Origin of the sequence: Dietzia sp. IN118 (assembly GCF_032905965.1) — a bacterium.
In the GTDB taxonomy this organism is placed as follows: Bacteria; Actinomycetota; Actinomycetes; order Mycobacteriales; family Mycobacteriaceae; genus Dietzia; species Dietzia kunjamensis.
The window spans coordinates 2,331,548-2,388,488 of sequence record NZ_JAUMSR010000001.1 but is presented as its reverse complement, the minus strand read 5'-3'; the positions used below and the strand labels follow the sequence as shown (position 1 = coordinate 2,388,488).

At 70.7% G+C, this 56,941-nt stretch carries 52 protein-coding genes, 4 tRNA genes and 1 other RNA gene (2 of these 57 cut by a window edge); 39 read left to right on the top strand and 18 right to left on the bottom strand.

Annotation, left to right across the window (positions count from 1 at the left end; translation table 11 throughout):
• The 11 genes from prfB to Q2K20_RS11445 form a co-directional block, all read left to right on the top strand.
• Positions 1–643, top strand: the 3' portion of a protein-coding gene (gene prfB / locus Q2K20_RS11495; RefSeq protein ID WP_069388451.1) for a peptide chain release factor 2. 464 nt of this gene lie to the left of the window's left edge; 643 of the gene's 1,107 nt are visible here — the last part of the coding sequence; its start codon lies off the left edge, out of view; its stop codon occupies positions 641–643.
• Entirely contained in the window at positions 643–1,539 is an 897-nt protein-coding gene (locus tag Q2K20_RS11490) for a mechanosensitive ion channel family protein (RefSeq protein ID WP_069388452.1), read from the top strand. The genes prfB and Q2K20_RS11490 overlap by 1 nt, the downstream gene beginning before the upstream one ends.
• The gene (locus tag Q2K20_RS11485) at positions 1,539–2,186 is read left to right on the top strand and encodes a hypothetical protein (RefSeq protein ID WP_069388453.1); all 648 of its coding nucleotides are present in this window, start codon (positions 1,539–1,541) and stop codon (positions 2,184–2,186) included. Before Q2K20_RS11490 ends, Q2K20_RS11485 begins: the two co-directional genes overlap by 1 nt.
• 85 nt (positions 2,187–2,271) lie before the next feature.
• Positions 2,272–2,961, top strand: coding sequence for a cell division ATP-binding protein FtsE (gene ftsE, locus Q2K20_RS11480; protein ID WP_069388454.1), 690 nt, complete (start codon positions 2,272–2,274; stop codon positions 2,959–2,961).
• Positions 2,961–3,863, top strand: a complete 903-nt coding sequence (gene ftsX / locus Q2K20_RS11475) for a permease-like cell division protein FtsX (protein WP_067712390.1) — start codon at positions 2,961–2,963, stop codon at positions 3,861–3,863. The genes ftsE and ftsX overlap by 1 nt, the downstream gene beginning before the upstream one ends.
• A 72-nt stretch (positions 3,864–3,935) precedes the next feature.
• The gene (smpB, locus tag Q2K20_RS11470) at positions 3,936–4,445 is read left to right on the top strand and encodes an SsrA-binding protein SmpB (protein ID WP_067712405.1); all 510 of its coding nucleotides are present in this window, start codon (positions 3,936–3,938) and stop codon (positions 4,443–4,445) included.
• Positions 4,442–5,290 (top strand): EamA family transporter, encoded by an 849-nt coding sequence (locus tag Q2K20_RS11465; RefSeq protein WP_167492441.1) that lies wholly within the window; start codon positions 4,442–4,444, stop codon positions 5,288–5,290. Before smpB ends, Q2K20_RS11465 begins: the two co-directional genes overlap by 4 nt.
• 118 nt (positions 5,291–5,408) lie before the next feature.
• Positions 5,409–5,782, top strand: a transfer-messenger RNA (tmRNA) gene (ssrA, locus tag Q2K20_RS11460).
• Between the two features lie 159 nt (positions 5,783–5,941).
• Positions 5,942–6,679 (top strand): DsbA family protein, encoded by a 738-nt coding sequence (locus Q2K20_RS11455; RefSeq protein WP_067712411.1) that lies wholly within the window; start codon positions 5,942–5,944, stop codon positions 6,677–6,679.
• A gap of 158 nt (positions 6,680–6,837) precedes the next feature.
• Positions 6,838–6,910 (top strand) — tRNA-Ala (locus Q2K20_RS11450).
• Positions 6,911–7,004: 94 nt separating this feature from the next.
• Positions 7,005–8,108: a serine hydrolase domain-containing protein gene (locus tag Q2K20_RS11445; protein ID WP_317176805.1), complete on the top strand. Its 1,104-nt coding sequence runs from the start codon at positions 7,005–7,007 to the stop codon at positions 8,106–8,108.
• Positions 8,109–8,129: 21 nt separating this feature from the next.
• On the opposite strand, the gene nadE is transcribed toward Q2K20_RS11445, so the two are convergent.
• On the bottom strand, positions 8,130–8,999 hold the full coding sequence (gene nadE, locus Q2K20_RS11440; RefSeq protein WP_317176804.1) for an ammonia-dependent NAD(+) synthetase: 870 nt from the start codon (positions 8,997–8,999) through the stop codon (positions 8,130–8,132).
• A 269-nt stretch (positions 9,000–9,268) separates the two neighbouring features.
• On the opposite strand from nadE, the gene ykgO reads away from it, so the two are divergent.
• The 5 genes from ykgO (at position 9,269) to nrdF (ending at position 13,969) form a co-directional block, all read left to right on the top strand.
• Positions 9,269–9,391 (top strand): type B 50S ribosomal protein L36, encoded by a 123-nt coding sequence (gene ykgO / locus Q2K20_RS11435; protein WP_003852698.1) that lies wholly within the window; start codon positions 9,269–9,271, stop codon positions 9,389–9,391.
• 618 nt (positions 9,392–10,009) lie between these two features.
• On the top strand, positions 10,010–10,240 hold the full coding sequence (locus Q2K20_RS11430) for a redoxin NrdH (RefSeq protein ID WP_096905853.1): 231 nt from the start codon (positions 10,010–10,012) through the stop codon (positions 10,238–10,240).
• A 60-nt stretch (positions 10,241–10,300) separates the two neighbouring features.
• Positions 10,301–10,747, top strand: a complete 447-nt coding sequence (nrdI, locus tag Q2K20_RS11425; protein WP_067712422.1) for a class Ib ribonucleoside-diphosphate reductase assembly flavoprotein NrdI — start codon at positions 10,301–10,303, stop codon at positions 10,745–10,747.
• 68 nt (positions 10,748–10,815) lie between these two features.
• Positions 10,816–12,897: a class 1b ribonucleoside-diphosphate reductase subunit alpha gene (gene nrdE / locus Q2K20_RS11420; protein WP_067712491.1), complete on the top strand. Its 2,082-nt coding sequence runs from the start codon at positions 10,816–10,818 to the stop codon at positions 12,895–12,897.
• Between the two features lie 55 nt (positions 12,898–12,952).
• Positions 12,953–13,969: a class 1b ribonucleoside-diphosphate reductase subunit beta gene (nrdF, locus tag Q2K20_RS11415; RefSeq protein WP_069388457.1), complete on the top strand. Its 1,017-nt coding sequence runs from the start codon at positions 12,953–12,955 to the stop codon at positions 13,967–13,969.
• Positions 13,970–14,054: 85 nt separating this feature from the next.
• Here nrdF and Q2K20_RS11410 read toward each other — a convergent pair whose 3' ends face one another.
• Positions 14,055–15,191, bottom strand: coding sequence for an ABC transporter substrate-binding protein (locus Q2K20_RS11410; RefSeq protein ID WP_253695430.1), 1,137 nt, complete (start codon positions 15,189–15,191; stop codon positions 14,055–14,057).
• 254 nt (positions 15,192–15,445) lie between these two features.
• Between Q2K20_RS11410 and ctaD the strand changes: the two genes are divergently transcribed.
• The 3 genes from ctaD to Q2K20_RS11395 all read left to right on the top strand — a co-directional run bounded on the left by ctaD (position 15,446) and on the right by Q2K20_RS11395 (position 19,381).
• Positions 15,446–17,206 (top strand): cytochrome c oxidase subunit I, encoded by a 1,761-nt coding sequence (gene ctaD, locus Q2K20_RS11405; RefSeq protein ID WP_268099446.1) that lies wholly within the window; start codon positions 15,446–15,448, stop codon positions 17,204–17,206.
• 133 nt (positions 17,207–17,339) lie between these two features.
• A complete protein-coding gene (gene serB / locus Q2K20_RS11400) occupies positions 17,340–18,569 on the top strand; it encodes a phosphoserine phosphatase SerB (protein ID WP_159149094.1) in 1,230 nt (409 codons plus the stop codon).
• Positions 18,566–19,381 (top strand): peptidyl-tRNA hydrolase, encoded by an 816-nt coding sequence (locus Q2K20_RS11395; protein ID WP_410494194.1) that lies wholly within the window; start codon positions 18,566–18,568, stop codon positions 19,379–19,381. The genes serB and Q2K20_RS11395 overlap by 4 nt, the downstream gene beginning before the upstream one ends.
• Positions 19,382–19,399: 18 nt before the next feature.
• On the opposite strand, the gene Q2K20_RS11390 is transcribed toward Q2K20_RS11395, so the two are convergent.
• Together Q2K20_RS11390 and Q2K20_RS11385 are read right to left on the bottom strand one after the other, a co-directional pair.
• Positions 19,400–21,508, bottom strand: coding sequence for an ATP-dependent DNA helicase (locus tag Q2K20_RS11390; protein WP_317176803.1), 2,109 nt, complete (start codon positions 21,506–21,508; stop codon positions 19,400–19,402).
• Between the two features lie 136 nt (positions 21,509–21,644).
• The gene (locus Q2K20_RS11385; RefSeq protein WP_317176802.1) at positions 21,645–22,994 is read right to left on the bottom strand and encodes a nicotinate phosphoribosyltransferase; all 1,350 of its coding nucleotides are present in this window, start codon (positions 22,992–22,994) and stop codon (positions 21,645–21,647) included.
• A gap of 53 nt (positions 22,995–23,047) precedes the next feature.
• On the opposite strand from Q2K20_RS11385, the gene clpS reads away from it, so the two are divergent.
• The 7 genes from clpS to Q2K20_RS11350 all read left to right on the top strand — a co-directional run bounded on the left by clpS (position 23,048) and on the right by Q2K20_RS11350 (position 27,944).
• Positions 23,048–23,392 carry an ATP-dependent Clp protease adapter ClpS gene (clpS, locus tag Q2K20_RS11380; protein WP_096907308.1) on the top strand — a complete coding sequence of 115 codons (345 nt, stop codon included), beginning with the start codon at positions 23,048–23,050 and terminating at the stop codon, positions 23,390–23,392.
• A 4-nt stretch (positions 23,393–23,396) separates the two neighbouring features.
• A complete protein-coding gene (locus Q2K20_RS11375) occupies positions 23,397–24,017 on the top strand; it encodes a DUF2017 domain-containing protein (RefSeq protein ID WP_067719968.1) in 621 nt (206 codons plus the stop codon).
• A gap of 55 nt (positions 24,018–24,072) precedes the next feature.
• Positions 24,073–24,762 carry a rhomboid family intramembrane serine protease gene (locus Q2K20_RS11370; protein ID WP_159148732.1) on the top strand — a complete coding sequence of 230 codons (690 nt, stop codon included), beginning with the start codon at positions 24,073–24,075 and terminating at the stop codon, positions 24,760–24,762.
• Positions 24,759–25,574, top strand: a complete 816-nt coding sequence (gene murI, locus Q2K20_RS11365; RefSeq protein ID WP_132062088.1) for a glutamate racemase — start codon at positions 24,759–24,761, stop codon at positions 25,572–25,574. Before Q2K20_RS11370 ends, murI begins: the two co-directional genes overlap by 4 nt.
• A gap of 73 nt (positions 25,575–25,647) precedes the next feature.
• Positions 25,648–26,427: an MBL fold metallo-hydrolase gene (locus tag Q2K20_RS11360; protein WP_154830506.1), complete on the top strand. Its 780-nt coding sequence runs from the start codon at positions 25,648–25,650 to the stop codon at positions 26,425–26,427.
• A 111-nt stretch (positions 26,428–26,538) separates the two neighbouring features.
• Positions 26,539–27,324 (top strand): ribonuclease PH, encoded by a 786-nt coding sequence (gene rph, locus Q2K20_RS11355; protein ID WP_132062084.1) that lies wholly within the window; start codon positions 26,539–26,541, stop codon positions 27,322–27,324.
• A 2-nt stretch (positions 27,325–27,326) separates the two neighbouring features.
• Positions 27,327–27,944 (top strand): non-canonical purine NTP pyrophosphatase, encoded by a 618-nt coding sequence (locus Q2K20_RS11350; RefSeq protein WP_120286375.1) that lies wholly within the window; start codon positions 27,327–27,329, stop codon positions 27,942–27,944.
• Positions 27,945–28,076: 132 nt separating this feature from the next.
• Here the strand turns inward: Q2K20_RS11350 and Q2K20_RS11345 are convergent, their stop codons facing one another.
• Both Q2K20_RS11345 and Q2K20_RS11340 read right to left on the bottom strand, forming a co-directional pair.
• Positions 28,077–28,451 (bottom strand): DUF3817 domain-containing protein, encoded by a 375-nt coding sequence (locus tag Q2K20_RS11345; protein WP_120286374.1) that lies wholly within the window; start codon positions 28,449–28,451, stop codon positions 28,077–28,079.
• On the bottom strand, positions 28,448–29,038 hold the full coding sequence (locus Q2K20_RS11340) for a hypothetical protein (RefSeq protein WP_159148730.1): 591 nt from the start codon (positions 29,036–29,038) through the stop codon (positions 28,448–28,450). Before Q2K20_RS11340 ends, Q2K20_RS11345 begins: the two co-directional genes overlap by 4 nt.
• A 59-nt stretch (positions 29,039–29,097) precedes the next feature.
• On the opposite strand from Q2K20_RS11340, the gene Q2K20_RS11335 reads away from it, so the two are divergent.
• The 3 genes from Q2K20_RS11335 (at position 29,098) to Q2K20_RS11325 (ending at position 30,324) form a co-directional block, all read left to right on the top strand.
• Positions 29,098–29,179: transfer RNA gene (locus Q2K20_RS11335), tRNA-Leu, on the top strand.
• 43 nt (positions 29,180–29,222) lie between these two features.
• Positions 29,223–29,768: a CAP domain-containing protein gene (locus Q2K20_RS11330; RefSeq protein ID WP_269503071.1), complete on the top strand. Its 546-nt coding sequence runs from the start codon at positions 29,223–29,225 to the stop codon at positions 29,766–29,768.
• A 31-nt stretch (positions 29,769–29,799) separates the two neighbouring features.
• Complete coding sequence (locus Q2K20_RS11325; RefSeq protein WP_067719879.1) at positions 29,800–30,324, top strand: DUF421 domain-containing protein; 525 nt, start codon at positions 29,800–29,802, stop codon at positions 30,322–30,324.
• 62 nt (positions 30,325–30,386) lie between these two features.
• On the opposite strand, the gene Q2K20_RS11320 is transcribed toward Q2K20_RS11325, so the two are convergent.
• Positions 30,387–30,893: a gluconokinase gene (locus Q2K20_RS11320; RefSeq protein ID WP_235027898.1), complete on the bottom strand. Its 507-nt coding sequence runs from the start codon at positions 30,891–30,893 to the stop codon at positions 30,387–30,389.
• A 14-nt stretch (positions 30,894–30,907) separates the two neighbouring features.
• Positions 30,908–31,783, bottom strand: coding sequence for a maleylpyruvate isomerase family mycothiol-dependent enzyme (locus Q2K20_RS11315; RefSeq protein ID WP_301162312.1), 876 nt, complete (start codon positions 31,781–31,783; stop codon positions 30,908–30,910).
• 45 nt (positions 31,784–31,828) lie between these two features.
• On the opposite strand from Q2K20_RS11315, the gene Q2K20_RS11310 reads away from it, so the two are divergent.
• Complete coding sequence (locus tag Q2K20_RS11310; RefSeq protein ID WP_067719873.1) at positions 31,829–33,214, top strand: glucose-6-phosphate dehydrogenase; 1,386 nt, start codon at positions 31,829–31,831, stop codon at positions 33,212–33,214.
• A gap of 54 nt (positions 33,215–33,268) precedes the next feature.
• Here Q2K20_RS11310 and Q2K20_RS11305 read toward each other — a convergent pair whose 3' ends face one another.
• Positions 33,269–33,415 (bottom strand): methionine/alanine import family NSS transporter small subunit, encoded by a 147-nt coding sequence (locus tag Q2K20_RS11305; RefSeq protein WP_082924111.1) that lies wholly within the window; start codon positions 33,413–33,415, stop codon positions 33,269–33,271.
• 3 nt (positions 33,416–33,418) lie between these two features.
• The gene (locus Q2K20_RS11300; RefSeq protein ID WP_067719869.1) at positions 33,419–35,053 is read right to left on the bottom strand and encodes a sodium-dependent transporter; all 1,635 of its coding nucleotides are present in this window, start codon (positions 35,051–35,053) and stop codon (positions 33,419–33,421) included.
• Between the two features lie 170 nt (positions 35,054–35,223).
• Here Q2K20_RS11300 and Q2K20_RS11295 point away from each other — a divergent pair, with 170 nt between their 5' ends.
• From Q2K20_RS11295 to Q2K20_RS11285, 3 genes are all read left to right on the top strand, one after another.
• A complete protein-coding gene (locus tag Q2K20_RS11295) occupies positions 35,224–35,793 on the top strand; it encodes a hypothetical protein (RefSeq protein WP_132062076.1) in 570 nt (189 codons plus the stop codon).
• Between the two features lie 326 nt (positions 35,794–36,119).
• The gene (locus Q2K20_RS11290; RefSeq protein WP_317176801.1) at positions 36,120–45,590 is read left to right on the top strand and encodes a polyketide synthase; all 9,471 of its coding nucleotides are present in this window, start codon (positions 36,120–36,122) and stop codon (positions 45,588–45,590) included.
• Entirely contained in the window at positions 45,587–46,117 is a 531-nt protein-coding gene (locus Q2K20_RS11285) for a holo-ACP synthase (protein ID WP_067719860.1), read from the top strand. The genes Q2K20_RS11290 and Q2K20_RS11285 overlap by 4 nt, the downstream gene beginning before the upstream one ends.
• 269 nt (positions 46,118–46,386) lie before the next feature.
• Here Q2K20_RS11285 and Q2K20_RS11280 read toward each other — a convergent pair whose 3' ends face one another.
• Entirely contained in the window at positions 46,387–47,175 is a 789-nt protein-coding gene (locus tag Q2K20_RS11280; RefSeq protein ID WP_067719857.1) for a TetR/AcrR family transcriptional regulator, read from the bottom strand.
• Positions 47,176–47,182: 7 nt separating this feature from the next.
• Entirely contained in the window at positions 47,183–47,689 is a 507-nt protein-coding gene (locus Q2K20_RS11275) for a peroxiredoxin (protein WP_159148491.1), read from the bottom strand.
• A gap of 151 nt (positions 47,690–47,840) precedes the next feature.
• Between Q2K20_RS11275 and Q2K20_RS11270 the strand changes: the two genes are divergently transcribed.
• A complete protein-coding gene (locus tag Q2K20_RS11270; RefSeq protein ID WP_067719851.1) occupies positions 47,841–48,116 on the top strand; it encodes a DUF3618 domain-containing protein in 276 nt (91 codons plus the stop codon).
• A gap of 267 nt (positions 48,117–48,383) precedes the next feature.
• Here Q2K20_RS11270 and Q2K20_RS11265 read toward each other — a convergent pair.
• Positions 48,384–48,456 (bottom strand) — tRNA-Lys (locus tag Q2K20_RS11265).
• A 200-nt stretch (positions 48,457–48,656) separates the two neighbouring features.
• Here Q2K20_RS11265 and Q2K20_RS11260 point away from each other — a divergent pair.
• Positions 48,657–49,889: an Ig-like domain-containing protein gene (locus Q2K20_RS11260; RefSeq protein WP_159148492.1), complete on the top strand. Its 1,233-nt coding sequence runs from the start codon at positions 48,657–48,659 to the stop codon at positions 49,887–49,889.
• Positions 49,890–49,893: 4 nt separating this feature from the next.
• A complete protein-coding gene (locus Q2K20_RS11255; protein WP_067719850.1) occupies positions 49,894–50,106 on the top strand; it encodes a hypothetical protein in 213 nt (70 codons plus the stop codon).
• A gap of 87 nt (positions 50,107–50,193) precedes the next feature.
• Here the strand turns inward: Q2K20_RS11255 and Q2K20_RS11250 are convergent, their stop codons facing one another.
• The gene (locus Q2K20_RS11250) at positions 50,194–51,438 is read right to left on the bottom strand and encodes a cation:proton antiporter (protein WP_067719849.1); all 1,245 of its coding nucleotides are present in this window, start codon (positions 51,436–51,438) and stop codon (positions 50,194–50,196) included.
• A gap of 126 nt (positions 51,439–51,564) precedes the next feature.
• Between Q2K20_RS11250 and Q2K20_RS11245 the strand changes: the two genes are divergently transcribed.
• Positions 51,565–52,551, top strand: a complete 987-nt coding sequence (locus tag Q2K20_RS11245) for a DUF2804 domain-containing protein (RefSeq protein WP_269503092.1) — start codon at positions 51,565–51,567, stop codon at positions 52,549–52,551.
• A gap of 89 nt (positions 52,552–52,640) precedes the next feature.
• Here the strand turns inward: Q2K20_RS11245 and Q2K20_RS11240 are convergent.
• Together Q2K20_RS11240 and orn are read right to left on the bottom strand one after the other, a co-directional pair.
• Positions 52,641–52,713: transfer RNA gene (locus tag Q2K20_RS11240), tRNA-His, on the bottom strand.
• Positions 52,714–52,810: 97 nt separating this feature from the next.
• On the bottom strand, positions 52,811–53,479 hold the full coding sequence (orn, locus tag Q2K20_RS11235; protein WP_159148494.1) for an oligoribonuclease: 669 nt from the start codon (positions 53,477–53,479) through the stop codon (positions 52,811–52,813).
• Positions 53,480–53,580: 101 nt separating this feature from the next.
• Here orn and Q2K20_RS11230 point away from each other — a divergent pair, with 101 nt between their 5' ends.
• On the top strand, positions 53,581–53,982 hold the full coding sequence (locus tag Q2K20_RS11230; protein ID WP_269503094.1) for a hypothetical protein: 402 nt from the start codon (positions 53,581–53,583) through the stop codon (positions 53,980–53,982).
• Between the two features lie 45 nt (positions 53,983–54,027).
• On the opposite strand, the gene cmrA is transcribed toward Q2K20_RS11230, so the two are convergent.
• Entirely contained in the window at positions 54,028–54,849 is an 822-nt protein-coding gene (gene cmrA / locus Q2K20_RS11225) for a mycolate reductase (RefSeq protein ID WP_268099456.1), read from the bottom strand.
• Positions 54,850–55,056: 207 nt separating this feature from the next.
• Between cmrA and Q2K20_RS11220 the strand changes: the two genes are divergently transcribed.
• A complete protein-coding gene (locus tag Q2K20_RS11220; protein ID WP_269529112.1) occupies positions 55,057–56,376 on the top strand; it encodes an MFS transporter in 1,320 nt (439 codons plus the stop codon).
• A gap of 18 nt (positions 56,377–56,394) precedes the next feature.
• Here the strand turns inward: Q2K20_RS11220 and Q2K20_RS11215 are convergent, their stop codons facing one another.
• Positions 56,395–56,941: the 3' portion of an HAD family hydrolase gene (locus tag Q2K20_RS11215; RefSeq protein ID WP_067719844.1), read on the bottom strand. The gene runs 131 nt beyond the window's last position; the window shows 547 of its 678 coding nt (coding positions 132–678); its start codon lies beyond the right edge, outside the window — the gene reads right to left on this strand; its stop codon occupies positions 56,395–56,397.

Genomic DNA, 56,941 nt, shown 5'->3' with positions numbered 1-56,941 from the left:
GGCCGGCCACAAGGTCGAGGTGTACGACACCTCGTACGCTGAGGAGGCGGGGATCAAGTCCGCCACCTTCGTGGTCAAGGACCCCTACATGTACGGGACGCTGTCCGTGGAGCAGGGAGCGCACCGGCTGGTGCGGATCTCCCCGTTCGACAACCAGGGCCGCCGCCAGACCTCCTTCGCCGAGGTCGAGGTGCTGCCGGTCGTGGAGACCGTCGACTCCATCGAGGTGCCGGAGAACGAGGTCCGGGTGGACGTCTACCGCTCCTCGGGTCCCGGTGGCCAGTCCGTCAACACCACCGACTCGGCCGTCCGCCTCACCCACGTCCCGACCGGGATCGTCGTGACCTGTCAGAACGAGAAGTCGCAGCTGCAGAACAAGGTCGCCGCCATGAAAGTGCTGCAGGCCAAACTGCTCGAGCGCAAGCGCCAGGAGGAGCGGGCCGCCATGGACGCGCTCGGTGCGGGTGGCAACGCCTCCTGGGGCAACCAGATGCGGTCCTACGTTCTGCACCCGTACCAGATGGTCAAGGACCTGCGCACCGAGTACGAGGTGAACAACCCGTCCGCGGTCCTCGACGGTGACATCGACGGGTTCATCGAGGCCGGTATCCGATGGCGCATGCGGGAGGGGGCGGACGCCTAGTGGCCTTCCGGACAGACTTCAGCGGAGTCCTGAACTGGCTCAGCAACGACGGCCTGGAGGTCGTCCTCCTCGTCCTGGGAGCCGCCCTGATGACCCGGGCGATCGGCAAGATCGCCCGGATGTGGACCGGCCGGATCGACGCGAGGAACGCCGACAAGGAGTTGTGGTCGGAGGAGTCCAAGCACCTCCACTCCCTCGTCCAGGTCGTCTCCTACGTAGCGGTGGGAATGCTGTACATCCTGTTCGGCATCCAGATCCTGCTGAGGTTCGGCGTGAACCTCGTCACGCTGGTGGCGCCGGCCACCGTCCTCGGCGCCGCGCTGGGTTTCGGCGCGCAGAAGATCGTCCAGGACTTCCTCGCTGGCTTCTTCGTGCTGGCCGAACGTCAGTACGGTTACGGTGACATCGTCGAACTCACCACCGCGACCGGCGTCGCCGCCGGGACGATCGAGGACGTCACGCTCCGGGTCACCCGGCTGCGCACCCTGGACGGCGAGGCGGTCATCGTCCCCAACGGTCAGATCGTCACCGCGATCAATCAGTCCCAGGACTGGGCTCGTGCGATCATCGACGTCCCCGTGCCCAACAATGCCGACATGGACAAGGCGCACGAGGTGCTCGCGGAGGTCTGTCGCGACATCGTCCACGACGATCGTGTGGGCGAGTACGTGCTCGACGAGCCGTCGGTCATGGGTGTGCAGTCGATCAGGCTCGAGCAGACCGTCATCCGACTGCTCGCCCGGACCAAGCCGGGAATGCAGTGGGAGGTGGGCCGTCGGATGCGTGCCGTCATCCTCCGCCGCTTCCGCCAGGAGGGGATCGTCCTGGAGCCGGAGGCGCTGGCCGCCATCCGCGCCGGGATGCTGCGACCGCAGACCGGAGAGGGGAGCGTCTGATGGCCCGGCACAGGGATGATGACACGGTCCGGCCCGACGAGACGTCCCCGCAGGGCGCCGCGATCGACGACGACCCGATCCTCGACCGGCCCGATCCGCTCGGGTTGGGGGGGACCCCACCACCGGACGCACCCTCGCGGCGTGCGAGACCGTGGATCGTCGCACTGCTCGTCGAGTTCTTCAGGATGTCTCGGACGACCGCGATCCTCCTCGGCGCGTTCGTCCTGGCAGGCGTGCTGTATCTGCTCGTCCGCGACGAGCCGGTGGTCGCTTTCGGGCCGCAACCCGCGCAGGACCCCACCGGGACCTCGGAACCGGCCGAACCGGCCGAACCGGCCGAACCGGTCGACCCGTCGTCCACGCCGACGGATCAGACCACCGAGACCACGGCCCCGACCCCGAGTTCGTCTCCGACTCCGACGGGAACGGGCTCCCGCACGACCAGCACCACGGTGACGGGAGGGACCGCGACGACGGGTCCCGATGCCGAGGGGTTCCCCGGTGGCGCCGATCCGCAGGCCCCGCAGCAACAACAGCCACAGCAGTCGCCGCAGCAGCAGCCTGACCAGCAGTCGCAACCGCAGCTGCAGCAGGAGGCCCCGGGCGCCGGGGAGACCTCGGTGCCCGGCGGCGCCCTCGAGGGGTAGCGCCACCGGGTGGCCGCGCCGCGGCCGCCGCCGCGTTGTTCGACCGCTCCCGTGCCTGTGGCCTGCGTGGCGTTAGGCTATCGGAGTGATCACTGGTTCCCGTGTGACGAAGTCGTACCCGTCCTCGACGCGTCCGGCGCTGTCCGACGTGAGCGTGGAGATCGGTGACGGCGAGTTCGCGTTCCTCATCGGTGCGTCGGGATCGGGCAAGTCCACGTTCCTGCGGCTCGTTCTCCGCGAGGACCGCCCGGATTCGGGCACCCTCACCGTCGCCGGCCACGACCTCACGCGCATGAAGGGCTCCGACGTGCCCGTGCTGCGACGCTCTCTCGGCTGCGTGTTCCAGGACTTCCGTCTGCTGGAGAACAAGACGGTCGCGGAGAACGTCGCGTTCGCGCTGCAGGTGATCGGCAAGTCCCGCCGGACCATCGACAAGGTGGTGCCGGAGACCCTGGACATGGTCGGGCTGGGCGGGAAGGCCGATCGCCGACCTCACGAACTCTCCGGTGGGGAACAGCAGCGGGTCGCGATCGCGCGGGCGTTCGTCAACCGCCCGGTGCTGCTGCTGGCGGACGAACCGACGGGCAACCTCGACCCCGAAACCAGCGAGGACATCATGCTCCTGCTCGACCGGATCAACAGGACGGGGACCACCGTGCTCATGGCGACCCACGACAGGCACATCGTGGACCGCTCGCGGCGCCGCGTGGTGGAACTGGTCGACGGCTCGGTCGTCCGCGACGACGCCCGCGGAACCTACGGGGTGGACCGCTGATGGCCGCTACGTTCGTCGCCTCCGAGGTCGGGCAGGGACTGCGCCGCAACCTGTCCATGACGTTGGCCATGATCATCACCACGGCGGTGGCCCTGGGCATGCTGGGGGCGGGCCTGCTCGTGGCCATGACCGCGTCCGCGAGTCAGGACAAGTACGACTATCTCAACGAGTTCCGCGTCTACGTGGACCGGTCGATCTCGCTGGAGGATCCGGACTGCGCGGCGGAATGCGGCCGGATCCTCCAGCGGCTCGAGACGACGCCGGGCGTGGCGTCGGTGGAGTACAAGAATCCCGAGCAGACCTACGCCGAGTTCGTCGACCTGTTCTCCTCGACAGACCCGGTGCTGGTGGAGTCGACCTCGCCGGACGCCCTCGGCTCGCGGTTCACCCTCACACTGACCGACCCCACGCGGGCCGAGGCGGTGGCGCGTGACCTGGCGGAGGTGGACGGCATCGAGATCGTCCAGGGGCAGGGCGAGCTCGTCGAACGGGTCTTCTCCGTCCTCGACGGCGTCCGCAACGCGGCCTTCGCGATCGCGGTCGTCCAGCTGCTGGCGACCGTCCTGCTCATCGCCAACATGACGCAGATCGCCGCGTTCACCCGGCGGACCGCCCTGGGGATCATGCGACTGGTGGGCGCGAGCCGCTGGTACACGGAGTTGCCGTTCGTCCTCGAGGCGGTGATCGCGGCGGTGGCCGGCGCCCTCCTCGCGGTGGGGGGCCTGCTGGTGGCCAAGAACGTCTTCCTCGACAGGGTGCTGGCGGAGGCCTACCGCGCGAACCTGGTCGAGCGGATCACCACCCCCGACATCCTCCTCCTCGCACCGGGGCTGGTCGTGGCGGGCGCGGTGGTCTCCGCGCTCACCGCCTGGATCGCCCTGAGGCTCACGGTTCGGCACTGAACGCGCCCTCCATCTAGACTCTGGGGGCTGCGGAACGGCGGCGAGGGCACGGCAATCAGGAGGTGACGCGACGTGGCCAAGAAGAACAAGAAGAAGGGCGCGTCGTCCCTCGGCTCCGACGGGAGCATCGTCGCGAGTAACCGCAAGGCCCGGCACGACTTCCAGATCCTGGAGACGCACGAGGCCGGCATCGCGCTGGTCGGGACCGAGATCAAGAGCATGCGTGAGGGCAAGACCTCGCTGGTCGACGCGTTCGCGACGGTCGACGACGGCGAGGTGTGGCTCCGCGGGCTACACATCCCCGAGTACTCGCACGGGAGCTGGACCAACCACGCCCCGAAGCGTGCCCGGAAGCTCCTGCTGCACCGCCGCGAGATCGACTCGCTCGTGGGCAAGGTGCGCGACGGCAACGCCACCCTCGTCCCGCTGTCCCTCTACTTCGTGGGTGGCCGGGTAAAGGTCGAACTGGCCGTCGCACGGGGCAAGCAGGCGCACGACAAGCGCCACGACATCGCCCGCCGGACCGCCGAGCGTGAGGCCGTGCGTGAACTCGGCAGGAAGATCAAGGGCATGCGGGCATGATGCCGGTCGCGCTGGCGTCGACTTCGGCGGTGGCGTACGGCATCAGCGACTACCTCGGCGGCGTGGCCTCCCGCCGCGCCCGCGTGCTGCGCGTGGTCAGCGTCTCCTATCCGCTGTCGATCGTGCTGGTGGGCGTCGCGGCCCTGGTCGCCGGTGGGTCGCCGACCGGGGTCGGTCTGGGGTGGGGCCTGGCCTCCGGGTTGGCCTCGGGTGTCGCGGTGTGGTCGTTCTACCTGGCGCTCTCCCGCGGGCCGATGAGTGTGATCTCGCCGATCACGGCGGTCCTGGCGGCGGCGGTTCCGCTGGCGTTCGGTCTGGCGGCGGGGGAGCGGCCCGCGCCCGCGGCGGGGGCGGGCATGGCGCTCGCGCTGGTGGCGACGGTGTTGGTCTCTATGGAGAGCCGGGACGGCTCGTCCGCCCTGCACGGGCGCCTCACCCGTCGTCTCCTGGTGCTCACGCTCTTCTCCGGGCTGGCGTTCGCCGCGTTCTTCGTGTTGTTGGCGCAGGTGCCGCCGGGCCAGGGCCTGTGGCCGGTCGCGGCCTCGCGGATCGGGGCGACGGTGATGCTGCTGGTCGCCGCGGTCGCAGCCCGTGAGTCGTTCCGTTTCTCCCGGCGTCTCATCGCGATCGGCGTGGTGATCGCCGTGTTCGACGCCGTCGCCAACGGTGCCTTCTACTTCGCCTCGCAGGCGGGGATGCTCTCCCTGGTCAGTGTGATCGCTGCGCTGTACCCCGCTTTCACCGTAGCGCTGGCGATCGCCCACGGCGGGGAGCGGATGCGTGCGGTCCAGATGGTCGGACTCGTCCTGGCGGGGGTGGCGATCTCCCTGCTCGCACTCGGCTGAACGGGGTGCTCGGCTGAACCGGGTGCTCGCCTGACCGGGGAGAGCGGGATCACCCTGGCGGGCGGCGTGTCACCGGGGTAGGGTGGGGAGTCCGTCGGCGGAAGTCGGCGGTCCTGACGGGGCTGACTTGGTTTCGACTACGTGAGTTGACGCAGGGGAAGCGTGCCGGTGCAGGCCAGAGACCACCGTAAGCGTCGTGGCAACCAATTACGCGCCGATACCAATCAGCGCGACTACGCCCTCGCTGCCTGATAGCGAGCCCGTAGTCTGTCGGCCCGGGGTCGCTCTCGCCCCGGTCACCGGCATCATCTAGAGAGATCACCGGCTCACCCGGTCACGGGGTGGGTCGGGACATCACACAGTGACTGGGATCGTCATCGCCGACATGTCCGCATGAGGGCGAGATCCGAGTAGAGGCCAACGCGGACTGCGCACGGAGAAGCCCTGCCGATGCTGCGGAGGACCCGGGTTCAATTCCCGGCAGCTCCACCATTCGGGCCCCACCCCCGGTCGACACCGACCGGGGGTGTGGTGCATTTGCATCGATGGTGCGCGCGCGGGGTCGCTCCCGCCGCTTCGGTACCCTCTGACGTAGTGCCGGTCACCCGGAAGAGGTCGACGGTCTCCCAGTAGAGAAAGGCCTGCGTACACGTGAACGCCAAGCCCAACAAGAACACCAAGGTCCTCCAGACCAAGTCCAACAACGGGATGATCATCACGGTGGTCGCGCTCATCGCGGTCGCCGTCGTGGTCCTCGGTGGAGTCGTCTGGATGGCCCAGCGGGGCGGCGAGGCCAACCCCATCACGTTCGGCGAGACCAATGACGAGCTGATCGACATCACCGAGGCCGGCGTGGTCGTCGTCGGCCCGGACGAGGCACCGACCGTCCAGATCTGGGAGGACTACATGTGCCCCGCATGTGGCTCCTTCGAGGCGCAGTACGGTGAGTCCATCTCCGAGGCCGTCGAGGCAGGGGACCTGCAGGTCGAGTTCCACACCCTGAACTTCCTCAACGGCCAGTCCGGCTCCGGTGAGTACTCCACCCGCGCGCTCGCGGCCATCCAGTGTGTCGCGGCCAAGGACTCCCTGCCCGTGTTCTTCGACGTTAAGAATGCGTTCTTCGCCGAGCAGCCGGGGGAGGGCGGCGGCGACCTCTCGGCCCGCGAGCTGGCGGACATCGCGGAATCGGCCGGCGCGAACGCGGACTCGGTCGAGTGCATCGGCAACGTCGAGTCCAACGGCGGCATGGACAAGGCCTCCGACAGTGCGGACAACGCCCAGCAGAGCATCCGCGAGATCACCGATCGCGTGTCCACCCCGACGGTCGCCCACGAGGGCGAGGTCGTCGACATCGGCAACGCCGCCTGGCTCCAGGACATCATCGCGTAACTCGTCCGGAGAACCGCCCGGTGCTCGTTCCGGGTACGTACGTGTGGCCCGGCCCCGCCCTTCCCGGCGGGGCCGGGCCCGATTTGGAGGCCCGAACCGTGGTGGTGTAACTTAGGTCGGGCCGGTCACCGAGAGGTGAGCGGCGGACAAATGGATACGGGGCTATGGCGCAGCTGGTAGCGCACCACACTGGCAGTGTGGGGGTCAGGGGTTCGAGTCCCCTTAGCTCCACCGAGGACGAGATCCCGGGACAACGGAAACGATGTCCCGGGATCTCGCCATTTGGCGTCTTCCGCCATCCGGTCCGCGGTCGTAGTGTCGGGGTGTGGCGGGGCCAGGGGAGATCACGGACGTCGTCGACGTGCTCGACGCGCTCGTCGACCACGGTCGGCTGGTCGGGTACGTCTGTGGCGTCCGCGAGAGCGGGCGCTCCAGGATCGTCTCCGGCGGAGCCCGTACCGTGGGCGGACCCGCGCTGGGGGAGGACGCGGTGTTCCCACTGTCGTCCAACACCAAGCCGGTCGGCGGGATCCTGGCGATGCGTCTCGTGGAACGAGGCGTACTGACCCTCGACGACCCGGTGGACACGTTCTTGCCCGAACTGGCAGACCCGCGCGTGCTGGCGACGCCGGGCGGCCCGCCGGACCACACGGTCCCGGCCGAGCGGCCCGTCACGCTGCGGCACCTGCTCACCATGACCGCGGGTGTCGGCTGGGCGGGGGAGAACCCGGCGCTGTCGGAGGCGATGTCCGAGCGCGGGGTCGCCCCGGGACCGTACGCACCGGCCGTCGCGCCGGACGAGTATCTCCGGCGCCTGGCGGAGCTGCCCTTAGCGGGCCAGCCGGGCCAGCAATGGTGGTACCACACCAGTAGCGACGTCCTCGGGGTGCTCCTCGCCCGCGCCACCGGCTCGTCCGTGACCGAGTTGCTGGCCGAGCACCTCACCGGGCCACTGGGGCTGGCGGACACGGGGTTCACGGCCGACCTCTCCCGTCTCCCCACCTCGTACGGCCTCGGGCCCGACGGCAGGGTTTCGCCACTGGACACCGCGAGCAGGTTCGCGGTGCCGCCGGTCTTCGAGTCCCTCGCCTGCGGGCTCGCCTCGACGGTGGGCGACTACCTGGAACTTCTGGGTGTGCTCGTCGACGGTGGCCCGGTGCTCGAGCCGGAGAGTGCTCGGCTGATGGCCACCGACCACCTCACAGCGCGGCAGCGGGCGAGCGCGGAGGGTTTCCTCGAGCCCGGCTGCGGCTACGGGTTCCAGGTGGAGGTCCGCCCGGGCGGCGTGGCCGGCTGGGCCGGGGGACTGGGGACGATCGGCTACGTCGACCGCGGCACCGGGCGCGCCGCGGCGGTCTTCACCACCCAGTCCTACGACGTCCCCGGCACGACCGAGGCGCTCGAGACCGTCTGGACGCTGCTGCGCTGACGATCAGTCCTCGCGGACCGGTCAGCGCCACCACGTGTCGAGCGGGGTGGCGGGCACCGTGCGCTTGTGGCGCGAGCCCAGGAACAGCTGCTCGATCCGCGCGGACACCTCGGGCGGGACGCCGTCGCGGCCCTCGAGGTAATCGTCGATCTGGGCGTAGGTCACGCCGAGGGCGACCTCGTCGGGCAGGCCCGGCCGGTCGTCCTCGAGGTCGGCGGTGGGGACCTTGCGCCAGGTGGAGTCCGGCGCGCCGAGGTGGCGTAGCAGCGCCGCGCCCTGTCGTTTGGTGAGACCGGTCAGGGGGGTCAGGTCGACCCCGCCGTCGCCGTACTTGGTGAAGAAGCCGGTGACCGCCTCGGCAGCGTGGTCGGTGCCGACGACGAGGAGGTTCAGTTGCCCGGCCACGGCGTACTGGGCGATCATCCGCTCACGCGCCTTGACGTTGCCGCGGACGAAGTCACGGAGCGGCCCCGCCTCGTCGGGCAGGGCCGTGAGTGCGGCGGAGGCGGCCTCGGAGGCGGCGTCCGACGCGGGGCGGACATCCACCGTGAGACTCTCGTCCGGACGGATGAACTCCAGGGCCGCCTGCGCGTCGGCCTCGTCGGCCTGTTCGCCGTAGGGCAGGCGCATCGCCACGAACCGGGCGCGCGACATCCCCTCGTCCCGGAGTCGCTCCGCGGTGAGCTGACAGAGCCGGCCGGTCAGGGTGGAGTCCTGCCCGCCGCTGATCCCCAGGACGAAGCCCGTGGCGGGGGTCGAACGGAGGTAGTCGGCCAGGAACGTGACCCGCGACTCGACCTCCTCCGCGGGATCGATGTCGGGACGGACGCCGAGTTCGGCGATGATGGTGGCGCGCAGGGCAGCGGCGCGGTCTGTCGTGGTCTCGGTCATGGCGTCAGCATAGGAACCACGTGTGACGACCGCGTGACATCTCCGCCGGTGGCCGCGAGTACCCGGAGCGCGGTCGGGGTGCGGCCGGGGTGCGGGCGGGGTGCGGGCGGGGTGCCGTCCGTCGCCGGTTGGAGTTCTGGCCGGGCAGTCCGTTACGATGGACCAGTTGTGTGTCGTACATCCGGCCTTTCGGGACGGGCGTGTCGCACAGTGATCCCCAGTCGTGTCGGCGGCCATAGCGGCCGCCCCGAGAGCCTAAGGAGCGCCAGATGAAGGTCCGCAAGTCCCTTCGGTCGCTGAAGAACAAGCCGGGCGCCCAGGTTGTCCGTCGTCGCGGCAAGGTCTACGTGATCAACAAGAAGGACCCCCGTTTCAAGGCCCGCCAGGGCTGACATGTCCGCGTGAGTCCTCACGCACCCTTGAGGGCCCGCCACCGGTTCGCCGGCGGCGGGCCCTCGTCGTCGTCCCCTCGTCGTCGTGGCCTCCCCGGCGCGCCCCGCGACCCCGCGGCCTCGCCGTGACCGCTCGCACCCGGCGGTGAACCGTCCCCGGCCCGCCACATCCGTCCACGCCCCGGGCGCACGATCATCCACGTGCTTGTGGAGGGCGTGGGGACAATCTGTGGGGTCCCTGGGGAGGTCCTGTGGGATGCCGACCCGCCGCCCCGGGACGGTGATCGGCGTGCGACCGTGGGTGTGCGCGGCGCCGGATCGACGGTCCGGGGACGGGGTTCCCACCGGGGGCCCACGGTGTCCACAAGGCGGGATCGCGACCTGGGAATACCAGCGATGTAAGACCAAAATGTTGTGGTCGATTGACTCGCTGGCCACTAGGGGTAGTGTCTAGAAGCGTTGCGGCCCCAATGAATGTCACTCGTGGGATTCGGACCGTGACCCCCGACAGACACCGCGGTTATCCACAGGCCGGGCGAGAGCCCGGGCCCGGGAAGCCGCTACGAGAAGAGTCCCTCGCGCCGTCCGGGCGCCGTGCCGAAAGAGGTCCTGAGACACATGGTCACCGTCTACACCAAGCCCGCCTGCGTCCAGTGCAACGCCACCTACAAGGCACTCGACAAGCAGGGCATCGAGTACGAGATCATCGACATCTCGATGGACGACGAGGCTCGGGAGTACGTCATGGCGCTCGGGTACCTCCAGGCGCCCGTCGTGGTCGCGGGCTCCGACCACTGGTCCGGCTTCCGCCCGGACCGCATCAAGGCACTCGCCTCCGTGGCGGCCTGACTGCGCGGTCGTAGTCCGACGGCGCGGTAACACCAGGATTCCTTCGACAAGGGGGCGGCGATGGCGGCTCCGATACCGGCCGAGAAGCCGGTGAGGATCGTCTACTTCTCCAATATCTCCGAGAACACCAAACGATTCGTCGACCGGCTCGGTCTCCCCGCACTGCGTATCCCGGTGCGGAGGACCGAGCCCGTCCCGACGGTGTCGGACCCGTATGTTCTGATCGTTCCGACCTACGGGGGAAGCCTCGAGATCACAGGCAAGAACGGCGCCGCGGTCCCGCGGCAGGTGGTCGCGTTCCTCAACAACGCGCACAACAGAAGTCTCTGCCGGGGAGTCATCGCCGGCGGCAACACCAACTTCGGACGGGATTTCGGTCGCTCCGGCGACGTGATCGCCGAGAAGGTGGGGGTCCCGTACCTCTACCGCTTCGAGTTGATGGGCACACACGAGGACGTCATCCGCGTCCGAGAGGGATTGGAAGAGTTTTGGCAGCACCAACCGTGAACCCCGAGAGCATCACCGCGGGAGAGGCGGGCGACGGTCAGCGTCTCGACTACCACGCCCTCAACGCGATGCTCAACCTCTACGACGCGGACGGGAAGATCCAGTTCGACGCGGACCGCCGGGCGGCGCGGGAGTACTTCCTGCAGCACGTCAACCAGAACACGGTCTTCTTCCACAACCTGGACGAGAAGCTCGACTACCTGGTCGAGAAGGACTACTACGAGCGCGAGGTGCTGGACCAGTACGCGCGCAACTTCGTCCGCGAACTGTTCGACCACGCATACGCCAAGAAGTTCCGCTTCCCGACCTTCCTCGGCGCCTTCAAGTACTACACCTCGTACACGCTCAAGACCTTCGACGGGAAGCGCTACCTCGAGCGCTACGAGGACCGCGTGTGCATGGTGGCGCTCACCCTCGCCGCCGGCGACCAGGTGCTGGCCCGCCAGCTGGTGGACGAGATCATCGACGGTCGATTCCAGCCCGCCACGCCCACGTTCCTCAACTCCGGCAAGAAGCAGCGCGGGGAGCCCGTCTCGTGCTTCCTGCTGCGCATCGAGGACAACATGGAGTCCATCGGCCGCAGCATCAACTCCGCGCTGCAGCTGTCCAAGCGCGGCGGTGGCGTGGCATTGCTGCTGTCCAACCTCCGTGAGCACGGCGCGCCCATCAAGCACATCGAGAACCAGTCCTCGGGCGTCATCCCCGTGATGAAGCTGCTGGAAGACTCGTTCTCCTACGCCAACCAGCTCGGGGCCCGCCAGGGTGCCGGCGCCGTGTACCTGCACGCGCACCACCCGGACATCTTCAAGTTCCTCGACACCAAGCGTGAGAACGCGGACGAGAAGATCCGCATCAAGACGCTCTCCCTGGGCGTGGTGATCCCGGACATCACCTTCGAGCTCGCCAAGCGCAACGACGACATGTACCTGTTCTCGCCGTACGACGTCGAGCGGATCTACGGCAAGCCGTTCGCGGACGTCGACATCTCGGAGCACTACCACGAGATGGTCGAGGACAGCCGGATCAAGAAGACCAAGATCAACGCCCGGCACTTCTTCCAGACCGTCGCCGAGCTGCAGTTCGAGTCCGGCTACCCGTACATCATGTACGAGGACACCGTGAACCGGGCCAACCCGATCGCCGGCAAGATCACGCACTCCAACCTGTGCTCGGAGATCCTCCAGGTCTCCACGGCCTCGGAGTTCAACGAGGACCTGAGCTACTCCGAGGTGGGCAAGGACATCTCCTGCAACCTCGGTTCGCTCAACATCGCCAAGGCCATGGACTCGCCGGACTTCGGTCAGACCATCGAGACGGCGATCCGGGGACTGACCGCGGTCTCCGACCAGACCCACATCGACTCCGTGCCCTCGATCGAGCGGGGCAACTCGGAGTCGCACGCGATCGGCCTGGGGCAGATGAACCTCCACGGCTACCTCGCGCGTGAGCGGATCCACTACGGATCCGAGGAGGGTGTCGACTTCACCAACATCTACTTCTACACCGTGCTCTACCACGCGCTCCGGTCGTCCAACGCGATCGCGCGGGAGCGCGGGACCTGGTTCGCCGGGTTCCCGGAGTCGAAGTACGCCTCGGGTGAGTTCTTCGACAAGTACACCGACCAGGTGTGGGAGCCGGCCACCGACCGGGTCCGAACGCTGTTCTCCGAGGCCGAGGTGACCATCCCCACGCAGGAGGACTGGCGCGCGCTGAAGGCCGACGTGCAGAAGTACGGCATCTACAACCAGAACCTCCAGGCCGTGCCGCCGACGGGGTCGATCAGCTACATCAACAACTCGACCTCGTCGATCCACCCCGTGGCGTCGAAGATCGAGATCCGCAAGGAGGGCAAGATCGGGCGCGTCTACTACCCGGCGCCCTACCTGACCAACGACAACCTGGACTACTACCAGGACGCGTACGAGATCGGCTACGAGAAGATCATCGACACGTACGCGGCGGCTACCCAGCACGTCGACCAGGGCCTGTCGTTGACCCTGTTCTTCAAGGACACGGCCACCACCCGTGAGGTCAACCGAGCCCAGATCTACGCGTGGCGCAAGGGCATCAAGACCCTGTACTACATCCGCGTGCGTCAGCTCGCGCTCGAGGGCACCGAGGTCGAGGGCTGCGTCTCGTGCATGCTCTGACCGCCCGGCCGCAGGCCTGCGTCCCGAACCCCACACGTCCCCAGGAGGAGATCCGATGACCGCCGAGCTGCACGCTCCGGGATCCCACAGTCCCGCCGCCGGCATCCAGCCCAAGCTGGTCGACCGGGTGTCGGCCATCAACTGGAACCGCGTCCCCGACGAGGTCGACGATCAGGTGTGGGGCCGGCTCACCACCAACTTCTGGCTGCCGGAGAAGGTGCCGGTCTCCAACGACATCCCGTCGTGGCAGACCCTGACCGAGTACGAGCAGCAGCTCACCACCCGCGTCTTCACCGGCCTGACCCTGCTGGACACCCTGCAGGGCACGGTCGGCGCCGTCAGCATGATCCCCGACGCGTCGACCCCGCACGAGGAGGCGGTGCTCACCAACATCGCGTTCATGGAGTCGGTGCACGCCAAGAGCTACTCGACGATCTTCTCCACGCTGTGCTCGACGCCCCAGGTGGACGACGCGTTCCGCTGGGCGGAGGAGAACCCCTTCCTCCAGAAGAAGGCCAAGATCGTGCTCGGCTACTACGCGGGGGACGATCCGCTCAAGCGCAAGATCGCCTCGGTGATGCTCGAGTCGTTCATGTTCTACTCGGGCTTCTACCTGCCCATGCGGTGGTCCTCGCGGGCCAAGCTCACCAACACCGCCGACGTCATCCGGCTCATCATCCGCGACGAGGCGGTGCACGGCTACTACATCGGGTACAAGTACCAGCGCGCCCTCGAGCACGTCACCCAGTCAGAGCGGGACGAGCTCAAGGACTACACTTTCGAGCTGCTGTTCGAGCTGTACGACAACGAGGCGGACTACACCGAGGATCTCTACGATCCGGTGGGGTGGACTGAGGACGTCAAGAAGTTCCTGCGGTACAACGCCAACAAGGCGCTGATGAACATGGGCTACGAGGGCATGTTCCCGAAGGACGAGACCGACGTCGATCCGGCGATCCTGTCGGCCCTGAGCCCCAACGCCGACGAGAACCACGACTTCTTCTCCGGCTCCGGCAGCTCGTACGTCATGGGTAAGGCCGAGGCCACCGAGGACGAGGACTGGGACTTCTGACGCACCGGTTCTGACCCACGACGCCCCTGCGACCGAACACGGTCGCAGGGGCGTCGTCGTCTCACGGTCGTGGAGGGACTGCTGGCTACCCGTCCGGTGCGACCCCGTTGATCGATCCCCGGATGTCGTCGAGGACCGCCCGCGCCGCCACCGGGCCCGCGCCCTCCCACACGGCACGGTCCACCACGAACACGCGCTGCGATCCCACGGCGTCGAGGTCCGTCCACCTGTCCGAGGCGAAGACCTCCCGCGCCGCGTCCTCGGAGCTGGCCTCGCCTCCGACCACCGCGAAGATCACATCCCCGTCCAGCTCGTCACCCAGGGCCGGGGACTGGGGCAGGGGCGGGACGCGCTCGCCGTCGCGCGTGCGTTGCGCCGGGGGCCGTTCGGCACCCACGGCCTCGAGCATCAGGGAGCCCAGCGTGTCCGGCCGCTGCACCTCTATGCCGTCACCCTCCCCTCCGGTCACCGACACCAGGGAGACCCGGGTGTCCGACGGGGTGGTCGCGTCGGCGGTGCGCTGCGCCCGCTCGATCACCTCCAGCAGGAGATCGCCGCCGGCGCGGGGCCGACCGTAGGCGTCGGCGATCGCCTCGGTGGCCTCCGTCCAGTCCACGATGTCGGCGTCGTAGACCACGGTGGGGGCGACATCAGTCACGGCGGCGACGACGGCCGGGTCCACCTCGTCCGACCCGGCCAGCACGATGAGGTCCGGACGCAGTTCCCGCGCGGCCCGCGCGACCTCGTCGGGGTCCCCGCCGACGAGGGGACCGACCGTCGGGAGTCCGGTCAGTGAGTCGGGCAGGTAGACGTCCGCACCGTCGGGTAGGCCGAACGTGCCGACGACGAGGTCCTGCAGCCCGAGGGCACAGGCCGTGTCCACCGCGCCTGTGCCGAGCGCCAGGATCCTCTCCGGCGACCGCGGCACCTCCACCCGGTCCGGACCCGGCCCCTCCGTGGGGACCCTGCGGTCACCCGGCCCGGGGAACTCCGCGGGGACCGGTGCCGGGGCGCACGACTCCTCCGGCTCCGCCGAGCGCTGCAACTCCTCGCCGGCCATCCGCGACGGGGTCGTCGTAATCGGGTGCTCGACCATGTCGACGGGGGAGGGGCCACACGCCACGAGCGTCAGCCCGGCCGCCACGGGGACCGCCGCCCTGACGGCGCGCCGGGCATACCCCCGCGCGGGGTGTCGGCGGGGGGCGGTCACGGAATCGGTCATGGGACAACAGCCTAGGAGATCGGCCGAGAAGGGCCGCTCACGCGGAGGTCGCGGGCGGGCGGTGGGTACCTGTCCCGGGCTGCCGGACCACGGCGTGATTAGCGGGGGTGACCACCGGTGACGAGTTCGACGGGGCGGGTGGACGTCTCTCTCAGGCGGGGGTTAGGATTGCGGTCACGCACTATTCCTATGCGTTCGACGTGGGGTCGGTGGTTCGACCCGCGACGTCGGGTGAGGCGTTCAGGAGGACCCTTATGACCGCAGTGGCCCCCAAGCCGGTCCACGAACTCGACCACCCGCCGGGTGAACCCACGGGTGATGCCCGGCCGGGTTCGTTCGTGTGGAAGATGCTGACGACGACCGACCACAAGTTGCTCGGCATCATGTACATCGTCACCTGCTTCATCTTCTTCTTCGCCGGCGGCCTCATGGCACTGCTCATCCGGGCGGAGCTCTTCTTCCCGGGTATGCAGTTCCTGTCGAATGAGCAGTACAACCAGCTGTTCACCATGCACGGCACGGTGATGCTGCTGCTCTACGGAACCCCGATCGTCGTCGGGTTCGCGAACTACATCATGCCGCTGCAGATCGGCGCCCCCGACGTGGCGTTCCCGCGCCTCAACGCGTTCGGCTTCTGGCTGTTCGCGGCGGGCGGCACGATCATGCTCTCCGGCTTCCTGACCCCCGGTGGCGCGGCGTCCTTCGGCTGGACCATGTACATGCCGCTGGCGGACAAGATCCACTCGCCGAACGTCGGCGCGGACCTCTGGATCCTCGGTGTCGGCATCGGCGGCATCGGCACCATCCTCGGTGCCGTCAACTTCGTCACCACCATCATCTGCCTGCGCGCACCGGGTATGACCATGTTCCGGATGCCGATCTTCACGTGGAACATCCTCGTGGCGTCGGTCCTCATGCTCCTGATCTTCCCGCTGCTCACCGCGGCCGCACTCGGCGTCTTCTACGACCGCACCTTCGGTGGTCGCATCTACGATCCGGGCAACGGTGGCGCCATCCTGTGGCAGCACCTGTTCTGGTTCTTCGGTCACCCCGAGGTGTACGTCCTCGCGCTGCCGTTCTTCGGCATCGTCTCCGAGGTCTTCCCGGTCTTCTCCCGCAAGCCGCTCTTCGGCTACGCCGGCCTGGTCTTCGCGACCCTCGCGATCGCCGCACTGTCGATGGCCGTGTGGGCGCACCACATGTACGTCACCGGCGCGGTGCTGCTGCCGTTCTTCTCCTTCATGACGTTCCTCATCGCGGTCCCGACCGGCGTGAAGTTCTTCAACTGGATCGGCACGATGTGGCGCGGCAAGATGACCTTCGAGACGCCGATGCTGTTCGCCCTCGGCTTCATCATCACCTTCCTCTTCGGCGGTCTGACCGGCGTGATGATGGCCTCGGCGCCGATCGACTTCCACATCTCGGACACCTACTTCATCGTGGCGCACTTCCACTACACGCTCTTCGGCACCATCGTGTTCGCCACGTTCGCCGGCGTGTACTTCTGGTTCCCCAAGATGACGGGCCGGATGTACGACGAGCGGCTCGGCAAGATCCACTTCTGGTTGATCTTCATCGGTTTCCACACGACGTTCCTGGTGCAGCACTGGCTGGGCAACCAGGGCATGCCGCGCCGGTACGCCGACTACCTGGACTCGGACAACTTCACGGTCCTCAACCAGATCTCCACGGTCGGTTCGTTCATCCTCGGCATCGCGATGCTGCCGTTCATCTGGAACATCATCAAGAGCTGGCGCTACGGGGAGATCGTCACGGTCGACGACCCGTGGGGCGCGGGCAACTCCCTCGAGTGGGCGACCTCCTGCCCGCCGCCGCGCCACAACTTCGTGACGCTGCCCCGGATCCGCTCCGAGCGCCCCGCGTTCGAGTTGCACTACCCGCACATGAGCGAGCGGATGCGTGCGGAGGCCCACGTCGGTGGACGGGTCAAGGCACAGGACCCGGACTCGGCCAAGGATGTGGCCGACCGGGGACCATCCCCGCAGAAGGGCTGACCGCCCGCCCGTACTCACCCACGGGCGTAGGTCCCGGGAACCCCGTCGGCAGGCTCGTCCACCGGCGGGGTTTCCGCTTGTCAGGCCCCGCAACATCAGCACCGCCCTCCCCGATCACCTGTCAGGAGTACATGTGAGCACCACCGGCACCCCGGCTCTCCTCACCGTCACCGGGCCCGACCGCCCGGGCGTGACCGCGCGGGTGATGGCCGTCCTCGCGTCCCACCACGCCGATCTGGTCGACGTGGAGCAGGTCGTCGTCAACGGCCATCTGTCCCTGGGGCTCATGGTCAGGGTGGACGACGGCGCCGATGTCGTCACCGTCGTCCGGGAGCTCACCGAGCAGGTCCACGACCTCGGGATGCAACTCGAGGTCCAGTTCGACGACATCGCCCCCGCGGCCCCGCCCTCGACGCACGCGGTCGTGATCCTCGGCAGCCCCGTCCCGGCCTCGGCGTTCTCGGCCGTCGCCGGCTCGCTGGCCTCCATCGGCGCGAACATCGACACGATCCGCGGGATCGCCGACTACCCGGTCACGGGTATCGAGTTGCACGTGTCGACCGCCGGCCGGGACTCGGCCGACGATGCCCGCCTACGCGAGACCCTCGCCCCCCTCTCGGACGCCCACGGCGTCGACATCTCGGTGGACCGGGCCGGGCTCGGCCGTCGGTCCAAGCGACTGGTGGTGTTCGATGTGGACTCCACCCTCGTCCAGGGCGAGGTGATCGAGATGCTCGCCGCGCACGCGGGTAAGGAGGACGAGGTCCGGGCCGTCACGGAGCGTGCCATGCGCGGAGAGCTCGACTTCGCCCAGTCCCTGCACGAGCGTGTCGCGACGCTGGCAGGTCTGCCCGCCACCGTGCTGGACGAGGTCGCCTCGAGCATCGTGCTCACGCCCGGGGCCCGCACAACCATCCGCACGCTCAAGCGGCTGGGGATCCGCTGCGGGGTGGTCTCCGGCGGCTTCATCCAGGTGATCTCCGGCCTTGCCGAGGAGCTGGGACTCGACTTCGCCCGCGCCAACACCCTCGAGATCGTGGACGGCACGCTCACCGGCCGGGTGGTCGGCGAGGTGGTGGACCGCGAGGCGAAGGCCGCCTACCTCCGCGAGTTCGCCGACCAGCTCGGTATCTCCCTGAGCCAGACCGTCGCGGTCGGTGACGGCGCCAACGACATCGACATGCTCACCACCGCCGGGTTGGGGATCGCGTTCTGCGCGAAGCCCGCCCTCCGCGAGGTGGCGGACGCGTCGCTGTCCAAACCGTTCCTCGACACCGTGCTGTTCGTGCTGGGGATCACCCGCGACGAGATCGAGGCCGCGGACACCGCCGCCGGCACGTACCGCCGCGTCCCCCTGACGTGACCGGCACGCCCGGGGCGGGGGAGGGCGGTCCCGAGACCGGCGCGCCCGTGAACGGCGGCCCGGCGACCGGCGGCCCGGCGACCGGCGCCGCACTCGACTGGTGCCACGCCCGGCTCCGGGCGGGCTCGGCCGGCGCGGAGGACCCCGAGGATCGTGCGACCGTTCGGTCGATGCCGATCGTGCTGCACCTGCCCAAGGCGGACCCGCCGGCCCGGACCCCGCTGCTCGAGTCGGTGGCCGGCGCGGTCGCGGCGCTGTGCCTCGACGAACGGGTCGCGCCGGGAGGGCCGTGGCACGAGGCCTACGCCGCGTGGTTGGACGCCCGCATGCGCAAGATCGCCCGACGTGCCCGCGGCGCCCAGTGGCGGGCCTCGCTCGAGGTCCCCGGGGTGACCCGGGAAATCGACGGCGCCGCCGCTCGGGCGTTCGTCCCCGGCCCGGTGGACGAGGTGGACCCGCGACTGGGCCGACTGCAGATCGGCGGCACCGACCTCGAGCGTGACGAGCCCGGCGCGCCGCCCGAGGGGACGCCGGTGGTGTGGATCGACGGTGCGCTCGAGATGTCGACGGGAAAGGCGGCGGCGCAGGTCGGCCACGGGGTGATGCTGCTCATCGCCGCGATGGAACGCGATCGTCTCGATCGCTGGCTGGCCGACGGGCTCCCGGTCGCCGTCCGCGAAGCCGATCCCTCCCGGTGGCGGGACCTGGCTGAGGCGGTGGCCGCCGGGGCACCGGGAGTCGCCGCGGTGGTGGACGCCGGCTACACCGAGGTGGCGCCGGGGTCGCTCACGGTCATCGCCGTCGACGCCTGAACGGCGCTCGGGGAGCGTTCAGGCGTCGCGCAGGCGCTCCAGGGCGCCGGTCACGACGTCCTTGTCGGTGGTCTGCCAGAACGGCGGCAGGGAGGCGCGCAGGTAACCGCCGTACCGCGCGGTGACCAGGCGGGAGTCGAGCACCGCCACCACGCCGCGGTCCTCGGTGCGGCGGAGCAGCCGGCCCACGCCCTGGGCGAGCAGGAGGGCGGCGTGGTTACCGGCGACGGCGAGGAACCCGTTCCCCCCGCGGGCCGCCACCGCACGCTGACGCGCCGAGAGCAGCGGATCGTCGGGACGGGGGAACGGGATGCGGTCGATCACGACCAGCGACAGGGTCCGTCCCGGGACGTCGACGCCCTGCCACAGTGAGAGGGTGCCCACGAGGGTCGTCTCCTCGTCGGCGGCGAACGTGGCGACGAGGTTGGCCGTCGAGTCCTCGCCCTGGCAGAGGACGGGCGTGTCGAGTCGTTCGCGGAGCAGTTCGGCGGCCGCCTTCGCCGCGCGCATCGACGAGAACAGTCCGAGCGTGCGGCCCCCGGCGGCGGTGATGAGATCGACCAGTTCCTCCTCGGCCGCGGGGGACGGGCCCTCCCGGCCGGGCGCGGGGAGGTGAGCTGCCACGTAGAGGATGCCGTTGCGGCGGTAGTCGAACGGTGATCCCGCGTGGAGGCCCGTCCACCGCAGTGCGCTCGCGTCGTCGTCGGAGGGCGGTTCGAGCGACACCGCGCTCGCCGTGTCCGGGCGTGCTGACGAGGCGGGCGGCAGTCCCCAGGTGGCGGCGAGCCCGTCGAACTTCCCGCCCGTGGTGAGGGTCGCGGAGGTGAGGATCACCGTGGACTCGGCGAACAGGCGGGCACGCAGGAGCCCGGCGACGGACAGGGGAGCGACACGCAGGATCCGTCCTCGTCGTTCCTCCACGCTCATCCATACAATCTCTAGACGCTCGGTGACCGGCCGCTCGAACGAGGAGAGGATGCGGTCTGCGGCGTCGGCGATCTCGTCCAGCGCGGCGAGGGTCTTCTGACGGTCGGAGGCACCCTGTGGGTCACCGGCGGCCTCTCCGGGCTTGGGACCCGGGACCGCGCTGCGACAGTTCTCGGCGGTGTGGCGGACAGCGGCCAGCGCGAGGTCCGCGCCCTCGGGCATGAGGTCCCATCGCGCCTCGGGACAGATCTCCAGCAGCGTGGCGAGACCCTCCCCGGCGGCGACCATGCGGTCCGCGGTCTGCTGGTCGACGAGCTTCGCCGCCCGGCGCGCGGCCTGGATCACGGCCGCGCCGGTGAGTTCGGCGGTGGTCACGCCGGTCACTCGGTCGGACAACTCGTGGGCCTCGTCGATCACCACCGCGTCGTGTTCGGGCAGCACGGAGACATCGGTCATGGCGTCGATCGCGAGCAGCGCGTGGTTGGTCACCACCACGTCGGCGCGGCCGGCCTCCTGGCGTGCCAGTTCGGCGAAGCACTCGGAGAACTCGGGGCAGACCTGCCCCAGACACTCGCGACTGGTCACCGACACCTGCCGCCACGCCGCGTCGGAGACACCGCGGGGCAGGTCGTCGCGGTCGCCGGTGTCGGTGTCCTGCGCCCAGTCGTGCAGGCGGGCGATCTCGCGGCCCAGCCACGAGCTCGGGCCGGTGTCCCGGGGGGTGGCCTCACGTGGGGTGCGCGCGGCCGTGGACTCGCCGCCGAGGGGCAGGTCGAACAGTTCCTCGGTCTCCACCTCCTCCGGGTCGGCCTCGTCGACCGGCCCCGAGCTCACCCGGTGCAGGCACAGGTAGTTGCCCCGGCCCTTGAGGATCGCGTGGGAGGGACTCACGCCGAGTTCCGGGCGGAGCGCCTTGGACAGCCGCGGCAGGTCGCGGTCGACCAGCTGGTTCTGCAGCGCGATGGTCGCAGTGGAGACCACCACGGTGTTCCCGGTGGCCACGGCGTGGCGCAGCGCCGGCACCAGGTAGGCCAGGGACTTACCGGTGCCCGTCCCGGCCTGGACTGCGAGGTGTTCCCCCGTCGCCAGGGCGTTGCCCACGGCCTCGGCCATCGTCACCTGGCCCGTGCGTTCGCTGCCGCCCAGGCCCGCGACCGCGGTGGCGAGCAGGTCGGAGACGGGGGGGAGCGAGTCGGTCACGCGGATACCCTAGCGGCCGCACCGGACAGTGGCCCGGGCCGCCGGGCGGCTCGGGGGCAGACCTGGCCGGCTCGGGGGCAGACCCGGTCGGCTCGAGGCCCACCCGGATGCGTCGGCGGACGACCGACAGCTCCGCTCAGCGGGTGGCCGGGGGGATGACCCTCACGGGGATGGCGGGGTCGCCCTGACTCAGCGCGAGCCCCTCCCACGGCAGGGACACCATCACGGCGGCGTGGTGGGCGCGTGACTGCTCGAGGGTCGGGAGCCCGGGGACGGTCTCGCCGCCCCGGATCAGCGGGACCATGAGATCGCGCGTCTCGAGACCGGGCTCCTCGGGGGCGTCCCCGGACCACGGCAGCAGCACCTCCTCGACGGCGGTGCCCGAGCGGCGGTGGTGGCGGACCGCGCGCTTGGCTCCGGGCAGGGACTCCTTCTGTGCGGAGCGTTTGGCCACGGGGATCCCGTCGACCTCGACGAGTTTGTAGACCATGCCGGCGGTCGGGGCGCCCGAGCCGGTCACGAGCCGGGTGCCGACGCCGTACACGTCGACCGGCTCCGCGCGCAGAGCGGCGATCGCGTACTCGTCGAGGTCCCCGGAGACCACGATCCGGGTGTCGCGGGCGCCGAGGGCGTCCAGCTGACCGCGGACCTGGCGGGCGAGCACCCCCAGGTCCCCGGAGTCGATGCGGACGCCGCCGAGTCCGGGCCCGGCGACCTCGATCGCCGTCGCCACGCCCGTCGCGATGTCGTAGGTGTCCACCAGGAGGGTGGTGTCCGCACCGAGGGTCTTCACCTGCGAGCGGAAGGCGGCCGCCTCGTCCGGACCCTGCGGGCCGGTGTGCAGCAGGGTGAACGAGTGGGCGGACGTCCCGGCGGAGGGCACGCCGTGCCGGCGCGTCGCCTCCACGTTGGAGGTGGAGTCGAACCCGGTGAGGTAGGCGGCCCGGGCCGCGGCGACCGCTGCTTCCTCGTGTGTGCGGCGGGACCCCATCTCGATGATGGGGCGGCCGTACGCCGCGGAGGTCATCCGCGCGGCGGCGGAGGCGATCGCGCTGTCGTGGTTGAGCACGGACAGGACCAGGGTCTCGAGTACGACGCACTCCGCGAACCCGCCCCGGATGCTCAGCACGGGCGAGCCGGGGAAGAACAGTTCGCCCTCCGCGTAGCCGTCGACGTCACCCGTGAAGCGGAAGTCGCGGAGCCAGTCGGTGGTCCGCTCGTCGAGCGAATCCGACAGCGCCTCGATCTCCTCGTCGTCGAACCGGAAGTCCGCCACGCGTTCGAGGAGCCGACCGGTGCCGCCGACCACCCCGTACCGACGGCCGGAGGGCAGGCGTCGGGCGAAGACCTCGAACACACACGGCCGGTCGGCGGTGCCGTCCGCCAGGGCCGCCCGGATCATGGTGAGCTCGTACTTGTCCGTGAGCAGGGCGGTGGACGGTCGCCCGGTGGGGGGCGTGACATGGGAGGGAGTCGGCGGGGTCACGGGGGCGACTCTACGGCGTGGCCTACCCGGCGGGAATCCGTATCCTGGGTTCCATGCACCCTGTGACGACACCGCTTGCGGCCGTCCGGAGCACCGCCCCGGTGATGGCGATGCCGTCGGCCGCGCCCGTGGAGTCCACGGACGCGGACCTCGACGGTGGGGTGGACAGCCCCTGGCTCACCGTGGTCTGGGACGACCCGGTGAACCTGATGAGTTACGTGACGTACGTGTTCCAGCGGGTGTTCGGCTACAGCAGGGAGAAGGCGCATGACCTGATGCTCAAGGTCCACAACGACGGTCGGGCGGTCGTGTCGTCCGGCAGCCGCGACAAGGTCGAGAACGACGTCCGCAAGCTGCAGGAGGCCGGACTATGGGCCACGATGCAGCGGGAGGCGTGAGGCGGTGAAGGCGTGGCAGCGCAAGGCGTCCCTCGGTGGGGCGCGCATCAAGTCGGTCATGGAGAACCACGAGGTGCAGATCCTGCACGCCCTGGTCTCCAACGTCGTGGACATGCTCGAACAGCGCCGGGACTCCGCCCCACGCGATGAGCTGGCCGAGATCACGGGGATGCGCAGTGGCCACTCGCAGGTGCCCGCCGAGGCGCCCCTGGCGCGGTTGTTGCCGGACTTCCACCGCCCCGAGGCGGCCGACCGTGCGGACGGGTCCGACACGGACGGTGCGGCCGTCGCGCGGGCCCACAACTCGGGCATGCGGATGATCCACGAGCCGGCGATCATCGACGCGAAACTCGGCTGCGCGGGCGTGGTGTTGCGTTCGTTGCCGTCGCGGGGCGGGACGGTGTCGCTGACCCTCGAGCAGGCAAATTCCTGGATGCGCTGCCTCAACGACGTGCGACTGGGGCTGGGCGCGGTCCTGTTGGAGGCGGGCTCGTCCGACGGGACCGCCGCCACCGACATCCCCGAGTACGTGCCCGACGATGACCCCCGGTCCGCCCAGTTGGACGTGTACCACTGGCTGACCTTCATGCAGGACTCCCTGTGCACGGCCCTGGACGGGCTGTGAGACGACGGGCTGTGAGACGACGGGCTGTGAGACGACGGGCAATGAGGAGAACATCGTGAACCGAGACCCCCGTTCGCCGTGGCCGGGTACCGGCGCCGGCCCGACCCGCCCGGTAGACCCGGGACCGCGGCGCTGGCCGGCCCTGGTCCTGCTGTGGTCGTTCGTCGCCCTGATGTGGGTGGTCGAGGCGGCGGACCAGGTGTTGCTGCGGGTCACCGGGGAGCCCCAGGTGCTCGACGGCTACGGTGTCAGCCCCCTGGCGACGGACGGGCTGCTCGGCATCGTGTTCCAGCCGTTGCTGCACGGGGACTGGGCGCACCTGATCGGCAACTCGATCGCCCTGCTCGTGCTGGGGTCGATCATCGCCCTGTCCGGGATCCGGCCGCTGGTCACCGTCACCCTCGTGTCGTGGCTGATCTCGGGAGTGGTGTCCTGGTTGCTCGGCGGCACCGGGACCGTCCACATCGGGGCCTCCGGGATCGTGTTCGGCTACATCTTCTACGTCATCGTCCGGGGCTTTTTCTCCCGGCGCATCCTGCACCTGGTGATCGGACTGGTCATCGGCTTCTACTACGGGCTCGAGGCGCTGGCGGGCCTGTCGCCGATGCTGGACGGAGTGTCCTGGCAGGGCCATCTCGGGGGCGCGATCGGCGGCGTGGCGTCGGCGTACGGCCTCAAGCGCGACCGGAAACCGCAGCAGCAGCTCGCCACCCAGCCGCGGTGGTCCGCCGGACCGCGGAGGTGACGCGCCCCGACCCGCAGGCTCCCATCGGGGTGTTCGACTCCGGTGCCGGCGGTCTGACGGTGGCCCGGGCGATCGTGGACCAGTTACCCGATGAGTCGGTGGTCTACGTCGGTGACACCGCCAACGGGCCGTACGGTCCGTTGCCGCTGGCCGAGGTCCGGGCGCACGCCCTCGCGGTGGCGGACCAACTCGTCGACCGCGGGGTCAAGGTGTTGGTGATCGCGTGCAACACGGCGTCGGCGGCGATGCTCCGCGACGCCCGCGAGCGCTACCCGGTGCCGGTCGTGGAGGTCATCCAGCCGGCGGCCCGGCGCGCGGTGGCCACCACCCGGTCGGGCCGGATCGGGGTCATCGCCACGCGCGCGACGGTGGCGTCGCGGGCATACGACGACGCGGTGGCCGCGGCCGCCGGGATCGAGCTGACGTCGGTGGCGTGTCCGAAGTTCGTCGAGTTCGTCGAGCGCGGTATCACCAGTGGCCGTCAGGTGCTCGGGTTGGCGGAGGCGTATCTCGCCCCGATCCGCGACGCCGACGTCGACACCCTGGTGCTGGGCTGCACCCACTACCCGTTGCTGTCCGGTGTGGTGCAGCTGGCGGCGGGGGACCACGTCACGCTGGTCTCGAGCGCTGAGGAGACCGCCAAGGACGTGCTGCGGGTACTCACCGCGCAGGACTTGTTGCGGCCACACGACGCGGCCGAGCCGGCGACCCACGAGTACCTCGTCACCGGTGATCCCGACGCCTTCCGCCGGGTGGCGTCACGGTTCCTCGGCCCCGGTCTGGTGACCGTCGGGCGGGCGGTGTCGGACTGATGGACGCCGACGCGCCTCGCGGGCACAGCCGCGAACACCACGACACGCGGTGCGGCGTGGCACGATGGTGCCCATGTTTCTGACTGTCCTCGGGTGCTCGGGAAGTATCGGTGGACCCACCTCGCCGGCGTCCGGGTATCTGGTGGAGGTCGACGGTCTCGCCCCCGTGGTGATCGACATGGGGCCCGGTGTCCTCGGCGCGCTGCAACGACACGTGGCCCCCGAGGACGCGACGGTCCTGCTGTCCCACCTCCACGCCGACCACTGCCTGGATGTCCCGAGTCTGTTGGTCCTGCGGCGCTTCGGCCCAGGTGCGAAGGGCGCGGGCCGCGTGCCGCTGGTCGGGCCGTCCGGGACGGCCTACCGGATCGGGGTGGCGTCGGCGGAGGAGCCGGGGACGGTCGACGACCTGTCGGACACGTTCGACGTGGCCACGTGGGACGTCGCGCCCGAGGTGGAGATGAGGGGCGACGACGACGAGGTGGCCCTGAGCGTGCGGGCCGACCGGGTGGAGCATCCTCCGGAGTCGTACGGAATGCGCCTGACCTCCCGTAGCGGCCGGGTCCTGGCGTACAGCGGGGACACCGCCTATTGCGATGCCCTGGTCGAGCTGGCGGTCGGCGCGGACGTCCTGCTCTGTGAGGCGTCCTGGACGCACGAGGAGGGACGCCCGCCGGGCATCCACATGTCGGGGGCGGAGGCGGGCCTTACCGCTCACCGCGCCGGCGTGGGTCGTCTCGTGCTGACCCACATCCCGCCGTGGGTGGACCGCGAGGCGGTCCGCGCGGAGGCGGCCGCCGAGTTCGGCGGGGAGATCCTGCTGGCGGAGCCGGATCTGCGGATCACCGTCTAGGTGGCGGGCCGGCACCACCCGACCCCTCCCGGCCCCGTCCCTCCCCGCTACGGCCCCTCCCACGCCGCCTGCACCTCAGGCGTGGGCGTCCGGCGGCTAGGATCGGCGGTCGTGACCTCATCGAGCATCAGCAGAGCAGACGGACGCGGCGACGCCGACCTGCGTGACGTGACCATCACGCGGGGATTCACCTCGCACCCGGCTGGGTCGGTCCTCGTCACCTTCGGGCAGACCCGCGTCATGTGTACGGCCAGCGTCACCGAGGGCGTGCCGCGGTGGCGCAAGGGTTCGGGCCTGGGGTGGCTGACGGCGGAGTACGCGATGCTGCCGGCCGCGACCCACGAGCGCTCGGGCCGGGAGTCGGTCCGCGGCAAGGTGGGCGGACGCACCCACGAGATCAGCCGCCTGGTGGGCCGCTCCCTGCGGGCCTGCATCGACCTGTCCGCGCTGGGGGAGAACACCATCGCCCTGGATTGCGACGTCCTGCAGGCCGACGGCGGGACACGGACCGCGGCGATCACCGGCGCGTACGTGGCCCTGGCGGACGCGATCACGTGGCTGCAGGCCAAGGGCGCGGTCACCGGCAACCCGCTCACCGGGGCGGTCGCCGCGGTGAGCGTCGGCGTCGTCGACGGCCGCGTCCTGTGCGACCTGCCCTATGAGGAGGATTCGCGGGCCGAGGTGGACATGAACGTGGTGTGCACCGACGGAGGCAAGCTCATCGAGGTCCAGGGGACCGCCGAGGGCGCGGCGTTCGGCCGCGACCTGCTGGACGCGATGCTCGACTCGGCGCAGGCCGGCTGCGAGCGACTTTTCGAGATACAGCGCGAAGCCCTCGCGGCGCCGTACCCGGGCGAGTTGCCCTCGCCGCCGGCCGCACGGAACCGGGGGCGGTAGTCGTGACCGTTCGCCTGGTGGTCGCGAGCCGTAATGCCAAGAAGCTGGCCGAGCTGCGCCGGGTGCTGGAGTCGGCGGGGATCGTCGGCATCGAGCCGGTGGGGCTGGACGAGGTGCCGGAGTACCCGGAGGAGCCCGAGGACGGCGCCACCTTTGCGGACAACGCGCTGATCAAAGCCCGGTCCGGTGCGCTGGCGACCGGCCTGCCGTGCCTGGCGGACGACTCGGGACTGGCGGTGGACGCCCTGAACGGGATGCCCGGGGTGCTCTCGGCGCGCTGGTCCGGACGGCACGGCGACGACGCCGCCAACAACGAACTCCTGCTCGCGCAGTTGTCCGACGTCCCGGACGAACGCCGGGGGGCGGCGTTCGTCTCGGCGTGCGCGCTGGTCGGACCGGGCGTGCCCGGCGAGGTCGTCGAGGAGGGCCGCTGGCCGGGGCGCGTGCTGCGGGAGTCGCGCGGGGAGGGCGGGTTCGGGTACGACCCGCTGTTCCTGCCCGAAGGGTCGGATCGTGCGGCAGCTGAGCTCAGCCCGCAGGAGAAGGACGCGGACTCACACCGCGGCCGTGCCCTGCGCGCCCTCGTTCCGGCCCTGCGCGTGCTCGCCGAGCGCGGCTGACAGCACCGCGGCCTGACAGCACCGCGGCTGACAGCACCCCGGCTGACAGCACCCCGACGAGAAGGACGTTCCGCACACGTCGCCCGAGAGGCGAGGGTGCGGAACGTCCTTGTCGATGACGGGGTGGGTGGGTCAGACCGCGTACTCGGTGCGCACGTCGCGGGTCCGCTTGTGCTCGAACCAGAACGACAGGAACGGGATCGTCCCCGCCAGCGCGGTGAGCAGGGTCCGAGACGCGGGCCAGCGGGCCTTGATCGCCAGGTCGAGCGTCATGAAGAGGTACAGGATGTAGAACACACCGTGGGCCTGACCGATGTAGGTGAACCAGTCCGGGGCGTCGGACGAGTTCTCCAAGATCAGGTACTTGTAGATCATCTCCACGGTGAGTACGAGCAACCACACGCCGGTGATCCAGGCCAGGACCCGATAGCGCTTGAGCGCGCCGGCGATCCTGCCCCCCGGATCGGGCTTGCGGTTGTCGGTCTGCTGGGTGGCTGCGGCGGTCATGAAGCAGGCTTCTCCTGATGGGTGCCGTCGGCCCGGTCTTTCCGGGCGAGTTCGGCGAGATAAGAGTTGTAGGCGTCCAGGCCCTCGTCCCGGACCGCTTCGTCACGGGCGGGTCGACGCGTCGGCAGCAGGTCCGAGGGGATCTCCGTCATGACGGGGCCGCGGCGCCGGCCGATTCGGTTCTTCCTGGTGATCGCAGTGACTCCGGAGGGCCGGCCGACCTCGTCGTCGTCGCCGTCGTCGTCGCCGCCGCCGTCTTCCGCGTCGCCCCCCGCGCGGTGCCCACCGTCGACGCCGTCCGCGGCGGCGATCCGGTCACCCTCGTCGGCCTCCATGCGCACGTACTTCAGGTACGCGTAGACGAGGAACCCGGCGAGGAACGGCCACATGAACGTGTACCCGAGGTTCTGCGCGGTCCCGGTGGCCTCCTGGTAGCGGGCGAGCTGCCACAGCCCCATGCCCATGCAGAAGATCGCCCCCAGGACGACGAACGCGATCCACGCCGGGCGGTGCTTGACCCTGGTCCGCGCCGGGTCGCCGGAAGCCGTGGCACTTCCGGTCGCGTGGGAGCCAAGGGTGTCGGACACGCCTCCACGGTACCGCTGACCACACGGTAAACTCATCTCGCCCGGTACCCCCGGGTGACGCGCCCGTGGCGGAATTGGCAGACGCGCTGGATTTAGGTTCCAGTGTCTACGGACGTGGGAGTTCAAGTCTCCCCGGGCGCACTGGTCTTTCCACTCGGATCGGGTGATCAGGATGAGGAACCGGATGGCCGCGAGAGCAGCGGCCGCGTCGTTGATCCTGGCCGCCTCGACGGTGGTGGCCGGCTGCGCGCAGGTGGATGTCGCGGTGGACCGGGGCCTCTCGTCGAAGGCCCCCGGGGATCAGGCTGCGGTCGAGCCCCCGGCGGATCCGTCCCCGGTAGAAGCGGAGACGAACGTACAGCGGAGCGAGAACGGCCTTCCGCCCCTGGACGCCAGCGAGAGGCTCCGCGACAGTGCCTGCGCGAAAGCGGACGACATGATCGCGAGGGACTACTGGGGGCACACCGCGCCCGATGGCAGCGGCGGCCCGTCCACGTTCATCCGGCAGGCCGGTGTCGACTACTCCAGGGCTGCCGAGAACCTGTTCTATTCGTCCACGGGCGGTCCGGATCCGGTCGCCAACTGGATGCAGAGCCCGGGCCACAGGGAGAACATCCTCGATCCGGACCTCACCCGCGTGGGTGTCTGCCTGCGGACGGCCGCGTACCAGGGTCTCCCGGAGGCTCATCTCTACGTCCAGCACTTCGCCACCCCGATGTCGGAGAGGTAGAAGGAACCGTCGTGGTCGGTACGGTTCGGGCATGTGGTTCGACAACTGGTCCGACATCCTCCGGATACTTCTCGTGGGCGCCGCGGCGTACGTCTTCCTCGTGGTGGCGATCCGGGCGTTCGGCAAGCGCACCCTCGCCCAGCTCAACGCCTTCGACTTCATCGTCACCGTCGCGCTGGGTTCGACGCTGGCGACCATCATCCTTAGCTCCGACGTGTCGTGGGCCGAGGGCGCGGTCGCGCTGGCGCTGCTCGTCCTGCTGCAGTACGTCGTCTCCCAGTTGAGGCGACTGCCGGGCGGGCGCAAGGCCCTTACCGCACAGCCGACTCTGCTCGTCCGCGAGGGGATCATCCTCGACGACCAGCTGGGGCGGCACCGGCTCACGCACGCCGACATCCGCCAGACCCTCCGCTCCTCGGGTATCGGGGACCTCGGCGAGGCCGCCGCCGTCATCCTGGAGAGCGACGGGAGCAGGAGCGTCATCACCGGTTCGCAGCTGGGCAACGGCTCCGTTCTCGACGACGTCCCGGGGTGGCCGCGACGCGACGCGGACTGACCCGCCGGCGGGGCGCCGACTGACCCGCCGGCGAGGGGGCGCGCCAGCGGGCCAGAACAGGGTCAGAGAGCGGCGAGGACCTCGTCCGCGATCTCGGACGCCGGCAGCGTGATCGGGCAGACGATCCCGGTCTCGTCGGCCTCGAGCGGCTCCACTGTGCTCAGCTGGGACTCGAGGATCCGCTGGGACGCGAAGTGCCCCCGGCGAGCGGCGAGTCGGGCCGCGATGAGCTCGGGGTCGGTGCCGAGTTCGACGAAGAACACCGGGCGCTCCACCTGCCGCAGTATGTCGCGGTAGGCACGTCGCAGCGCCGAACACGCGACGACGAGCCCCGGGCCGCTGCCCGTCGACCGGTCGCGTTCCCGCATGCCGTCCCGGACCGCGGCCAGCCAGGGCGCGCGGTCATCGTCGGTCAGGGGCTCACCGGCGCTCAGCTTCCGGCGGTTGGCGGGCGGATGCACGTCATCGGCGTCGAGGAACGGCGCACCGAGGCGGTCGGCGATCACACGGGCGACCGTCGATTTCCCGGCACCCGAGACGCCCATGACGACGATGTGGGGTCCGGACACGGGCGACGGCGGCGTCAGATGGTGAAGGCCAGCGACCCGAGGATCGTCCGGCCCAAATCCTCGTCGCCACTGATCTCCACGCCGCTGCCCGGCTCGGCGACGATCCGGCCGGTCGCCGCGCGGACGAAGGTCGGGGTGTCGAAGACCAGTTCCACGGTGGGCTGCGCGGTGTCGTCGACGTCGGCGAGGGCTGCGCGTCCGTCCACGACGACATCGGTGGCCAGCGGCAGATCGGTGCCCGCCTCACCCGTGACGCGGAACCGGACCCGGGAGCCGTCCGGCGCGGCGGCCTTCTTGCCGACGATGCGGGGCAGGGCAGTCACGATCTCCCCGACCGCGAACCGGCCGATGTCGCCGCCGAGGTGATGCTGCATCCCGATGGCCTGCCGGATGTCGTCCTCGTGGATCCAGCAGTCGAAGACCCGCACGCCCATGAAGCGGCGGAACGGAACGCGGCCGACGGGGGAGTCGGTCTCGGCCTCGAGGTCTGCGGCGCTCATCTCGGAGAGCTGCTCCGTGCGCTCGGCGACGACGTCGCGGAAGTCCTCGAACGCGTCCTCGACAGCCAGCGGACGCGCCTCCTGGACGAACTTCTCGTTGAGCTCCGCGATCGGGTTGAGCACGTACTCGCGGGCGGAGGCGGGCACCTCGATGTCCGGGACCTCCTCGCCGGCGAGCAGGTGCTCGGTGCCCGCCACGTGCGCCACCACATCGCGGACGGTCCACCCCGGCAGAGGGGTCGGTGCGATCCAGTCGTCCCTCTTGAGCCCGGCGAGCAGTTCGTCGAGACGCTTCCACTGTTGGATGAGGTGACGGATCTCCTCGGGGGCCTGCCCGGCGGGCTCGGCGGCGGGGGCGTCGGTCGTGACATCGGGGCTGTTGGTGTCCATGGTCACACGCTACTGCGGCGCCGCCCCGCGGGTAGCGTCTGCGGCATGTCGCCGACCACGACCGACCGTCCCACCCTCGCGATCCTGGGAGCCGGTGGCGACCTCACCGAGCGACTCCTGCTCCCCGGGTTGGGGACCCTGCTCGCCACGGATCCCGACCGCGACGTCACCGTCATCGGCTCCGGGCGGTCCGGGATGGACGACGGCGACTGGCGCGACCTCGTCCGCAATGCATTGCGCGCCGGGGACCGCTCCCCGGAGCAGATCGACGGGATCGTGGACTCGACCCGGTTCGTCGAACTGGACGTGACGGACGCCGAGGCCTTCTCCGACTTCATCGACGGGCTGGACGGACCGGTGGTGCTGTACTTCGCCCTCCCTCCGGCCGTCACGGCCGCAGCGTGTGAGGGCCTGCGCGGGCGCCCACTGCGCGACGACGTGCGGTTCGCGCTGGAGAAGCCGTTCGGCGACGACCTCGCCTCGGCGCGCAGGATGAACGCACTGCTCACCGACCTCGTGCCAGAGGACCGCGTGTACCGGGTCGACCACTTCCTCGGGGAGGCGACCGTGCTCAACATCCTCGGCATGCGGTTCGCCAATCGCATCATGGAGCCGGTGTGGACCGCGGAACACGTGGAGCGCATCGACGTGGTCGCGGACGAGACGCTCGCCCTCGAGGGCCGCGCCGGGTACTACGACTCCGCGGGCGCGCTCGTCGACATGCTCCAGTCCCACCTGCTGCTGGTGATGGCGCTGGCGACGATGGATGCACCCGCGCGCCTCGACGCCACCGAACTCCACGACCTCATCGTCACCACGCTGCGTGCGACGCGCGTGTGGGATGGCGATCCGCTCGTCTCCTCGCGCCGGGGCCGCTACACCGCCGGGCGGGCGGGTGGCAGGGACGTGGTGTCCTACGCGGATGAGGACGGCGTCGACCCGGCTCGGGGGACCGAGACGTTCGCCGAGGTCGTCCTGGAGATACGGAACCAGCGGTGGGCCGGGGTGCCGGTGTTCCTGCGGTCGGGCAAGGCGCTGGGCGAGGATTCGATGCGGGTGACGGTGGCGTTCCGGCCGCCGCGCCACGTGCCCGGGGCGTTCTCGGGGAGTGTTCCGCCGACCCGGCTGACGATCGGGATCGCGCCCGACCGGGTGTCCCTCGACCTGGCGACGAACGCGGCCGACGACCGGTTCACGCTCGAGAGCACCCGCCTGTCCGCTGACCTGGGGGACAGCGAGCTGCTGCCGTACGGGGAGGTCCTCGGACGCATCCTCGACGGCGACCGACTGCTGACGGTCCGCGGTGACGTGGCCGAGGAGTGCTGGCGGATCCTCACTCCGGTGATCGAGGCGTGGGAGGCCGGCGGGGTCCCGCTCGAGGAGTACGAGGCGGGTTCCGACGGCCCGGCGGTGGGCGACCGCCGGGAATGACCCGGCCCCGGGTCCGTGGGCGGAACCGGGGCCGGGAGCTGCGGTTGGGCGGGGTCAGCCCCTGCCGCGTTCCGCCGCTTCTCGGACGGCACCCTCGTCGACCCCGTCGGGGTGGCTCACGTAGTGGACGATGCTGGCGACGAGTCCGCCCCAGATCACGAGCAGGAACAGGACCATCATGATGATCGCGGGAGCATCCATTGCTCAGGCCTCCTTGGTCTTGCGGGGGGACGCCGTCGCACCGGACGGGCGGTCGGCGGCGGGAGGGGTGAGGCCCTCCTCGTAGGCGAAGTCGCTCGGATCGTCGTCGACCGTCGGGGGGCCGTCGAGCTGACGGGACCCGCGCCACGGCAGGAGGGACAGGACCACCGACAGCACGAGGATCGTGGCGATCATGCCCCAACCCCAGACGCCGAGGACGGATGCCTCGTACCCCTCGTACGGTTCGGAGATCAGGGTCATGATCTCGCGGATGAGGGAGTAGCCGAGCACGAGCGGCGTGATGACGGCCAGGCACACGATCCAGAACGTGCCCACCCTCCACGAGGACACCGAGTTGAGGTGATCGCGCAACTGCGGGGCGAGGCGCATGCCGAAGATCACCACGACCAACGCGATGAGCGAGATGCCGACGATGCCCAGACTGTTGACGAACTTGTCGAGGATGTCGAGATTCTGCAGGCCGGTCTCTGTGGGCATGAGAAGCAGGGAGATGGCGGCCATCGGGACACCCACCGCCAGCGTGGCCGCGGTGCGCGAGGACCCGATCTTGTCCTGGAAGGACGAGATGACCACCTCGGTGATGGAGATCAGGGACGTGAGGCCCGCCAGGATGAGGCAGACGAAGAACACGACGCCCCAGATCGGCCCGCCCGGCATCTGCGAGATGAGGGCGGGGAAGGCGATGAACGCCAGGCCCGGGCCGCCCCCGACATCGTCCCAGCCGGCTCCCGCCGACGTGGTCACCAGGAAGCCGAGGGTGGCGAAGACGCCGATGCCCGCGAGGACCTCGAACGCCGAGTTGGAGAAGCCCACGACCAGACCGGAGCTGGTGAGGTTGGTCTTGCGCTTGAGGTAGGACGAGTAGGTCAGCATGATGCCGAAGCCGACCGACAGGGAGAAGAAGATCTGACCGTAGGCGGCGATCCACACGGACGGCTCCGTGAGGACGCCCCAGTCGGGCGTGAAGAAGTTGTTGAGACCCTCGAGCGCGCCGTCGAGGAAGAGGGAGCGGACCACCAGGGCCGCGAACAGAGCGACCAGGAGCGGGACGAAGAACATCGCGGTTCGTCCGATGCCCTTCTGCACGCCGGCGAGGAGGACGCCGAGGGTGACGATCCAGACCACCGCGAGGACGATGGCGATGCCCGGCACGAAATCGATGCCGAACCCACTGCCCGCGCGGAGGAAGTCCTCGGCGAAGAAGGTCGCGGACTCCTCGTAAGTCGAGCCCCACCGCTCATCGACGGAGAACCAGGCGTAGCTGGCGGCCCAGGCGATGATGACCGCGTAGTAGACCGCGATGACGAAGGAGACCAGGACCTGGATCCACCCGATGGGTTCGGCGAACCGGTTCATCCGCCGGAAGCTCAACGGGGCGGATCCGCGGAAGCGGTGACCGATGGCGTAGTCGAAGAACAACAGGGGGAGACCCGCGGTGAGAAGTGCCACCAGGTAGGGCAGCAGGAAGGCGCCGCCACCGTTGTCGTAGGCCACGAAGGGGAAGCGCCAGATGTTGCCCAGGCCGACGGCGGAGCCGATGGCGGCGAAGACGAAGACGGAGCGACGGGAAAACGTCTCCCGCGGCTTCACCCCGCTTCGGGTGGTTGGTCGTGTCATGGGACGACTCCTTGTCGACGGGCGGGCCCGCGGGCCCGCGCGGTCCTGTCATGGGACGGTGCGTGCGTCCCCGGCGTGTACCAACTTCTAGCCCGGCCGTTGCGTGTTGGTGACCGGATCGACGCAATCGCTGCATCGAGATGTGTGACTCGTGGGAATACGGTAAGCCCATGAGGACCGATATCGGCACACGAAGCGCGGAAAATCGCACGTCTGCATTCCGCGCGGTGGCGTCGGCGGTCGTCGCCGGTGTCCTCGCGGTGGGGGCGGTGAATCCGGCGATCGCCTCCGCTCCGAGCCCGACAGGCCCGGCCGGCTCACCGGCCCCCGTTGCGGCGCAGGATCCCGTGGTGGCGCCGGTCCCGGTGCCGGCCGACCTCGTGGAGGAGACGGGGTCGTGGTTCGCGCACGGACACACCCTGGATCTTCGCGCGGACGGGACGGGAACCTTCGCGGTGTGGGTCGGGGCCTTCGACGGGACCCTGATCGACGTGAGCCTCATCCCCGCTCCGGGGCCCGCCACCGTCGCAGAAGTGGTGGGTGTCGAGACGGTCGGCGCCGGCGCCCTGGGGCCGGACGGGACACCGGGCATCGGGGGACTGGTGACCATCGCCTTCGGCGCTCCGGTGCGGACGGCGCATGTCGAGTGGACGTCGGGGCCGCGACGCCTCTCCGCCGATCTGTGTCCCACGGAAGACCTCGACGCGGTCGCCATGGCGATCCTGCGCTGCGGCGCCTGACGCAACCGGTCGCTGTCCGCGACACGCCGTGGGGGCGTCCGCGACACGCCGTGGGGGGTCGAGGAACGCCTGAGAACGAGATAACGATCAGGTAACGGGACCGTCGGCAAACCTGAGACCCCCCTCACCTGTTGATATGAGGCTCGCGTCATGTCCGAATGTGACACGGATCACCCGACGCGCGATCACCGGGTCGCGTGTTTCGGTCGCGCGTACCCCCTCAAGCTGAGGAACCCCTCAAGTTCGTGTGGCAATCTGTGTCCTGCGCCGTAACCGCTGGCCGGCCGACGCGATGTCCCTGACGCAGTGCCCAAGGAGTTCCCCACGTGACGATCGATGACCGCGACCTCACCCCCCGCCCGCTCGAGACCGGCTTCGCCGCCCGCCGCGGCGCCCCCGCTCTCGCAGACGAGCTCCGTGAGGGCACGGCCTATGCGCTCGCCTTCGGTGGACAGGGCATCGCCTGGCGCGACGCGCTGAGCGACCTCATCGACGGCACGGGTATCGGACCGGAGCTCCAGGACCTGGTCGACGCCTCCGTCGCGTTGACCGAGCCCGTCCACGACGAGATCGCCGTCGTCCGCACGCACGGCTTCCGGCCCATCGAGTGGGCCAACACCACCACCGGTGAGGACGAGGACGGCGCGGACCTGCCCGACGACGCCTCCCTCTCCGCTGCCGCGGTCTCGCTGCCCGCGGTGCTGCTCACGCAGATGGGTGCCCTGCGGGCTCTCGCCGCCGAGGGCTTCGACGTCAATGACACGACCCCCGCGGCCGTGGTCGGCCACTCCCAGGGCATCCTCGCCGTCGAGTCGGTGGAGACCTTCGGGTCCATCGACGACCGGCTGCTGGCCGTCGCCGAGCTCATCGGCGCCGCCGCCACCCTGGTCGGACGGCGCGTCGGTCTGTTCCGCCGCGGCGAGGCGAGCCCCATGGTGGGAGTGTCGGGGATCGACGGCGAGGACCTGCGCACGCTGGTCGACGAGCTGTTCGCCGGCGTCGACGCCACGATCCGCCCCACCGTCTCCATCCGCAACGCGCAGCGCCGTCACGTCGTGGTCGGTCGACCGGACGATCTCGAGGAGCTGCGTCGCCACTGCGCCGACCTCGAGGCTGAGTCGCGTCGTCGCCGAGAGGCCAAGCTCACCGGCGGCGAGATCTTCGCCCCCGTCTTCGACCCGCTCGACGTCGAGGTCGGGTTCCACCACCCCGCGATGGCCCCGGCCGTCGACGTCGTCTCCCGCTGGGCGGAGCGCTGTGGCCTGGACGCCGACCGCGCCGCCCACCTCGCCCGCCAATTCTTCGCCGAGCCGGTCGACTGGGTCGAGGAGATGGCCGAGACCCTGCACGCCGGGGCCCAGTGGATCCTCGACATGGGCCCGGGCGAGGCGCTGACCCGCCTCAACCGCTCCGTGATCCGCGGCCAGGGCGTCGGCGTGGTCGCCGCCGCCACCCGCGGCGGCCTGCGCAACCTGTTCACCCCGGGTGCGACCCCGCCGATCGAGCGGCCGTGGACCGCGTTCCAGCCGCAGTTGGTCACCCTGCCCGACGGCAGCGTCCACGTGGAGACCTCCTTCACCCGCCTCACCGGCTGCTCGCCGATCCTCCTCGCCGGAATGACGCCGACCACCGTGGATCCCGCGATCGTCGCCGCCGCGGCCAACGCGGGCCACTGGGCCGAGCTCGCCGGCGGCGGCCAGGTCACCGAGGCGATCTTCGCCGAGAACACCCAGCGCCTCACCGAGCTCCTCGAGCCCGGTCGCAGCGCCCAGTTCAACTCGCTGTTCCTCGACCCCTACCTGTGGAAGCTGCAGGTCGGAGGCAAGCGTCTCGTCCAGCGTGCCCGCGCCGCGGGAGTGCCCTTCGACGGTGTGATCGTCACCGCCGGCATCCCCGAGCTCGACGAATCGGTCGCCCTCATCGAGGAGCTCACCGAGGCCGGCCTGCGGCACGTGAGCTTCAAGCCGGGCACCGTCGCCCAGATCCGCCAGGTCGTGCGCATCGCCGCCGAGGTCCCCCACATGCCGGTGATCGTCCAGGTCGAGGGCGGCCGCGCCGGCGGTCACCACTCGTGGGAGGACCTCGACGCCCTCCTGTTGGCCACCTACGCCATGCTGCGCGAGCGGCCCAACGTCGTCCTCTGCGTCGGCGGTGGCATCGGCACCCCCGAGCGGGCGGCCGACTACCTCACCGGGTCCTGGGCCAACGCCCACGGCTACCCGGCCATGCCCGTCGACGGCATCCTCGTCGGCACCGCCGCCATGGCCACCCTCGAGGCCACCACCAGCCCCCAGGTCAAGCAGATGCTCGTCGACACCGTCGGCGTCGACGCCTGGGTCGGTGCCGGCCAGGCCGACGGCGGCATGGCCTCCGGCCGCAGCCAGCTCGGTGCGGACATCCACGAGATCGACAACACCGCCGCGCGCACCGGGCGCCTCCTCGACGAGGTCGCCGGTGACGCCGACGCCGTCGCCGCCCGCCGCGACGAGATCATCGCCGCGATCAACGGCACCGCCAAGCCCTACTTCGGCGACCTCGACTCCATGACCTACGAGCAGTGGCTGCGCCGCTTCGTCGAGCTCTCCCTCGCCCCCGGCGCCTCCGTCGACGGGTCGAGCACCCACACCACGGACGACTTCGACCTGGGCGCCGACTTCGGCGGCGACGTGGCCGACTGCACCCGCTCGGTGTGGCTCGACCCCACCATCCGCGAGCGCTTCCACCGCATGGTGCAGCGCACCGAGGCACGACTCGACGCCGCCGACACCGGTCGCATCGTCTCGGCGTTCCCTCGCGAGGAGTCCATGGAGCGCCCGGCCGAGGTGATCGCCGCCCTCGCCGCCCGGTACCCCGGGCTCGCCGACGCCGTGCTGCACCCGGCCGACGCCGCCGAGTTCTTCGACATCTGCCGTATGCCCGGCAAGCCCGTGCCGTTCGTGCCCGTCATCGACGGTGACGTGCGCCGCTGGTGGCGCTCGGACTCGCTGTGGCAGGCTCACGACCCGCGCTACGACGCCGACGCCGTGTGCATCATCCCCGGCACGACCGCCGTCGCGGGCATCACCCGCGTCGACGAGCCGGTGGGCGACCTCCTCGACCGCTTCGAGGCCGCGACCGCCGACCGGGTGTCCGGCTACCTCCCCTCCACCGAGGCCGTGAGCAGCCGCCGCCGCGGGATCGTCACCACCGCCAGCGGGCCCGTCGCCGACGTGCTCAACAGCCCCGACGTCACCTGGGCCGGCCGTCTCGTCATCAGCCCCGTCCACCGCCTCGGCGTGCTCCACGCCTGGGAGATCGACGCCGAGGGCGTCGGCCGCCACCCCGTCTCCGGCGCCGTGCTCACCCCGGCCGCCGACGGCCGGACCGTCGACCTGACGCTGCCCGTCGGCCCGACCGAGATGACCATCACCATCACCCTCGGCGACGCCGTGGCCACCGGCGCCGCGCCGGTCGTCACCGACGCCGCCGCCGAGGCCGCCATGCGCACCCTGCTCGCCACCGCCGCCGGCGTCGGCCGCGGCGGTGCGGGTGGCTCCGTGATCGATGCCCTCCCCGAGGTCGACGGCAACACCGCCACCGCGCGCTTCACCTTCGAGCCCACCCTCGTCGTCGACCACACGGGCGTGACCGCGGGCAGCCTGCCCACCTCGCTCGTGCCGTCCGCCGGCGTCCCGGACGCCCTCGTGGGCGCCGCCTGGCCCGCCGTGTTCGCCGTGCTCGGCGAGACGAGCCGCCCGAGTGGCACCGGCACCGTCGTCGAGGGACTGCTCGATCTGGTCCATCTGGACCACGGTGTCCGCATGCACGCGGCGCTGCCGCAGCAGGAGACCTACCTCGTCGTCGTCGCCCGGTCCGGCGGTGTCCGCGACACCGACCTCGGTCGGGTGGTCGAGGTGTCGGTCGAGGTGGCCGCGGAGGAGTCCGACGGCACCCGCACCCCGCTGTGCACCCTGTCCGAGCGGTTCGCGATCCGCGGCCGCACGGGCCGCGCCGAGGTGGGCGACCCCCGCCCCGCCGGCGGCGCCCTCGTCACCCCGTCCGGTGGGGCCGCGGAGCCCGCCGAGACCTCCCGCCAGGCGCGCGTGTCCACCACGATCACGGCGCCGCACGACATGACCGCGTTCGCTCTGGTCTCGGGCGACCACAACCCGATCCACGTCTCCGACACCGCGGCCGAACTGGCCGGACTGGGCGGCGTGATCGTCCACGGCATGTGGCTCTCGGCCGCCGCGCAGCACGCGGTGCAGGCCTCGGACGGGAAGACCCCCGCCCTGCGGATCGCCGGCTGGACCGCCCGCATGCTCGCCCCGGTCCGTCCGGGCGACCACATCAAGGTCCGTGCCGTGCAGACCGGCCGCCACGCCGGCGGCCAGGTCCTCGAGGTCACGTGCACGGTCGACGGCGCCACCGTCATGGCCGCCACCGCGCTGACCGAGGCCCCGCGCACCGTCTACGCCTTCCCCGGCCAGGGCATCCAGGCCAAGGGGATGGGCATGGAGGGCCGCACCCGCTGCCCCGCCGCCCGCGAGATCTGGGACCGCGCCGACAAGCACACCCGCTCCGCGCTCGGCTTCTCGATCCTGGCGCTCGTCCGCGAGAACCCCACCGAGGTCACCGTCCGCGGTGAGGTCCACCGGCATCCCGACGGCGTGCTCTACCTGACGCAGTTCACCCAGGTCGCCATGGCCTGCCTGGCGGTGGCGCAGCGCGCCGAGCTCGAGGCCGACGGCCTGCTCATCGAGGACGCGTACTTCGCGGGTCACTCGATCGGCGAGTACGACGCCCTGGCCGCCATCTCCGGTGTGCTGGCGTTGGAGCCGCTGCTGGAGATCGTCTTCCAGCGCGGGTCGACCATGCACCAGCTGGTGCCGCGTGACGCCCACGGCCGTTCGGACTACCGCATGGCCGCGATCCGCCCGTCCCAGATGGGGATCTCGGACGACGAGGTCGCCGACTGGGTGGCCGGCGTGTCCCGCGAGTCCGGCGAGTTCATCGAGATCGTCAACTACAACCTGGCGGGCTCGCAGTACGCGCTCGCCGGGACCGTCGCCGGGTGCAAGGCACTGGAGAAGGCCGTCGAGCGCGAGCTCGCGGTCTCGGGCGGCAAGAACGCCTTCATCCTGGTGCCCGGCATCGACGTGCCGTTCCACTCCACCGTCCTGCGCGGCGGCGTCCCGGACTTCCGGGCCACCCTCGACGAGCTGATCCCGCACGACATCGACATCTCGGTGCTCGTGGGCCGCTACGTGCCGAACCTCGTGCCGCGCCTGTTCAGCCTCGAGCGCGACTTCGTGCAGGAGATCGCCGATCTCGTGCCGGCCGACTCGCTGGCCGAGGTCCTCGCGAACTGGGACGAGTGGGCCGCCACCCCCACGCGACTGGGCCGCCTGCTGCTCGTAGAGCTGCTGGCCTGGCAGTTCGCCAGCCCGGTCCGGTGGATCGAGACCCAGGAGCTGTTCTTCACGCCCGTAGAGCGTGGCGGACTCGGTATCGAGCAGTTCATCGAGGTCGGTGTCTCCAACGCCCCGACCGTCGCGAACCTCGCCTCCAAGACCCTCGACCTGCCCACGCACCGCGGCCCCCGGGCCCAGGTGATCAACATCGAGCGCGACTCGGCGACGTTGTACGGCACCCTGCCGCCCAGCGTGGAGGTCGACGACGACGAGCTGGACGCCGGCGACGGCTCCGCCTCCACCGGCTCCACCACCACTGGTTCGACCAACACCGCGGCTGCCGACCAGGCAGCCCCCACAGACCCCGCACCGGCCGTCAACACCCCCGGCACGGCCGGTGCGGACCGATCAGACGCGGCTCCGGCCGCGACCGCCGCCCCCGGTGCACCCCGCCCGGACGACCTCGAGTTCGGCGCGCCCGCCGCCACCCGCATGCTGGTGGCGCTGCGCACCAAGGTCCGTCCCGAGCAGATCGCGTCCGGCGACTCCATCGAGACGCTGTGCGACGGCGTGTCCTCGCGCCGCAACCAGCTGCTGCTGGACCTGGGCACCGAGCTGAGCCTGGGCGCCATCGACGGCGCCGCCGAGGCGGACTTCCCGACCCTGGCCGACCAGGTCTCACGACTGGCACGCGGGTACGCCCCGTTCGGCCCCGTGCTGTCCGACGCGGTCGGCGAGGCGCTGCGCGCGGTCCTCGGCCGCACCGGCAAGCGGGCCGCCTACATCACCGAGCGCGTGACCGGTCCCTGGGAGCTCGGCTCCGGCTGGGCCCAGCACGTGATCGCCGAGATCGCGCTGGGCACCCGTGACGGCGCCTCCATCCGTGGGGGCGACCTGGCCACTCTCGACGCCTCGGGCGTCAAGGACGTGGCCGGCCTGGACTCGCTCATCGACGCCGCCGTGTCGGCCGTCGGTGCCGCGCACGGTGTGGCCGTCGCGATGCCGTCGTCCGGCGCCGGAGGCGGGGGAGTCGTCGACTCCGCCGCGCTGACCGAGTTCGCCGACGAGATCACCGGCGTCGACGGTGTCCTGGCCCGCGCCGCACGCGGCGTGCTCACCCGCCTCGGACACCTCGAGCCCGAGACCGTCGACCTGCTCGCCGAGGCCGACCCGGACTCCGAGCTGGCCGACCTCGTGGCCGCAGAACTCGGCGCCGACTGGCGCCGCGTGGTGGCCCCGGCCTTCGACGCCGGCCGCGCCGTCCTCATGGACGACCGCTGGGCCTCGGCCCGCGAGGACTTGGCCCGCCTGTGGACCCGGTCCGACGTGCCCGCCGACGCGGCGGACGCCTTCCGCGGTGCCGGCGAGATCGTCGCCGAGCAGGCCCGCTGGTGGGCGGCCCGGGCGACCGATGCCCGCCGCGACGCCCTGGCGAGCGCCTACCGGGAGATCTCGGAGGTCGCGGCCGAGGAGTTCGTCGGCGAGTACGCGGGTGACGTCGCCGTCGTCACCGGCGCCGGCAAGGGCTCCATCGCCGCCGCCGTCACCGGACGCCTCCTGGCGGGCGGCGCCACCGTGGTGGCCACCACCTCCAACCTGGACCAGTCCAAGCTGGCCTTCTTCAAGGACCTGTACCGCAGCAACGCCCGTGGCGGCGCGGCGCTGTGGGTCCTGCCGGCCAACCTGACCTCCTACTCGGACGTCGACGCGCTGGTCGAGTGGGTCGGGTCCGAGCACGCCGAGTCGGCCGGTGGCCAGACCACCGTGCTCAAGCCGGCCCTCACCCCGACGCTGCTGTTCCCGTTCGCGGCCCCCCGCGTCCAGGGCTCGATGGCCGACGCCGGCCCGCGCGCCGAGACCGAGATGCGCGTCCTGCTGTGGGGCGTGGAGAAGCTCGTCGCCGGACTCGGTGCGATCGGTGCCGACACCGACGTCGACTCCCGCCTGCACGTGGTCCTGCCGGGCTCGCCCAACCGGGGCATGTTCGGCGGCGACGGCGCCTACGGCGAGGCCAAGGCCGCGCTCGACGCCATGATCGCCAAGTGGGGCTCGGAGAAGTCCTGGTCGGAGCGCGTGACGTTCGTCCACGCGATCATCGGCTGGGTCCGCGGCACCGGCCTCATGGGTCACAACGACCCGCTCGTCGAGGCCGTCGAGGCCGCGGGCGTGTCCACCTGGTCGACGGCCGAGATGGCTGCCGAGCTGCTGCGCTGGTGCACCCCGGACTTCCGTTCCGCGGCCGGTGACGCCCCCGTCACCGTCGACCTCACCGGCGGACTCGGCACGGCCGACCTGGACATGTCGGCCCTCGCGGCGGACCGTCCGGCCGCCCCCACCGAGGCCTCGACCGAGGACGCCGCGGGCACGATCGCCGCGCTGCCCTCGCTGCCGACGGTCACCGCCGATGAGCGTCCCGAGTGGGGCGAGGTCACCCAGCAGCTCGAGGACATGGTCGTGATGGTGGGCGCCGGCGAGGTCGGCCCCTACGGCAGTGCCCGCACCCGCTTCGAGGTGGAGACCACCGGCGACCTCACCGCCGCCGGTGTGGTCGAGCTGGCCTGGTCGACCGGGCTCATCACCTGGGAGGACTCGCCGCGCGCCGGCTGGACGGTCACCTCCTCCGGTGACCCGATCGACGAGGCCGACATCGCCGAGCGTTTCCACGACGAGGTCCTCGCCCGGGTGGGCGTGCGCACCTACGCCGACGATTCGCGCGCGGAGATGTTCGACAACACCTCGCCGCAGCTCACCTCGGTGTTCCTGCCGGAGGATCTGTCCTTCGTGGTGGACGACGAGGCCCAGGCCCGCGCCTACCAGTCCGACGACCCGGAGAACACCGTCGTCACCCGCAGCGAGGACGGCGAGTGGACGGTCACCCGCAAGGCCGGCACCGAGATCCGGGTGCCGCGCCGCGCCACCCTGACCCGGGTGGTCGGTGGGCAGATCCCCACCGGCTTCGACCCCACGGCGTGGGGCATCCCCGCCGACATGGTCTCCGGTATCGACCGGGTGGCGGCGTGGAACCTGGTCGCCACCGTGGACGCCTTCATCTCCTCGGGCTTCACCCCGGCGGAGCTGCTGGCCCACGTCCACCCGGCCGACGTCGCCAACACGCAGGGCACCGGCATGGGCGGCATGACCAGCATGCGCTCGCTGTACATCGACGGCATCCTCGGCCGCAGCCGCGCCAACGACACGCTGCAGGAGGCGCTGCCGAACGTGGTGGCCGCGCACGTCATGCAGTCCTACGTCGGCGGCTACGGTTCGATGGTCCACCCGGTGGCGGCCTGCGCCACCACCGCGGTGAGCGTCGAGGAAGGGTTCGACAAGATCCGCGCCGGCAAGGCCGAGTTCGTGGTGGCCGGCGGGTTCGACGACCTGTCCACCGAGGGCATCCAGGGCTTCGCCGACATGTCCGCGACCGCCGACTCCGCGGCCATGGCGGCCAAGGGGATCGACGAGCGGCACTACAGCCGGGCCAACGACCGGCGGCGCGGCGGGTTCGTCGAGTCGCAGGGCGGCGGCACGATCCTGCTGGCGCGCGGCGACGTCGCGGCCCGCATGGGCCTGCCGGTCACGGGCGTCGTGGCCTGGGCCGGGTCGTACGCGGACGGTGCGCACACCTCCATCCCGGCCCCCGGCCTGGGTGCGCTCGGTGCCGGTCGCGGTGGGCAGCGCTCGCCGCTGGCCCGCGGGCTCGCACAGCTCGGCCTGACCGCAGACGACGTGGCCGTGGTGAGCAAGCACGACACCTCGACCAAGGCCAACGACCCCAACGAGTCCGACCTGCACGAGCGGCTCGCCGCCGCGATCGGTCGGTCGGAGGGCAACCCGCTGTTCGTGGTGTCGCAGAAGTCGCTCACCGGGCACGCCAAGGGTGGCGCCGCGGCATTCCAGCTCATCGGGCTGACCCAGATGCTGCGGTCGGGCACGCTGCCGCCGAACCGCGCCCTGGACTGCGTCGACGACGTCCTGGACCGCCACCGCCACCTGGTGTGGCTGCGGGAGACCCTGCAGCTTGGCGGTGACCTGCCGCTCAAGGCCGGTCTGCTGACCTCGCTGGGCTTCGGCCACGTCTCGGGCCTCATCGCCGTCGCCCACCCGGAGGCCTTCCACCGGGCGGTCGCCGCGGAGTACGGGCAGGACGAGTCCGAGCGCATCCGCGAGGCCGGCCTGCGGCGCGAACGTGAGGGCGCCCGTCGCCTGACCGATGCCATCTACGGCGGGGAGGCGCTCTACGCCCGTCCCGAGGCGCGTCGAATGGGCGAGGGTTCCGCCGACGAGGTCAAGGAGCGCGAGGCCGCGGTCCTGCTCGATCCGGCCGCGCGACTCGACGCCGACGGCATCCTCGCGGCTGCCGGGTCCGCGGAGACCGCCGGCCGGGCAGTGATGGCCGGGCAGTGACGACCGGGGTGAGAGGCGTCGGGGTCGACATCGTCGACCTCGGCGCCTTCGCCGCGTCTCTGGCCGAACCCGGCACGCGGCTCACCAGGGCGTTCTCGGCCACCGAGCGCAGGCAGTGCCGCGAACGCGCCGAATCCCGCGGGGCGAGACCGGGGGAGGCCACGGTGTCGTCGTCGTCAGGTGCGTCGGGGGCCTCGGCGCCTGGGACCTCGGGGCCGGCGCCCGCCCGCCGGGAGGACCCGCTGGCGCGTCACCTCGCTGCCCGCTGGGCGGCGAAGGAGGCGGTCGTCAAGGCATGGTCGGCGGCGCTGTATGGCGAGCCCCCGCCCATTGCCCCGGACCTGCTGCGGTGGTCCGAGATCGAGACCGTGTGCGATAACTGGGGTCGACCCTCCGTGCGGCTGGGGGGAGAGGTGGCCCGTCAGGTGGCCGCGACAATCGGCGAGGGCGCTCGTTGGAACGTTTCACTCAGCCACGACGGTGGATCGGCGATCGCGTTCGTGGTGCTCGAGGGCCCGGGCGGCTAGTAGCGCGGCCGCCAGCCGCTGTGCGCGCCGGGCTGCCGTTTGCGTCCGGCCACCGCCTGCGCCCGGCCACCGCCTGCGCCCGGCCACCGCCGCGCCGGCGACTAACGCGTCCTCTTCGGCTTGTGCGTCCGGTCTGCTCGCAGATGGAGGGGCAGTGCGCTCTGAATGGTCCATTCCGGGCGCGCACCTGTCGGTGGAGTCGGTGCGACGCCACCGGGTCGGTAGCGCCCACCCGCGGGAACAGGCCCGTCGGGCCGCCGCCAGGCGGGTCAGTCGCTCTGGGCTGCTTCCTTCTCCGCCAGCCAGAGGTAGGCGGTGAGCATCCGCTTGAGCTCGGTGACGGTGGCGTCGTGGATGTCCTCGCCACCGGCCGAACCGCTGCTCGCGCCGGAGGAGACCCCGCTGCCATCCCCGGGGTCCGCGCTGGTGACGGGGCCCGGGGGGACGTGGCCGGCGCTGACCGAGAAGTTGAGCATCGAGTACGCCACGTGGACCAGGGCCTCTGCCATGAACGCGCGGCGCTCACGCTCGGTGGCGGGCATGAGCGGTGCCAGCACGCTGGCGATCATCCGGGCGATCTCGCGCTCGTTCACCGCCGCCGTGGCGCGGGTGGCGGGAGTGGCCTGCGTCGCGAGCCAGACCGCCCGACGGGAGGGGTCGCGCAACCACAGGTCGGCCAGGTGGTCCAGGAAATCGTTGAGCAGCTCGGGCCAGTCCAGCGCCGGGATCTTCTGGGCGAACCGCTCGACCTCCTCGATCACCCCGTGGGCGTCCTGGCGGTCCAGCTCGCACACCAGCACGTACTTGTTGGCGAAGAACTGGTAGAGCGTCCCGATCGGAACGCCCGCACGTGAGGCGACTTCCTCGCAGGTGAACGAGTCGAATCCCACCTCGACCAGCACTTCCCGGGCCGAGGACAGTAGCGCCTGGAATTTCCTGCGGCTGCGCTCCTGGATGGGCCGGCGGCGGGGGACGAGGATGTTCGGTTCGTCCTGGACGGCCTCGTCGGTGGGATCCTGCGGCGGCTCCTGCGCGCGTTCGGACGAGTCGGTGGTCATGGGTGGGTCAGCCCTCCGCGGGATCGGATTCGGGCAACTCGATCTCGAGCAGCTTGGCGACCATCGCCACGTGGCCCTTGGCGCGGACGTTGTACCGGGCCATCGACACGGTGCCGTCGGAGTCGACGACAAAGGTCGAGCGGATCACGCCCATCACCGTTTTGCCGTAGTTCTTCTTCTCGCCGAAGGCTCCCCACTCGGTGAGCATCGTCTTGTCCGGATCCGACAGGAGGGGGAACGTGATGCCGTACTTGTCACGGAACCGCGCCAGCTTCTCGGGGGCGTCGGGGGAGACGCCGACCACGCCGAGGCCAGAGTCGTTCAACTGTTGCAGCGCGTTCTCGAAGTCCACGGTCTCAGTGGTACAGCCCGGTGTCATCGCGGCCGGGTAGACGTACACGAGGACCTTCCCGTGCTCGGCGAGGAGCTCCCGGAGCGACGTGGGCGTGCCGTCGGCGTCGGGGAGGGTGAAGGTGGGGGCCGTCTGGCCCACCTCGAGCCGTGGTGCGGTCACCGGTGCTCCTGGGGGTCGGGTCGGGGCGGCGGACCATCCCAACCTATCCGATGCTTCGGCGCACGGGCGCGGATCCACGCCGGGTGCAGTAGCGTGGGCGGGGTCAAGAACCCGCGGGGCGCCCCGCGGACGAGCGATCGACGGAGGTCTCGTGTCCAGGAGTTACGACAGCATCGAAGGCGACATCGCCAAGGCGCGTGACGATCTCGCGACGACCTTGGACGAGATCATCGACCGGGTGAATCCGAAGAACCTCGCGTCCGAGGGCAAGGAGCGCGCCACCGCGGCACTCAAGGACCCGCGCGTCCTGGCGGTGCTCGGGGGTATCGCGACGTTGGTCGTCGGCGGGATCACCGTGTCAATGGTCAACAAGCGCAAGGAGCGTCAGCGCATCGAGGCCTACCTGGCGGCCCGTCGGGCCCTCTGAGTCGACCGGCCTCGCCCGGGCGTCCGGAGCCCCGCCCGGGGACCCTGTCCCGGCGGAGTCGTCGCCGCCCGACTCCCGAGAGCGTTCCGCCCACCCCCGTCATCGGGGGCGTGTGCGGGACGCTCTCGCCGTTTCCTCTCGGCTTCCCCGGTCGTCCCGTCCGACCGGCCACCTGTTGAGCCCCGCTCTGACAAGCGATCCGGTGCGGGGGAGGCGGCCCGGCACACGAGAAAGCCCCGGGTCGTGGACCCGGGGCTTTCTCTCTTGTGCGCCATCAGGGACTCGAACCCCGAACCCGCTGATTAAGAGTCAGCTGCTCTGCCAATTGAGCTAATGGCGCTTGCTTGGTGCGAGAGAAACAGTAACAGCAGCCGGGCTGGTTCACGAAATCGCCTGGTCAGAAGGGGTGAGGCGGGGTTGAGGTCCCTGCGGCCCCAGGAGTTTCGATATGGAGTGCGGCCATGTGACCAGGCATACTGGAGGGGACATCTTCTCGGCCGCGGCTGCGACCGGGGGAAGCGCACGTCGGAAGGGGCATCAGTGAACGTGAGCACAACGGATCGGACGGGGCGGCGAGCGACCGGAATCTGGTCGAAGGCCCGCCTCGGACTGGCCGTGGTGTTCACGGGGACGCTCCTGCTCACCGGCTGCACCATCGGCGACGGCGGTGCGCAGGACACCCAGGTTGCCGAGGCACCGGCGGAGCCCTCCGCCGTGATCGACCTGTCGGTGGCGGAGGGTTCCACCGACGCCAACCCGGTCGAGCCCATCGTGCTCACTGCGACGGACGGCCGGTTCGATTCGGTGGTGATGCGCAATCCCGAGGGCCTCCAGGTCGAGGGCGAGTTCAACCCCGAGTTCACCGAGTGGCGCACCACCGAGGAGCTCGGCTACGGCCGCCAGTACACGCTGGAGTCGACCGCCACGGACGAGGCCGGCCTGGTCACCCGGAGGAACGCCAGCTTCACCACGCTGACGCCCACCATCATGACGGCGGCCTACCTGACCACGGGTGAGGGATCCGTGGTGGGCATCGGACAGCCGGTCGCGGTGATGTTCGACGAGCCGATCGCGGACCGTCGGGCGGCTCAGGACAACATCCACATCACGACCGAGCCCGCGGTCGAGGGCGCGTTCTACTGGGTCTCCGACCAGGAGGTCCGCTGGCGTCCGGCCGAGTACTGGGCGCCCGGCACCAAGATCGACGTCCACGTCGACATCTACGGCCAGGACCTCGGCGGCGGGATGTACGGCCAGCAGGACGCCCAGAGCAGCTTCGAGATCGGCGACGCCGTGATCTCCCGGGTGGACGACTCGACCAAGCAGATCGTCATCGAGCGCAACGGCGAGGTCGTCAAGACCATGCCCACCTCGATGGGCAAGGCCGCCACCCCGACCCCCAACGGGGTCTACGTCATCGGTGAGAAGCACGCCTCGATGATCATGGACTCGTCGACGTACGGCGTGGCCGTGGACTCGGCCGAGGGGTATCGCACCCCGGTGCAGTACGCGACCCGGATGTCGTACAGCGGCATCTTCGTCCACGCCGCGCCGTGGTCGGTCTGGGCGCAGGGAAGCCAGAACACGAGCCACGGCTGCCTCAACGTCACTACGGCGGACGCGAAGTGGTTCTACGACAACGCCAAGCGCGGCGACATCTTCGAGGTCACCGGCACGGTGGGCGACACGCTGCCGGGCTGGGACGGCCTGGGCGACTGGAACGTCCCGTGGGAGACCTGGAAGGCCGGCAACGCCGAGCAGGGCGCGGCCTGAGCCCATGGACTCCTCTCGGCTGGGCTTGTGGATCGGCATCGGGATGGGGATCGGCGTGGCGTTCGGTGCCGCGCTGGACAACATCGGGCTGGGCGTGGCCCTGGGCCCGTCGGTCGGGGTCATGATCTGGGCGGTGGAGGCCGCCCATCGCGAGTCGCGCGGCCCGGATGGTGACGAGCTCGACGCGGGGACCGGCGACAGCCGGGACCTCGAGTAGAACCCCCGGGTGACCGGCGGGCCCCGAGTGCAGTGGTGAGAACCCTGAGGCAGGGGTGAGAACCCCGTGGCGGGGTTCAGGACGACTTCAGGACGACGACGACGACGAGGTGGGCGACCTCGGATCGCGCTCTGCGGCCGCCCGGAACAGCGCGCGTCCGGGTGCGGCGGTGAGGCCGTGCGCGACGGTACTGGCCACGACGATCAGCGTGCCCGCGCCGAGCAAGACCGGGTCCGCACCCACGCGGGAGGCCTCCTCCGTCAGGTAGAAGACCGCCGCGACGCCGACGGGCCCGAACCAGCCGAGGTAGGCGGCGCCGCGCGGCTTCAGCCCCAGCGGCTTCATCACGGCGAGGATCAGCGGCGGCCTGCGTAGCAGCAGCACCGCGGCCGTGAGCCACACCGCCCCCCATCCGAGGCGGCCCCACTCGGTCCAAGGGATCATCGCGCCGAGAGCGACGAAGAAGGGGATCACGGCGAACTGGTTGACGGCCTCGTCGATCTCCACCTCGGTCCGGCGTTCGCCGCCGGAGCTGGTGACGTTGAACGCGAGTCCGGCGACGAACGCGCCGAAGATGCCGTTGACCCCGATGATGCCCGCCACTCCCAGGACGAGCAGCGCCAGGAGGAGCGTGTACAGCAGAATCGGCCCGGTCTCGGTGTCGTGGTGTCGTTCCGAGAAGTGCAGCGCCTTGGCGGCCGCCACGCCCGCGATGATCCCCACGACGAGGGCGCCCGCGATCTGCCAGGCGGCCTCACCGGCCGCCTGCCCGGCAGTGAGCGGGGTGGCGACCGCCAGGGCGACCAGGACGAGTGGGAGGGCGAGCCCGTCGTTCGCGCCCGATTCGAGCGACAGAAGCTGACGGTCGTGCTCCGGCAGGTCCTCCTCGGCCTCCTCTCCGGTGACGACGCTCGACGCGAGGACGGGGTCGGTGGGGCAGATGGCGGTTCCGAACAGCAGGGCGAGTGCGAAGGGGATGCCGAGCACCCACATCGCCAGCCCGGTTGAGACGAGCGCCATCCCGGGCAGGACGAGCACCAGCAGCAACGCGAGTCGACGCCAGTGCGTCCTGATCGCTGAGAAGGGGTACCGCAGGGCCACGCCCATCACCGAGATGGCCAGGAGGATCTCCGCGCCGTGGTGGAGGGTCGAGTGCTCGGCCACAATGTCGGGCACGTCGAACACCCCGAGGACTGCCGGCCCCAGGACGATCCCGGCGACGAGCGCGAGCAGTGGCTCCGTCACGGGCCACTGGCGTAGTCGCGCGGAGAAGGCCACGATCACCACCCCGAGCGCCCCGACGATCGCCAGCAACACATCGAGCGTGGACAACGGTTCCTCCCCGGGTCAGTCGGATCACCCCGCACCATAGGAGAGCCCGGGCGCTTCCGCATCCGTGCCCTCCGCCCGCCGCGGCCCCTCGCCCGCCGCGGCGCGGGCACCTGCAAGAGTGATCCCATGACCGAGCGCGAGATCACCCGGCCCGTAGACCTGGCCCGCGGCCGCCGGCTCAACCCGGAGGCGGTGGGCTGGTCCCGGGCGCCCGTGCACCGCACGCGTATCGCCGGCTGGGGTCGCACCAAGCGCTGGGAGTACTGGGGGATCGTCACCGACCGTTTCGTGGTGGGGCTGACGGTGGCGGGTCTGGACTACCTGGCCAACTGCGCGGTTTACGTCCTGGACCGCCGGACGGGCGAGGAGACGACCCGCAGCGGCATCCGGCCCCTGCACCGGCCCCGCTTCGGCGACGACCCCGGTGACGGGAGCCTGCGCGCCGCGGCCGGCGTGGGTGCGGGGCGCGTGGGGATCGAGGTCGACGACGACGAGGGTCGCACCTCCATCCGTGCGCAGGCGCGGGGACTGCAGGTGAGCCTGGAGGTCACCCGGCCCGGACACGACAGTCTCGCGGTGGTGGTGCCGTGGAGTGAGCGCCGGTTCCAGTACACGCTCAAGGATCTTGCCAATCCCGTCACCGGCACGGTGACCCTCGACGGCGCGACGCACGAGCTCGGCACGGGGTGGGCGGTCCTGGACCGCGGGCGTGGCCGCTGGCGCTACGCCACCACCTGGAACTGGGGCGCCGGCAGTGGGGTGGTGGACGGTTCGACGCGCGCGATCCAGGTCGGCGGGAAGTGGACGGACGGCACCGGGTCCACCGAGAACGGGATCCTGGTGGACGGCCGGATGCGCAAGCTCAGCGAGGACCTGCGGTGGAGCTACGACCTGGCGGATCCGGCGGGGCCCTGGCGGGTGCGGGGCGAGCGCCTCGACGCGATGCTCACGCCGTTCCATCTGCGCCGCGACATCACCGAGCTCGGTGTGCTGGCGGTGAAGACGCACCAGGCGTTCGGCGTCTGGGACGGCACCGGGGTGCTGGACGACGGGTCGCAGGTCTCGCTCGACGGGCTGGTCGGCTGGGCGGAGCAGTCCCGCAACCGCTGGTAGCCGCCGGCGCGGCGATGCCCGCGAGAACCTGAGGCGAATCGGCGGAAAGGAGCAGGGCCCGGACCGTGAGGTCCGGGCCCTGCGCTCGGGGTGGCTGACGGGGCTCGAACCCGCGACATCCAGAATCACAATCTGGTGCTCTACCAGCTGAACTACAGCCACCACCGCCGTCCTCGCGGACAGCGCTGACGACTTTACCCCGTGGGCCCCGTCGCCGAGAAATCCGCAGGTGGGTCAGTAGCCGCGGCCCGGGCGGGGGTCAGTCGACCGCGGGCAGATCGGCGGCGGCCCGCTTGACCTCGTCGCTGGTCGGGCCGGGCTGGGGCACGAACGCGGTCGCCCGGTAGTACGCGAGCTCGCGGATGGATTCCTTGATGTCCGCCAGGGCCCGGTGCGACATGCCCTTCTCCGGCTGGCCGAAGTAGATGCGCGGGTACCAGCGGCGGCACAGTTCCTTGATGGAGCTGACGTCGATCATCCGGTAGTGCAGGTACGAGTTGAGCTCGGGCATGTCCCGGGCGAGGAACCCGCGGTCTGTGCCGATCGAGTTGCCCGCCAGGGGAGCGGACCCCGCCACCGGGACCCACTCGCGGATGTAGGCGAGGACCTGCTCCTCGGCCTCGGCGATCGTCACCGTGGACTCGCGGATCTCCTCGGTCAGGCCGGAGGAGGCGTGCATGTCGCGCACGACCGGCACCATCGCGTCGAGCTTGGCGTCGGGGGCGTGGATGACGATGTCGATCCCGTCGCCGAGCACGTTGAGCTCGGAGTCGGTCACCAGCGCGGCGATCTCCACGAGCGCATCGGACGAGATGTCGAGGCCGGTCATCTCGCAGTCGATCCAGACGATGCGGTCGTTTTTGGACTCCTGATGGGGCGTCGGCGAGGACGTGGGGGCAGGGGTCTCGGCGGTGGTCGGCTCTGGCATCACTCGACTATATCGCCGCAGGCTCGCGGGCCCCGCCCGGTCCGGGACCGCCCCTGATGAACTCGGCGCTCGATCGTTCGCGGTGGCGGTACCGTGCGGTCATGCCCGCATCCGGTGACGGCCCTGAACAGAACCCGGCGATTTCCGCCGATGAGTGGAACTTGAGGTTCCTCTCGGAGATGGCTCAGATCCTCGCGAGGAGCCCGGGGATGGAGACCGCGCATCCCGACGACGAGGGCTACCGCGTCGACGATCTGGCACTCGAAGACGGGCATGTCAGGCTCGTGTGGTCGTTTCCCGGGGTGACCAATGAGTTCGGCCGGCCGGTCCGTGCGGGGCGCTACCTCGCTCTGGAGGAGGTGCGTGCCAGGTTCTCACCAGATGCCCCGGACATCGTCGCCTCTGCCGTCCTGCTCAACGACTTCTATCCGCCCTATCCACCCTCGGCCGACCGGGAGCAACCGGACGGCATCCGCTGGCTCGGCCCACCGCCCCCAGCCTGACTCGGGCGCAGGCCCGGCCGAGCTGACCCGGCTGCGCCTGGCGGCTCAGGCCCCGCCCTGCTGCCCCTCGCCGAGCTTGGCGTAGAACTTTCCGACGATCGGAGCCATGATCCCGCGCGGGGTGTAGTTGCCGGCCACGGACATCGCCTGGCTCAGCGGGCCGGGGACGATGCGCATCTTGTTGCGGGCGAGCGCATCCAGCGACACGCGGGCGGTGTACTCGGTGTCCACCCAGAGCCGGTCGGGGACGAGGCGGTCGACGAAGGTCTTCTCCTCCTCGGCGATCTCCTCGGTGCGCACCGGGCCGGGCGCGAGCAGCGTGACGGTGACGCCGGAGCCCTTGAGCTCGCCCCGCAGCGACTCGGAGAAGGTGTTGAGGAACGCCTTGGATGCGGCGTAGGTGGCGTTGTTGGGGATCGGCATGTTGCCGGCCGCCGAGCCGACGTTGAGGATCGCCCCGGAGCGCCGCTCGACCATCCCGGGCAGCACCGCCAGCACCAGGTCGTGGCACGCCACGGCGTTGACCTGCACCTGGTGCTTCTCGTACTGCGGGTCCAGCGAGGCGACGGGGCCGAAGGTGGCGATGCCGGCGTTGTTGCACAGGACGGAGATCTCGCGCCCGGCCAGCTCATCCAGCAGCGGCTGCCGTGCGGCGGGGTCGGCGAGGTCGCACGCGCGGACCTCCACGGTCACGCCGAACTCGGCCTCGAGCCGGGCGGCCAGCTCCTGCAACACGGCCTCGCGTCGGGCCACCACGATCAGCGAGTGCCCACGCCGGGCGAGTTCGGTGGCCAGGGCCATGCCGATCCCCGAGGAGGCGCCGGTGACGACTGCTCGGTTCGACGCGGTGGGCGTGGGCAGGGACATAGGGCTCCTCGGGTCTTCCACTCGGCTCGCCCGCGTACGGCGGGTGTGGCAGCGCTGACCTTACCCGCGTGCCGCCCTCCGGGGCGTGGTGGAGGTCCTAGCCTGATCGGCGTGAGCAGCATCGGAACACCGCCCCCGTCAGCGACCACCTCGTCGTCGTCACCATCGCGCCGTGGCGTCGCCCGCGGGCAGGTCCTGGCGTGGGGGATGTGGGACTGGGGGTCGGCGGCGTTCAACGCGGTGATCGTCACCTTCGTCTTCTCCGTCTACCTGACCGACTCGGTGGGCGCGGACCTCGACGGGCCGTTCTCGGCGGCCACGTGGCTGTCGATCTCCATCGCCGTGGCCGGGCTGGTCATCGCCCTCACCGCGCCGGTGATGGGCCAACGCGCCGACCGTGGGGGTCGGCGCCGCCGCGCGCTGGGTCTCTGGACCTACGCGACGGTGCTGCTCACGGCGCTGATGTTCCTCGTCGACTCCGACGCGCCGTACCCGTGGTTCTTCGTCGGCCTGGCGCTGCTGGCGGTCGGGTCGATCACGTTCGAGTTTGCCGAGGTCGCGTACTTCGCGATGCTGCGCCAGGTCTCCACGCCGTCCACCGTCGGCCGCGTGTCCGGCTTCGGCTGGGCGATGGGGTACTTCGGCGGGATATTCCTGCTGCTCGCGGCGTTCGTCGGCTTCATCTACGGCGACGGCCCCGTGCGCGGGGTGTTCGGCATCACCACCGACGGTGGCCTCAACGTGCGGCTGGTCTGCCTCGTCGCCGCCGTGTGGTTCGCCCTGTTCGCGCTGCCGGTGCTGCGGTCGGTGCCCGAGCACCGCCCGGGGGCGGGGAGGAGCGACGACGACGCCCTCGACAGCGACGACGACGAGCCCGGCTTCCTCGAGTCGTACCGCATCCTCTGGCGCGACCTCAAGGCTCTCTGGCGGCGGGATCCGCGGACCGTGAGGTTCCTCCTCGCGAGCGCGATCTTCCGGGACGGGCTGGCCGGGGTGTTCACCTTCGGGGCGATCCTGGCCGTGACGGTCTACGGGCTCGCCCCGGGGGACGTCCTGATCTTCGGCGTCGCGGCCAACGTCGTCGCGGCGCTGGGGGCGGCTGTCGCGGGACTGGTCGACGACACGGTGGGACCCAAGGCGGTGATCATCGGCTCGCTGGTGGCGATGATCGCGACCATGACCGTCCTGCTGGTCGTCGACGGCACCGGCATGTTCTGGATCTTCGGACTGCTGATGTGCCTGTTCGTCGGACCCGCGCAGTCCGCGTCCCGGTCCTTCCTGGCGCGGCTGGCCCCGCCGGGTGGCGACGGCCAGATGTTCGGGCTCTACGCCACCACCGGGCGCGCGGTCTCGTTCCTCGCACCCGCCCTGTTCGGACTGTTCACGTGGGCCTTCTCCGCCGACCGCGCGGGCATCGCGGGGATCGGGCTGGTACTGCTGGTGGGGCTACTCCTGCTGCTGCCGGTGCGCACCCCGAGCCGCGCCGAGGCGGAGAGCACCTGGGAGGACGCGGAGCCCGCACGCTGAAAGGGCCGGGGAGTGCGGTCAGAGCCGGCCGGCATTCAGCAGGTCCAGCACCGCGGCGGCGTCGTCGACGATCTCCGAGAACCCGGCGGCGCGGAACTCGGAGTCGCCGATGCCGCCCGTGCGCACCGCGACCGAACGTATGCCCAGCTTGGTCGCCGCGATCGCGTCCCAGGTCGCGTCGCCGACCATGACGGCATCCGCGGCGTCGACACCGGAGCGCTCCAGGGCGATCTCGACGATCGTGGGATCGGGCTTGGCCCGGTCGACGTCCTCACCGGTCGTCACGGCGTCCACGTAGTCGTCGATGTCGAGCAACTCGCGGGCCTCGGCGAACTCCGACGGCGGCGCGGACGTGGCCAGCACAGTGATCCACCCCTGCTCCTTGGCGCCGCGTACGAGGTCGCGGGCACCGGGGAGCACTCGCAGCGACTCGGCCTGTTCGGCGTAGTACTCACCGTGCAGGTCCTTGGCCCGGCCCGCGATGCTCTCGCGTTCCTCGTCGTCGTCGATCCCCGCGATATCGAGCAGCTCCTCCACGATCGTCGAACCGTCCTTGCCGATCCGA

Excerpts from the sequence above, each read along its gene's own strand:
- Q2K20_RS11300 (WP_067719869.1), bottom strand. The coding sequence starts at position 35,053 with ATGACACGACCAACCACCCGAAGCGGGGTGAAGCCGCGGGAGACGTTT.
- cmrA (WP_268099456.1), bottom strand. The coding sequence starts at position 54,849 with ATGTCCCTGCCCACGCCCACCGCGTCGAACCGAGCAGTCGTCACCGGC.
- ctaD (WP_268099446.1), top strand. The coding sequence starts at position 15,446 with ATGACCGCAGTGGCCCCCAAGCCGGTCCACGAACTCGACCACCCGCCG.
- Q2K20_RS11345 (WP_120286374.1), bottom strand. The coding sequence starts at position 28,451 with ATGACCGCCGCAGCCACCCAGCAGACCGACAACCGCAAGCCCGATCCG.
- Q2K20_RS11360 (WP_154830506.1), top strand. The coding sequence starts at position 25,648 with ATGTTTCTGACTGTCCTCGGGTGCTCGGGAAGTATCGGTGGACCCACC.
- Q2K20_RS11410 (WP_253695430.1), bottom strand. The coding sequence starts at position 15,191 with ATGACCGATTCCGTGACCGCCCCCCGCCGACACCCCGCGCGGGGGTAT.
- Q2K20_RS11255 (WP_067719850.1), top strand. The coding sequence starts at position 49,894 with ATGGACTCCTCTCGGCTGGGCTTGTGGATCGGCATCGGGATGGGGATC.
- clpS (WP_096907308.1), top strand. The coding sequence starts at position 23,048 with ATGCACCCTGTGACGACACCGCTTGCGGCCGTCCGGAGCACCGCCCCG.
- Q2K20_RS11305 (WP_082924111.1), bottom strand. The coding sequence starts at position 33,415 with ATGGATGCTCCCGCGATCATCATGATGGTCCTGTTCCTGCTCGTGATC.
- Q2K20_RS11295 (WP_132062076.1), top strand. The coding sequence starts at position 35,224 with ATGAGGACCGATATCGGCACACGAAGCGCGGAAAATCGCACGTCTGCA.
- Q2K20_RS11220 (WP_269529112.1), top strand. The coding sequence starts at position 55,057 with ATGTGGGACTGGGGGTCGGCGGCGTTCAACGCGGTGATCGTCACCTTC.
- Q2K20_RS11230 (WP_269503094.1), top strand. The coding sequence starts at position 53,581 with ATGCCCGCATCCGGTGACGGCCCTGAACAGAACCCGGCGATTTCCGCC.
- nrdI (WP_067712422.1), top strand. The coding sequence starts at position 10,301 with ATGGCGGCTCCGATACCGGCCGAGAAGCCGGTGAGGATCGTCTACTTC.
- Q2K20_RS11325 (WP_067719879.1), top strand. The coding sequence starts at position 29,800 with ATGTGGTTCGACAACTGGTCCGACATCCTCCGGATACTTCTCGTGGGC.
- Q2K20_RS11465 (WP_167492441.1), top strand. The coding sequence starts at position 4,442 with ATGATGCCGGTCGCGCTGGCGTCGACTTCGGCGGTGGCGTACGGCATC.
- nrdE (WP_067712491.1), top strand. The coding sequence starts at position 10,816 with ATGCTCAACCTCTACGACGCGGACGGGAAGATCCAGTTCGACGCGGAC.
- Q2K20_RS11310 (WP_067719873.1), top strand. The coding sequence starts at position 31,829 with ATGTCGCCGACCACGACCGACCGTCCCACCCTCGCGATCCTGGGAGCC.
- Q2K20_RS11330 (WP_269503071.1), top strand. The coding sequence starts at position 29,223 with ATGGCCGCGAGAGCAGCGGCCGCGTCGTTGATCCTGGCCGCCTCGACG.
- Q2K20_RS11315 (WP_301162312.1), bottom strand. The coding sequence starts at position 31,783 with ATGGACACCAACAGCCCCGATGTCACGACCGACGCCCCCGCCGCCGAG.
- Q2K20_RS11280 (WP_067719857.1), bottom strand. The coding sequence starts at position 47,175 with ATGACCACCGACTCGTCCGAACGCGCGCAGGAGCCGCCGCAGGATCCC.
- ftsX (WP_067712390.1), top strand. The coding sequence starts at position 2,961 with ATGGCCGCTACGTTCGTCGCCTCCGAGGTCGGGCAGGGACTGCGCCGC.
- nrdF (WP_069388457.1), top strand. The coding sequence starts at position 12,953 with ATGACCGCCGAGCTGCACGCTCCGGGATCCCACAGTCCCGCCGCCGGC.
- nadE (WP_317176804.1), bottom strand. The coding sequence starts at position 8,999 with ATGACCGAGACCACGACAGACCGCGCCGCTGCCCTGCGCGCCACCATC.
- ykgO (WP_003852698.1), top strand. The coding sequence starts at position 9,269 with ATGAAGGTCCGCAAGTCCCTTCGGTCGCTGAAGAACAAGCCGGGCGCC.
- orn (WP_159148494.1), bottom strand. The coding sequence starts at position 53,479 with ATGCCAGAGCCGACCACCGCCGAGACCCCTGCCCCCACGTCCTCGCCG.
- Q2K20_RS11245 (WP_269503092.1), top strand. The coding sequence starts at position 51,565 with ATGACCGAGCGCGAGATCACCCGGCCCGTAGACCTGGCCCGCGGCCGC.
- Q2K20_RS11430 (WP_096905853.1), top strand. The coding sequence starts at position 10,010 with ATGGTCACCGTCTACACCAAGCCCGCCTGCGTCCAGTGCAACGCCACC.
- Q2K20_RS11485 (WP_069388453.1), top strand. The coding sequence starts at position 1,539 with ATGGCCCGGCACAGGGATGATGACACGGTCCGGCCCGACGAGACGTCC.